The sequence below is a fragment of the Rhodococcus sp. JS3073 genome (assembly GCF_026810085.1).
Classification (GTDB): Bacteria; Actinomycetota; Actinomycetes; order Mycobacteriales; family Mycobacteriaceae; genus Rhodococcus_F; species Rhodococcus_F wratislaviensis.
Genome location: NZ_CP113951.1, coordinates 57,672 through 115,342, shown reverse-complemented (window position 1 = coordinate 115,342; position 57,671 = coordinate 57,672). Strand labels below are relative to the sequence as shown.

Genomic DNA, 57,671 nt, shown 5'->3' with positions numbered 1-57,671 from the left:
CGGCGGGCGCGGCGCTCGACCAGGCCGGTGACGCGGACCGTCCGGTGCTGCTGGACCTCGCGACGGTGGAGGCGAGCGTCGACAAAGCGGCCGTCCGCTACGACCGCGACGGCGACCAGCACTACGACGTGATCAGCGCCTTCATCAAATCGATCCGCGGTTCCGACGTCGACGCCGCCCTGCACTACCTGGCGCGGATGCTGACGGCGGGCGAGGACCCCCGCTTCATCGCGAGGCGGCTGGTGGTCCACGCCAGCGAGGACATCGGGATGGCCGACCCCACTGCGCTGCAGACCGCGACCGCCGCCGCGCAGGCGGTGCAGCTGATCGGTATGCCCGAGGCCCGCCTCGCCCTCGCCCAGGCCACGATCCACCTCGCGACGGCTCCCAAGTCGGGGGCCGTCATCGCCGCGCTCGGCGCTGCGATGGCGGACGTCGCGGCCGGACACGCCGGGCTCGTCCCGCCGCATCTGCGCGACGGCCACTACGCGGGGGCGGCGAAGCTCGGCAACGCCGTCGGCTACCGCTATCCCCACGATCATCCCGACGGGGTACTGGCGCAGCAGTATCCGCCGGACGAGCTGGTCGGTGTCGACTACTACCAGCCCACCACTCACGGCGGTGAGCGGGACATCGCGGGGCGCGTGGACAAATTGCGCGCCATCGTCCGCGGCACGAACCGTCAGGGTGGCCGGTTAAGCTGAATGTTGCCGAACCGCCGGGCGTGCCCGGCTGCCCGGCGACCGCACCCCAGCGGCTGGACCCCCGGTTCGACCCTGTAGTTCGACCCATCGTTGCCCTCGAGACAGACAATAAGGATCACTGACGTGCAGACCCACGAGATTCGCCGGCGCTTCCTCGACCATTTCGTCAAGGCAGGCCACACCGAGGTACCCAGCGCCTCGCTGATTCTCGACGATCCGAACCTGCTGTTCGTCAACGCCGGGATGGTGCAGTTCGTGCCGTTCTTCCTCGGCCAGCAGACGCCGCCGTACCCGAGGGCAACCAGTGTCCAGAAGTGCGTGCGCACTCTCGACATCGAGAATGTGGGCATCACCACACGGCACAACACGTTCTTCCAGATGGCCGGCAACTTCTCGTTCGGTGACTACTTCAAGCGCGACGCGATCAAGCATGCGTGGTCGCTGCTGACTGCGAGCGTCGACGACGGGGGTTACGGCTTCGATCCCGAGCGCATCTGGGTGACGGTCTACCTCGACGACGACGAGGCCCGCGACATCTGGCGCAACGAGGTCGGCGTTCCCGAATCGCGCATCCAGCGCCGCGGCATGGCCGACAACTACTGGTCCATGGGCATCCCCGGACCCTGCGGCCCGTGCTCGGAGATCTACTACGACCGCGGTCCCGAGTACGGCAAGGAAGGCGGCCCGGAGGCCGACGAGGACCGCTACATCGAGATCTGGAATCTCGTGTTCATGCAGAACGAGCGCGGCCTCGGCATCAGCAAGGACAACTTCGAGATCCTCGGACCGCTGCCGAAGAAGAACATCGACACCGGCATGGGCGTCGAACGTGTCGCGTTCCTGCTCCAGGGCGTCGACAACGTGTACGAGACCGACCTCGTGCGCCCGGTCATCGCGAAGGCCGAGGAACTGTCGGGGCGCAAGTACGGCGCCGACCACGACGACGACGTGCGCTTCCGGGTGATCGCCGACCACGCGCGCACCGCCGCGATGCTCATCGCCGACGGCGTGAACCCCGGTAACGACGGCCGCGGCTACGTCCTGCGCCGCCTGCTGCGGCGCATCGTCCGGTCCGCGAAGCTGCTCGGTGCCGACAAGCCCAGCATGCGCGAGTTCATCACCGTCGTCCGCGACACGATGGCGCCGTCGTACCCCGTCCTCGACACCGACTTCGGCCGCATCGAGACGGTCGCGGTGGGGGAGGAGACCGCGTTCCTCAAGACCCTCACGTCCGGCTCGAAGCTGTTCGAAGGGGCCGCCGAGTCGGTGAAGGCGTCCGGCAAGTCGACGATCGGCGGCGACCAGGCGTTCGCGCTCCACGACACGTACGGCTTCCCGATCGACCTGACCCTGGAGATGGCGGCCGAGGCGGGCCTGACCGTCGACGAGGAGGGTTTCCGCACGCTGATGGCGGAACAGCGGCAGCGCGCGAAGGACGACGCCCAGGCCCGTAAGCACGCGCACGCCGACCTGACCGTCTACAAGGAACTCCTCGACCGCGGACCCACCGAGTTCACCGGGTTCCACGAGTTGGTTTCCGAGGCACACGTTCTCGCGCTGATCTCGCAGGGGCAGCGGGTCCCCGTCGCGACGGTGGGCCAGGACGTCGAGGTCATCCTCGACCGCAGCCCCCTGTACGCGGAGGCGGGTGGCCAGATCGCCGACCTCGGTACCCTCACCGGCCCAGGACTGCGGGTGAAGGTCAACGACGTCCAGAAGATCGCCAAGAAGCTGTGGGTCCACAAGGTGACCGTGCAGGAGGGGCAGATCACCGAGGGTGACGTCGTGCTCGCGCAGGTCGACGCCGCGTGGCGCAAGGGTGCCACCCAGGGGCACTCCGGCACGCACATGGTGCACGCCGCGCTGCGACAGGTGCTCGGCCCCAACGCGGTTCAGGCCGGCTCGCTGAACAAGCCGGGCTACCTGCGTTTCGACTTCTCCTGGCAGGGTGCGCTGACGGAGGCGCAGAAACAGGACATCGAGGTCGTCACGAACGAGGCGGTGGCCGCCGACTACTCGGTGAACACGTTCGTCACCGACCTCGACAAGGCGAAGTCGATGGGCGCGATGGCGCTGTTCGGCGAGAACTACGGCGACGAGGTGCGGGTCGTCGAAATCGGCGGACCGTTCTCGATGGAGCTGTGTGGTGGAACTCACGTGGGCAGCTCCTCACAGATCGGCAACGTCACACTGCTCGGTGAGCAGTCCGTCGGTTCCGGTGTGCGCCGCGTCGAGGCGTACGTCGGGCTCGATTCGTACCGCTACCTGGCGAAGGAACGCGCGCTCCTCGCGGGTCTGTCGTCGTCGCTGAAGGTGCCCTCGGAAGAAGTGCCTGCCCGCGTCGAGGCGCTGGTGGAGCGACTTCGGGTGGCGGAGAAGGAACTCGAGCAGACCCGCGCCCAGGCGGTCCTCGCCGCGGCGGGCACGTTCGTCGACAAGGCGCAGCGGGTCGGGCCGGTGCTGCTGGTCGCGGACTCCGCCCCGGCCGGTGTCGGCGGCAATGACCTGCGTGGGCTCGTCACGGACATCCGCGGCCGCTTCGGCACGCAGCCCGCCGTGGTCGTGCTGCTCGGCGACGTCGACGGCAAGGTTCCGTTCGTGGTGGCCGTGAACAAGGCGGCGCAGGACCTCGGCCTGGCGGCAGGCGACCTCGTGAAGGGATTCGGTCCCAAGATCGGCGGCCGCGGAGGCGGAAAGGCCGACATGGCACAGGGTTCCGGTTCGGACTCCAGCGGAATCGCGGCCGCCCTCGACGCTGTCCGGGGACAAGTGGCGGACAAGGTGGGGAGCCGGTAGCGGTGGATCACGCGGAACAGGGTCTGGATCGACCGGGAGTCGACGACCCTGGGCGTGGTCGGCGCATCGGCATCGATGTGGGCAGCGTCCGGATCGGCGTCGCGTCGAGCGACCCCGACGGGATCCTCGCCACCCCCGTGGAGACGGTGCCCCGGTCCAAGGAACGCGGACCCGACGCGCCGGATATCGGGCGCATTGCCGACATTGTCGAGGAATACGAGGCCGTGGAGGTTATCGTCGGTCTGCCGCAGACCTTGCGGGGTGAACGGGGGAAGGCCGCCTCGATCGCTACTGTGTTCGCGAAGCGATTGCGAAGGAAGGTCGACCCGATACCGGTGCGGATGGCGGACGAACGTCTGACGACCGTCACTGCCGCGCGGGCGCTTCGCGAGAGCGGTGTCAGTGCGAGGGGCCAGCGTCCTGTGATCGACCAGGCTGCGGCGGTGGCGATCTTGCAGGGATGGTTGGACGAGCGGAGCAGGTCGGTGAATGCAGGGGATTCAGGTGGGGACGTGCAGCTACCGGAGGGGGGCCAGTGAGCAATCATCGGCGACCCGCAGGTGAGCGACCCGAATTCCAGTACGTCCCCCGCGAACCCCGACGGCACCGGTACCTCGACGAGGACGACGACCAGGTCGACTACGCGCCGCCCCCCGAGGACGACGATGTCGTCACCACGGGCAGGCACGCGGTGGTGTACGACGACCGTGAGGTCGACGAACGCCACGCCGACTACGCGGAGCCGGTGTTCGAGCGGCCGGTGTACGAGGACCCGGTGTACGAGCAGCCGTTCGACCCCGAGCCCGTCTACGAGGACGGATACGGTCCCCGTTCGTACGGCGATGCCCGCGCCTACCGGGAACCGGCAGCCGACGACCACAGAGCAGCCGACGACCACAGATACGACGGCCACGCGTATGTCGACGAGCCCGTACGTGTCGACGAACCGTACGAGGCCCATGCTCATCCCGACGACCGCTACGACACACCGCCTCACGAGCCCGACGCCGCGTTCGCGGAGGCCGAGACGCAGATAATCTCGGCGATCCCCGAGGAAATCCCGCCGACGCGCGCCCACGCCCGCACGCAGGCCCGCCGCCGCAAACAGGCCAAGGGCCGCGCACGCCGAGGAAAGGTGTTCGGCGCCCTCGCGGCCGCGACGGTCCTGCTGGTGCTGGTCGGCATCGTGTTCGTCGGCGGCAAGATGTTCTTCGGCGGGCCGGACGCCCCCGCGGACTACGCGGGCCCCGGTGGTCCCGAGGTGGTCGTGCAGGTCCATCCGGGCGACACCGCGGAGGAGATCGCCTCCACTCTGGCGGAGCGGGACGTCGTCGCCAGCGGCTCGGCGTTCTTCAACGCCGCAGTCCAGAGCAACGCGATGAACTCGGTGCAACCCGGCTTCTACAGCCTCTCGACCCAGATCCCGGCGGATGACGCCGTGCAGGAGCTGACCGATCCCACTTCCCGCGTCGGGCAGATGATCATCTCCGAGGGCAGGCAGCTCCACGACACCACCGATGTGCAGACCGGGGCCAAGAAGAAGGGGATCTACACCTTGATCTCCGAGGCCAGCTGCATGGGTGATGCCGGCGCCGAGCAGTGCATCGGTTACGACGACCTCAACGCCGCCGGCGCGGGCGACCTGTCCACGCTCGGGGTGCCCGACTGGGCGAAGGATTCGGTCGCCGGAGTTCCGGACCGGGACCGCCAGCTCGAGGGACTGATCGCCGCGGGCAGCTGGGATTTCGATCCGACCGCCGGTCCCGCTGCCATACTCCAGCGACTGGTCACCGAGAGTTCCGCGAGCTACGAGAAGACCGGAATCCTCACCGCGGGCAACCAGGTCGGCCTCACGCCGTACAAGATGCTGATCGCGGCGTCGCTCGTCGAACGGGAGGCGATGCCGGACGACTTCTCGAAGGTCGCTCGCGTCATCCTCAACCGGCTCGCCGTCAACCAGGCGCTGCAGTTCGACTCGACGGTCAACTACGCGCTCGACACCACCGAACTGGCCACCACCGACGCCGACCGGGCACAGGTGACACCCTGGAACACGTACGCCAGCCCCGGTCTGCCTGCGACGCCGATCTCCTCGCCGAGCATCGGGGCCTTGCAGGCCGTCGAACAACCGGCGCCGGGCGACTGGATCTACTTCGTGACGGTCGATTCGAAGGGCACGACGCTGTTCACGAAAAGCTACGACGAACACCTGGCCAACATCGACCAGGCTCTGAACAACGGGATTCTCAACAGTGGACGATGAGTTGGTGACCGCACGCAAAGCTGCGGTACTGGGCAGCCCGATCGCGCATTCGCGCTCGCCGCAACTGCACCTCGCGGCGTACCGGGCGCTCGGTCTCACCGAGTGGACGTACGAACGGATCGAGTGCGACGGGGAGCGACTGCCCGGCCTGGTGTCCGGGCTCGGCCCGGAATGGGTCGGTCTGTCCGTCACGATGCCGGGCAAGATCGCCGCACTCGACTTCGCGTCCGAGCGCACCGCACGGGCGGTGGCGATCGGCTCGGCGAACACCCTCGTCCGCATCGAGGGTGGCTGGCGTGCCGACTGCACCGACGTCGACGGCGTCAGCGGGGCGCTCACCGCGGGTGGTGTCGGAACCATCGCGGGCGCCGAGGCGGTCGTCGTCGGCGCCGGGGGAACGGCCAGACCCGCGCTCGTGGCGCTCGCCGACATGGGCGTGAAATCCGTGACCGTGGTGGCACGCGACGCGGGTCGCGCGGCAGGTGCACTGGGGTGCGCGGAATCGGTGGGGCTCGACGTCCGGTTACTCGACTTCGACAGCCCCGAACTGGGTGCCCGGTGCGCGGCGGCGTCCGCGCTGGTCAGCACCGTTCCGTCCGCCGCGATCACCGAGTACGCGAACATTCTCGGGCGGGCGCCGTTCGTGCTCGACGCGATCTACGACCCGTGGCCGACCCCGCTGGCCGTGGCGGTCGAGGCGGCCGGGGGAACCGTCGTCGGCGGTCTCTCGATGCTCCTGCACCAGGCGTTCGGGCAGGTGGAGCAGTTTACCGGTCGCCCGGCGCCGCGCGAGGCGATGGCGGCCGCGCTGGGCTAGACAGTATGAGGGTATGGGCTGGGGCCCACTCCACATGTGAACGTGGGTTGCCGACAGGAAACGGGTCCTGGCCGGTAGAGCCACAAGATGTGGGAGGCCCCAGCAATGAATCAGCGTACGAGCGTCGGATTGGATGTGCACGCACGATCGGTCGTCGCGTGCGGCCTCGACGGGCGGACCGGTGAGCTGTTCGAGCGCCGATTGACGCCCGATCATCGCGACATACTCGAGTGGATCCGGTCGTTGCCGGATCCGGTGAAGGCGACGTACGAGGCCGGGCCCACCGGGTTCGGGCTGGCCCGTTTCCTGGACACTGTCGGCATCGAGTGTCTGGTGGCCGCGCCCTCGAAGCTGCAGCGCCCGTCCGGAGATCGGGTCAAGACCGACGTGCGAGATGCGCGACATCTGGCGAGATTGCTGCATCTCGATCAGATCACCTCGGTCACGGTGCCGAGCGTGGCGCAGGAGGCGGCCCGGGATCTGGTGCGGGCCCGTGAGGACGTGCGCCGGGATCTGATGGCGGCTCGGCATCGGGTGTCGAAACTTCTTCTGCGGCAGGGAATCGTCTACTACGGCGGGCACGCGTGGACGCAGGTGCACGACACCTGGCTGCGCAGCCAGCATTTCGATGAGCCCGGTCTGCAGTTGGCTTACGAGACCGCGTACGACACCATGCTCGCCGCCCTCGGCCGGCGCGACCGTTTGGATGCCGCGATCACCCGGATGGCCGCCGACAGCGCCTACACCCCGGTGGTGACCCGGCTCGGGTGCCTGCGGGGGGTGTCCATGTTGACCGCGTTCGGGTTGGCGGTCGAGATCGGGGACTGGCACCGGCTGACCGGCCGCTCGATCGGCGCCTACCTGGGACTGGTGCCCACCGAGTCGTCCTCGGGCGCCTCCCGCTCGCAGGGGGCGATCACCAAGACCGGCAACGGGCACGCGCGCCGGTTGCTGATCGAGGCCGCCTGGCATCACCGACAGCCCTATCGTGCCGGGGTGGATCTGCGGCGCCGCTGGGACAAGGCCTCACCGGCGGCCCGAGCCCGCGGGCAACGGGGCAACCGGCGCCTGCACGAGCGCTGGGCCGGGTTCGACGCCCGCCGCAAGCGTCCCGTGCTGGCCAACACCGCCATCGCGCGCGAGCTCGCCGGGTGGTGCTGGTCGTTGGCCGTGCTCGACGACTGACCCACGGGGCCTTCCCCCGCCGCGGCCATTCTGGTCGTTGCTCGTCGGGCGGCAAGGTTGGTTCTCCTCGCTTGCGCTGCGGGGACTCCACCTCGCCCCCGCTCCTCGGCGACGACCGATGAGGCACTGACCGGGGGGCCGGCAGGACCCCACGAACGTCCCGGATGATCACACGGTTGGTGACAACAGCGCCTGGGAGTGACCCGCGAGACAACTATGAGCAATCCTCAACTGCACGTTGGGATCACGCTCGAGGTTAGACCAGCGATCCACTCCAGCCGAACAACTGTCTTTGCGGTAGCCAACCCGCGCATATCAGACTTCGACAACGCGTCGATAACCGACACGCTCGCCACCAACCACCAGATTCATCCGGGGCCACCGAGGCGGACGTCCACGACGACGGTCCTGGACGTCCGCCTCCTGCTGCCCTCTTGACAAATCTGCGTCCATATCAGTTGTCCACAGGCCGGACCGCCATCCACAGGTCGATTGTCGTGCCAGGTCACGGTGATCGGCACCGTGATCCGGTCACGCATGCTGCTCGGCATGTGGTGGCTGATCGCGGCGAGCGTGGTGGCAGGTGCAGGTGCGGGATGGGCAGCCCGCCGGACGGCCGGTCTGTTCGTGGGCACGGTGCGGCCGGGCTGGTGCGAGGTGGTGTGCGCCGTCGGCGTCGCCGCCACGGTCGGGACCGGCTCCGCCGCAACCGCATCGTGGGTGCTGCCGTGTGCGCTCGCGTTCTGGTGGTGGTGTGTGAGTCTCGCCGTCACCGATCTGTGTGCGCGGAAGCTGCCGAACCTGCTGACCCTGCCCGGGTTCCTGGCGATCGTCGGCGTCGGTGCCGCGACCGGATCCGCGGCCGCAGCCGTGATCGGCGGGGTCCTGCTGGCGGCGGCGTATCTCGCCGTGTACCTCGGCGCACCCGGCGGGGTCGGCGCGGGTGATGTGAAACTCGCACTCGGAGTCGGCGCGGCCGCCGGGCTTGCTGGGGGCGGGGCCTGGGTGCTCGCGGCCGGGCTGGCGCCGGCGCTGACAGCGCTGGCGGGCTGTATCGTCCTCGCCGTCCGGCGTTCGGCGCCTCCGCTTCCGCACGGCCCCGCCATGTGTGTCGCGACACTGGTTGCGCTGTTCGCCGCGCACGTCACCTGAACGAGTCCGCGCCCGGCACGCGGTTGGGAGGACCACCGTCACTGCCGGGCGCGGCGACATGGAAGGATATTGGGCGTGCTGCGCTGGATAACTGCCGGAGAATCCCATGGTCCCGCCCTCGTCGCGATGCTCGAGGGGATGGTCGCGGGCGTCGAAGTGACGTCCGAGGACATCTCGACCCAACTCGCGCGACGCCGCCTCGGCTATGGCCGCGGCGCGCGGATGAAGTTCGAGGCCGACAAGGTCACGATCGTCGGTGGTGTGCGCCACGGGCGGACGCTCGGCGGACCGATCGCCGTCGAGGTGGGCAACACGGAGTGGCCCAAGTGGGAAACCATCATGTCCGCGGACCCGGTGGACGCCGAACTGCTCGCCGACCAGGCGCGCAACGCGCCGCTGACCCGCCCGCGCCCCGGCCACGCCGACTACTCGGGCATGCTCAAGTACGGATTCGACGACGCCCGCCCGGTTCTCGAACGCGCGAGTGCGCGCGAGACCGCGGCCCGGGTCGCGGCCGCGACGTTCGCCCGTAGCTTCCTCCGCCAGGTGTTCGGCGTGGAGGTGCTGTCCCACGTGATCTCCATCGGCGCGTCCGACCCGTACGTCGGCCCCGAACCCACCGCGTCGGATCTGGCGGCGATCGACGCCAGCCCGGTGCGCGCCTTCGACAAGGCCGCCGAGGAATCGATGATCGCCGAGATCGAGGCCGCCAAGCGTGACGGCGACACCCTCGGTGGTGTCGTCGAGGTCGTCATCCACGGTCTCCCCGTGGGTCTCGGATCGTTCATCAGCGGCGCGGACCGCCTCGACGCCCGTCTCGCGTCCGCCCTGATGGGAATTCAGGCCATCAAGGGTGTCGAGGTCGGCGACGGCTTCGAGACCGCGCGCCGTCGCGGCAGCCAGGCGCACGACGAGATGCGTCCGGGCCCGGACGGAATCCTGCGCTCGACCAACCGCGCGGGCGGCCTCGAGGGCGGCATGACCAACGGGGAGGCCCTCCGCGTTCGCGCGGCGATGAAGCCGATCTCGACGGTTCCGCGCGCGCTGGCCACCGTCGACATGTCGACCGGTGAGGAAGCCGTGGCCATTCACCAGCGGTCCGACGTGTGCGCGGTGCCCGCCGCCGGTGTCGTGGCCGAGGCGATGGTGGCGTTGGTCGTCGCCCAGGCGGCACTCGAGAAGTTCGGGGGCGACTCGGTTGCCGAGACGACCGCCAACTACGAGCGGTACGCGTCGGGCGTCGCAGCCCGGCTCGCGCGATGACCAGCCGGTCTGCCGTCGCATCGGGGCGGTGACCGATGATGGCACCGAAAGCCGTGCTCGTCGGCCCCCCGGGAGCGGGTAAGTCCACGATCGGGCGGCGCCTCGCCCAGGCCCTGGACCTTCCGTTGTTCGACACCGACGTGGCGGTCGAGGAAGAGGCGGGACGCACGATCGCCGAGATCTTCGTCCAGGAGGGCGAACCCGCCTTCCGCGCCCTCGAGGAAGAGATCGTCCGGAAGGCCATCGAGAGCCACGAGGGGATCGTGTCGCTCGGCGGTGGATCCATCCTCTCCGAGCGCACCCGGGAATTGTTGAAGGGCCACACCGTGATCTATCTCGAGATCAGCGTGGCCGAGGGGCTCAAGCGCACGGGGACCAACACCGCGCGCCCCCTTCTCGCCGGTGGCGACCCCCGTCAGAAGTACACCGAGTTGATGCGCAAGCGCCGACCGCTGTACCGGCAGGTGGCGTCCATCCGGATACGCACGGACGGGCGGAGTCCCGCCCGTGTGGTGCAGCAGCTGCTGGCGAAACTCGCCGAGTGATCGGCGACCCCGGCGGAACAGAGACAACCGAGAATCTCGGACAAGACGGAGCGGAGCAGCAGACAGTGACCGAACCGGTACGCGTACAGGTGCAGACGGCGAACCCCTACCCGGTCATCATCGGGCGCGGATTGCTCGGCGAGCTGGTGGACGAACTCACCGGCACGAGGACGGTGGCGATCTTCCATCAGCCGCCGCTGGCCGAGACGGCGGAGGCGGTGCGCGCGGCGCTCGCCGAGAAGGGAATCGATGCGCACCGCATCGAGATTCCGGACGCGGAGGACGGCAAGGATCTGGCCGTGGCCGGCTTCTGCTGGGAGGTCCTCGGCCGGATCGGGCTGACGCGCAGCGACGCCGTGGTCAGCCTGGGCGGCGGCGCGGCGACCGACCTCGCCGGGTTCGTCGCGGCGACGTGGATGCGCGGAGTACGCGTGATCCACGTGCCCACGACGCTGCTCGCGATGGTGGATGCGGCGGTCGGCGGCAAGACCGGCATCAACACCGAGGCCGGCAAGAACCTGGTGGGTTCGTTCCACGAGCCGTCGGCCGTGCTGATCGACCTGGCGACGCTCGAGACGGTGCCCCGCAACGAGATCGTGGCCGGGATGGCGGAGGTCGTGAAGACCGGCTTCATCGCCGACCCCGTGATCCTGGACCTCATCGAGAAGGACCCCGAAGCCGCTCTGGACCCGACGGGAACCGTTCTGCCCGAACTGATCCGGCGGTCCGTGGAGGTCAAGGCCAAGGTCGTGGCCGCCGATCTGCGCGAGTCCGATCTGCGCGAGATCCTCAACTACGGTCACACCCTCGGGCATGCGATCGAGCGGCGCGAGCGCTACCGCTGGCGCCATGGCGCGGCCGTCGCCGTCGGGCTCGTGTTCGCGGCGGAGCTGGGGCGTCTGGCGGGACGCCTGGACGATGCGACGGCGGATCGGCACCGCACCATCCTGGAACTGGTGGGTCTGCCCACCACGTACGACGCGGACGCGTTCGGCCAGCTGGTCGAGGGGATGCAGACCGACAAGAAGAACCGGGCGGGCGTCCTGCGTTTCGTCGTGCTCGACGGGCTCGCGAAACCCGGACGGCTCGAGGGCCCGGACCCGTCTCTGCTCGTGGCCGCGTACTCCGCGGTGGCCCGCGAGGAGAAGCCGGGCACCGGCGGTGCCGTCCTGCTGTGACGTAGCGACGACGCAGCGACACGAAGCAAGGACGCGGCGGTGTGAGGGAGTGCGCTCACACCGCCGCGTCGTCTGTCGGTGTGGTGAAGCCGAGGGCTCTACTCGCCGCGGCGCTGGTCGTCCGTGGTGCGCTTTCCGAGGTCGACAGGGTCCTGCCACGCGGTGTCCCCGCCCTGCGGCTGATCGAGGTCCGACGTGTCCTCGCGGTAGTTGTGCACCGGTTCGAATACGGCCGTGTCGGCGTCGGAACCGGCGTAGCCGGTATCCGCGGTCTGCTCGTACGCCTGTCCGGGGTAGTTCTGTCCGTAGCCCTCGTCGTCGGCTACGGCTGCGGCTGCGGTTCCCCCCGCTGCGGCTCCTGCGGCCGTTCCGGCACCGTGCGCCGCCGGCTGACGTTCGCTGCGGGCCTTCTCCGTCTTCCTGGAGTCGCGGCTGACGAAGAACCGGCCGAGGAACACGGCGAGCATGGCCGGCACGAAGATCAGCAGGACCGTGAACGCGGCCCCGGACGTGATCTCGAAGAAGAACGAGTTCTGGGTGACGTTGAGGGACGGCACCAGGTTGGCCAGCCAGCTCCCCACACCCGCGACGACGCCGCCGAGCAGGGCCGCCTTCAGCCACAGCATCGTCAGGTCGGCGCCGTGCTCCGGATCCGGGTTCCGGCGACGGTCCCGGATACCGTCGATGCCGGCCCAGATCAGCGCCACGAACACGACGATCAGCAGTGCGAGCCATCTCAGAACGGAACCCTGAAGGGGCCACTGTGTGATCGACACACCGAGGATCACACGAACGAAAACATGTATCAGGGCCATCCCGAGGCCGCGTACCACCCACGCATTCATGGGCACAGCGTAACGAGCGGGTTTTCACCCGTGTGGTCTAACCCACACGGCGCGCTCTGAAACCTGTTCTCGCCACCGCACGGGTGCCGCCGATCCTCGCCCGCCGGGCGGCGATTTGCCGGTACGTTTGACGACATGCCTGCTGATCATGGTTCGCGGCGCGCGGCGCTGCGCGCGGCCCTCGCCGCCCGGGATCTCGACGCGCTCCTGGTGACGAATCTGGTGAACATCCGGTATCTCACCGGGTTCACCGGATCCAACGCAGCCCTGCTCGTCCACGCCGCCGACGCCGACGGAGCCGAGGAACGCACCGTCATCTGCACCGACGGGCGTTACCTCACGCAGGTCGGGGAACAGGTTCCCGACCTGCGGGCCGAGATCGCCCGCGCCAGCGCCGCACACCTCATCGAATCGGTGGGGCGGCGGAGTCCGTCCTCGCTGGCGTTCGAGAGTCACGTCGTGACGGTGGACGAGTTCGCGGCCTGGTCGGTGCTCGCGCCGGACGCGCGGCTCGACCCCGTCCCGGGACTCGTCGAGGAACTGCGGATGGTGAAGGACGATTTCGAGGTCGGTTTGCTGCGGGCGGCGTGCACGGCCGCCGACGCCGCGCTCGCCGAGCTGATCGAGCGTGGTGGCCTCCGCCCCGGGCGCACCGAGAAGGAGGTGGGCCGGGAACTCGAGGCGCTGATGCTCGCGCACGGCGCCGACGGCATCTCGTTCGAGACCATCGTCGCGGCGGGCGCCAACTCGGCGATCCCGCACCACCGCCCGACCGAGGCGGTGCTCGCCGGCGGCGATTTCGTCAAGCTGGATTTCGGAGCCGAGGTCGGCGGTTACCACTCGGACATGACCCGAACGTACGTCCTCGAGCGGGCCGCCGACTGGCAACGGGATGTATATGCGCTGGTCGCGCGGTCGCAGGAGGCTGGACGGGACGCGCTGCGCCCGGGAGCGGAAGTGTCCGCCGTGGACGGTGCCGCCCGCCGGGTCATCGAAGACGCCGGGTACGGGGAACTGTTCCTGCACGGGCTCGGACACGGCGTCGGCCTGGAGATCCACGAAGCTCCGGGAATCGGCAAGCTGGGCACCGGTACACTTCTGGACGGTGCGGCGGTGACCGTCGAGCCGGGCGTGTACTTCTCCGGGCGCGGAGGCGTGCGGATCGAGGACACGCTCGTGGTTCGTGAGCAGGGACCGGAGCTGCTCACACTCACCACCAAAGACCTGACTGTCGTGTAGACGGTTTCGACCTTATCGAGGAGACGCGAAGCAAGTGGCTTCCACTAGTGATTTCAAGAACGGCCTGGTCCTGCAGATCGAGGGCCAGCTGTGGACGATTACCGAGTTCCAGCACGTGAAGCCCGGCAAGGGTCCCGCGTTCGTGCGCACCAAGTTGAAGAACGTGCTCTCGGGCAAGGTCGTCGACAAGACGTTCAACGCCGGCGTCAAGGTGGACACGGCCACCGTCGACCGCCGCGACATGACGTACCTGTACCACGACGGCACCGACTACATCTTCATGGACGGCGACACGTACGACCAGATCTCGATCAGCGAGGCCACCGTCGGCGACGGCGCACGCTTCATGCTCGAGAACATGGCCGTGCAGGTTGCGACGCACGAGGACGTTCCGCTGTTCGTGGAACTGCCCGTCACCGTCGAACTGGTGGTCCAGCACACCGATCCCGGCCTGCAGGGCGACCGCTCCACCGGTGGCACCAAGCCCGCCACCCTCGAGACCGGTGCCGAGATCAACGTTCCGCTGTTCATCAACACCGGTGACAAGCTGAAGGTCGATTCCCGCGACGGCAACTACCTCGGGCGTGTGAATTCCTGAGTGTCCGGTACGCATAAGAAACTCGGCGCACGGCACAAGGCCCGCAAGCGCGCCGTGGATTTCCTCTTCGAGGCCGAGGCGCGAGATCTCGATCCGGTCGATCTCGCGACCGAACGCGCGGAACTGTCCGGCAAGGACGACTCCGTGGCTCCGGTCGCTCCGTACACCGTCACCGTGGTGACCGGGGTCGCGGAGAACCTGGACCGCATCGACGAGGTGATCTCGTCCCACCTGCAGGACTGGACGCTCGAGCGGCTGCCCGCCGTCGACCGCGCCATCCTGCGCATCGCCGTGTGGGAGCTGTTCCACGCCACCGACGTGCCTCCAGTCGTGGCCGTGGACGAGGCGGTGGAGCTGGCGAAACAGCTGTCCACCGACGAGTCGCCGGGGTTCGTCAACGGCATCCTCGGTCAGGTCGTGCTGGTGGCCCCGCAGGTGCGGTCCGCTGCCGCCGCGACGTCGCGGCGCGCCGAGACCGCCGGCGGCGATTCGACCGACGCCGGCTCGTAATTTCGTGTCCCGCTGCGGGCCCGCGACTGCGGGCCCGCAGGTCAGGGGTCCGGGCCTGGCGCAGTCGACGCGCTGATAAGCTGTCCGCGTCAGGCATCCTTTAACGATCCGTCCAGTGAGGCGGAGAAGGAGGTCGTTGTATGCGCGTGCCCGAAGGGTCTCGCCCCGCCGGGGAACCGGCGGATTCAACACCAGAGTCGTCCCCGTCCGTCGAACCCGCACGCGAGCTGCTGTCCGCAGCCGATGTGGGACGGACCATTGCGCGAATCGCGCACCAGATCATCGAGAAGACCGCGCTGGACGCCGCCGACGGTGACACGCCGCGTGTCGTCCTGATCGGCATCCCAACCCGGGGCACGACGCTCGCGGCGCGCCTGGCCGGGAAGGTCGAAGAATTCTCCGGGGTGCGCCCCTCGGTCGGCTCCCTCGACATCACCCTGTACCGCGACGACCTGCGCACCAAACCGCACCGTCCCCTCGAACGCACGTCGGTGCCCGAGGGTGGTGTCGACAACACTCTGGTCGTGCTCGTCGACGACGTGCTGTTCTCCGGCCGCACCGTCCGCTCGGCACTCGACGCCCTCCGCGACCTCGGGCGGCCGCGCGCCGTTCAGCTGGCCGTCCTCGTCGACCGCGGCCACCGCGAACTGCCGCTGCGCGCCGACTACGTGGGCAAGAACGTGCCCACCGCCCGCACCGAGGACGTCAAGGTGCTCCTGAGCGAACACGACGGCCGCGACGCGGTCATGATCTCCGGGGGGAAGAGCTAAGTGAAGCACCTGTTGTCGATCGCGGACCTGACACGGGAATCGGCTGTCGAACTCCTCGACGAGGCCGAACGCTTCGAACAGGCCCTCCTCGGACGTGAGGTGCGGAAGCTCCCGACGCTGCGCGGCCGGACGGTCATGACCGTGTTCTTCGAGAACTCGACCCGGACCCGCGTCTCGTTCGAGGTCGCCGGGAAGTGGATGAGCGCGGACGTCATCAACGTCAGCGCGTCGAGTTCGTCGGTGTCCAAGGGCGAATCCCTCCGGGACACGGCGATGACGCTGCGCGCCGCCGGCGCCGACGCCCTGATCGTGCGCCACCCCGCGTCGGGTGCGGCCCACCAGATCGCGAACTGGACCGGGCATCAGGACGACGGCGGACCGGCGGTCATCAATGCCGGTGACGGTACCCACGAACATCCCACCCAGGCGCTGCTCGACGCGCTCACGCTGCGTCAGCGTCTCGGCGACATCGAGGGCAAGCGCATCGCCATCGTCGGCGACATCCTGCACAGCCGGGTGGCGCGGTCGAACGCACTGCTGCTGTCGATGCTCGGCGCCGAGGTGGTCCTCGTCGCGCCGCCCACGTTGCTCCCCGTGGGGGTGTCGTCGTGGCCGGTGTCGGTGGCGCATTCGCTGGACGCGGAGCTCCCCGGTCTCGACGCCGTCCTCATGCTGCGGGTGCAGGCGGAACGGATGAACGGTGGATTCTTCCCGTCCCAGCGGGAGTATTCGATCAATTACGGCCTGTCGGAGAAGCGGCTCGCACTGCTTCCCGACCATGCAGTGGTGCTGCACCCCGGCCCGATGCTGCGTGGCATGGAGATCGCGTCGGCGGTCGCCGATTCGACGAGAACCGCTGTGCTGCAGCAGGTGACCAACGGTGTGCACATGCGGATGGCGGTGCTGTTCCGGCTGCTGGTCGGAGCGGAGGAAGTTGCGGGATGAGTGACAGTGCAGTGACAGGAGAGACAGTGCTCATCAAGAACGTGTTGCTGTACGGCGAGGGCGACCCCACCGACGTGCTGCTCGGTGACGGCGTCATCGTCGCGATCGGTGCGGACGCGGGCACGGACAGCGGGCCGCACGTCGAGGTGATCGACGCGGCGGGGCAGATCCTGCTCCCCGGTTTCGTCGACCTGCACACCCACCTGCGTGAGCCCGGTCGCGAGGACACCGAGACCATCGATTCCGGTTCGGCCGCCGCGGCGCTCGGCGGGTACACCGCGGTGTTCGCGATGGCCAACACCAGCCCGGTCGCCGACTCGGTGGTCGTGACCGACCACGTGTGGCGCCGCGGCCAGGAAGTCGGGCTCGTCGACGTACACCCCGTCGGCGCCGTCACCGTCGGGCTCGAGGGCAAGCAGCTCGCCGAGATGGCCACGATGGCGTCGGGGATCGGCCGGGTGCGGATGTTCTCGGACGACGGCCACTGCGTCTACGACCCGTTGATCATGCGCCGGGCGCTCGAGTACTCGAGTTCGCTCGGGGTGCTCATCGCGCAGCACGCGGAGGAGCCGCGACTGACCGTCGGCGCCGTCGCGCACGAGGGCCCCACCGCCGCCCGGCTCGGCCTCGCGGGCTGGCCGCGCGCCGCCGAGGAATCGATCGTCGCGCGCGACGCGCTGCTCGCCCGCGACGCCGGGGCGCGGGTGCACATCTGCCACGCCTCCACCGCGGGCACCGTCGAACTGATGAAGTGGGCACGCGGCCAAGGCATTTCGATCACCGCCGAGGTGACCCCGCACCATCTGCTGCTCGACGACTCCCGGCTCGAGACGTACGACGCCGTCAACAAGGTGAATCCGCCCCTGCGGGAGGCGAGTGACGTCGCCGCGCTCCGGGCCGGACTGGCCGAGGGGATCATCGACTGCGTCGCGACCGATCACGCGCCGCACGCCGAGCAGGACAAGTGCTGCGAGTTCGCGGCCGCCCGACCCGGAATGCTAGGCCTGGAGACCGCACTGTCGATCGTCGCGCAGACGATGGTCCGCACGGGCCTGCTCGACTGGCGCGGCGTGGCCCGGGTGATGAGCGAGCGCCCCGCCGCGATCGTCGGACTCGACGACCAGGGCCGCCCGATCGAGGTCGGCGAACCCGCCAACCTCGTGCTGATCGACCCGGACGCCGAATGGACGGTCCACGGCCCCGACCTCGCCAGCGTCGCCCACAACACGCCGTACGAGTCGATGACGCTGCCGGCGCGGGTGACCACGACGATCCTCCGCGGCCGGATCACCGCGAGCGACGGACAGGCCCGCGTCCCGGTGCGGAACGGCAGGGGATGACGGTGGAGAGAATTCTGTGGATAGTCGGCCTCGTCGCGTTCTGGGCGCTGGCCATCTTCCTCATGTACATCGGGTGGCGCGGTCGTGCCCGCCGGCAGGCCGACCGGGTCGGGCAACTTCCCGCCGTGCCCGCGCACCTCGGCGAGCAGACGATCGCCCCGGCCACCGGACTGTACGTGGGCAGCACCCTCGCCCCGAGCTGGCAGGACCGGATCGCGGTCGGCGACCTCGGTTTCCGGGCGACGGGGGAGATCTCCCGGTACGCGGCCGGGATCCTGCTCGAACGTGACGGGGCGTCGGCGATCTGGATTCCGCACGACGCGGTCCGCGCCGTGCGCACCGAACGCGGTCTCGCGGGCAAGGTCATGAGCAAGGACGGCGTCCTCGTGATCCGGTGGGAACTGCCGACGGGCACCGAGATCGACACCGGTTTCCGCAGCGACGACAAGTCCGTCTACCCCGCCTGGGTCAGCGCAGGGGAGCCGGACCGCAAGACAGACAGTGATGATTCAGCGAATGCGGCGAGCTCTGGTGAGGTCGAGCAGAACGGAGAGAACGCATGAGCGGCTACGACACCGACTCTGCAGTACTGGTCCTCGAGGACGGACGGGTATTCCGGGGCACCACGTTCGGTGCCGTCGGCCAGACGCTCGGTGAGGCCGTCTTCAGCACCGGCATGACCGGCTACCAGGAGACCCTCACCGACCCCAGCTACCACCGCCAGATCGTCGTGGCCACCGCGCCGCAGATCGGCAACACCGGATGGAACGACGAGGACGACGAGTCCGTCGGTCCCACCGGCAGCAGCGCCGAGGCGAAGATCTGGGTCGCCGGGTACGTCGTCCGCGACCCCGCCCGCCGCACCTCCAGCTGGCGCGCCACCGGCTCCCTGCAGGACGAGCTCGTGAAGCAGGGAGTCGTCGGGATCGCCGGCATCGACACCCGCGCCCTGGTCCGCCACCTGCGCACCCGCGGCTCGATGCGCGCCGGCGTGTTCTCCGGCGACGCACTGGCCGACACCGACGTACTGCTCGACCGCGTGAAGAGCCAGCCGTCGATGCTCGGCGCGGACCTCGCCGGCGAGGTCAGCACCACCAGCGGGTACGTCGTCGAGCCGACCGGCGGCGAGGCACGGTTCACCGTCGCGGCGATCGACCTCGGCATCAAGACCAACACCCCGCGCATGTTCGCCGAGCGCGGCATCCGGGTGCACGTGCTCCCGTCCAACGCGACACTCGAGCAGATCCTCGACCTGAAGGCCGACGGCGTCTTCCTCTCCAACGGTCCCGGCGACCCGGCGACCGCCGACGGTGCCGTGCACCTCACGAAGGAAGTCATCGGGCAGGGCCTGCCCCTGTTCGGCATCTGCTTCGGCAACCAGATCCTCGGGCGGGCGCTCGGTCTCGGCACCTACAAGATGAAGTTCGGTCACCGGGGCATCAACATCCCGGTCGTCGAACACGAGACGGGACGCATCGCGATCACCGCGCAGAACCACGGGTTCGCGCTCGAGGGCGAGGCCGGGCAGGAGTTCGACACCCCGTTCGGCAAGGCCGTGATCAGCCACACCTGCGCCAACGACGGTGCCGTCGAGGGGGTCCGCCTGCTCGACGGATCCGCCTTCTCGGTGCAGTACCACCCCGAGGCCGCGGCGGGCCCGCACGACGCCGCGTACCTGTTCGACCGCTTCACCAGCCTGCTCGAGGGAGTCAAGAACTAATGCCACGCCGTACAGATCTCTCCCACATCCTGGTGATCGGCTCCGGGCCGATCGTCATCGGCCAGGCCTGTGAGTTCGACTACTCCGGAACCCAGGCCTGCCGGGTGCTGCGCGAGGAGGGCCTGCGGGTCAGCCTCGTCAACTCCAACCCGGCCACGATCATGACCGACCCCGAGTTCGCGGACGCCACGTACGTGGAGCCGATCACGGCCGAGTTCGTCGAGAAGGTCATCGCCCTCGAGGCCGAGAAGGGTCACCCGATCGACGCCGTCCTCGCGACCCTCGGCGGCCAGACGGCCCTCAACACCGCGGTGGCACTGCACGAGCAGGGCATCCTCGAGAAGTACGACGTCGAGCTGATCGGCGCCGACTTCGACGCCATCCAGCGCGGCGAGGACCGGCAGAAGTTCAAGGACATCGTCGCCAAGGTCGGCGGCGAGTCCGCGCGCTCCCGCGTCTGCTACACGATGGACGAGGTCCGCGACACGGTCGCCGAACTGGGCTTCCCCGTCGTCGTGCGGCCGTCGTTCACGATGGGCGGCCTCGGCTCCGGCATGGCCTACGACGACGAGGACCTGACGCGGATCGCCGGCGGCGGTCTCGCGGCGTCGCCCACCGCCAACGTGCTGATCGAGGAGTCGATCCTCGGGTGGAAGGAATACGAGCTCGAGCTGATGCGCGACGGCCGCGACAACGTCGTGATCGTGTGCTCGATCGAGAACGTCGACCCGGTCGGCGTGCACACCGGTGACTCGATCACCGTCGCCCCCGCCATGACGCTCACGGACCGCGAGTACCAGGCGATGCGCGACCTCTCGATCGACATCCTCCGCGAGGTCGGCGTCGACACCGGCGGCTGCAACATCCAGTTCGCCATGGACCCCGCCGACGGGCGCCTCGTCGTCATCGAGATGAACCCGCGCGTGTCGCGGTCCAGTGCGCTCGCATCCAAGGCGACCGGCTTCCCGATCGCGAAGATCGCCGCGAAGCTCGCCATCGGCTACACCCTGGACGAGATCGTCAACGACATCACCAAGGAAACCCCGGCGTGCTTCGAGCCGACCCTCGACTACGTCGTCGTCAAGGCGCCCAGGTTCGCGTTCGAGAAGTTCCCCGGCGCCGACGACACCCTCACCACCACGATGAAGTCGGTCGGTGAGGCCATGTCGATCGGCCGCAACTTCACCGAGGCGTTCGGGAAGGTGCTGCGCTCGCTGGAGACCAAGAGGGCCGGGTACTGGACTGGCCCCGACGTGGAGGCCACCGACCTCGACAGCCTCCTGGCGGAACTGAGCGTCCCCCGCGACGGCCGCGTCTACGGCCTCGAGAAGGCGTTCGCCCTCGGCGCCACCGTCGAGCAGCTGTTCGACGTCACGAAGATCGACCCGTGGTTCCTCGACCAGATCCTGCAGATCCACGAGCTCGGCGACACGCTGCGCGAGGCGCCCGAGGTGACCGAGCGGGTGCTGCGCCGTGCCAAGCATCACGGCCTGTCGGACCGGCAGATCGCGGCCTTGCGCCCCGAGATCGGCGGCGAGGACGCGGTCCGGGCGCTGCGTGAGCAGTGGAACGTCCACCCCGTGTACAAGACGGTCGACACCTGCGCCGCCGAGTTCGAGGCGAAGACGCCGTACCACTACTCCACGTACGAACTCGACCCGGCGGCCGAGTCCGAGGTGGCCCCGCAGACTGAGCGTCCGAAGGTCCTGATCCTCGGTTCCGGACCGAACCGCATCGGTCAGGGCATCGAGTTCGACTACTCCTGCGTCCACGCCGCGCTGACGCTGTCGGAGGCCGGCTACGAGACGGTGATGGTCAACTGCAACCCGGAGACCGTCTCCACCGACTACGACACCGCCGACCGTCTGTACTTCGAGCCCCTCACGTTCGAGGACGTGCTCGAGGTGTACCGGGCCGAGTCGCTGTCGGGCACCGTCGCCGGGGTGATCGTGCAGCTCGGCGGTCAGACCCCGCTGGGTCTGGCGAAGCGGCTGAAGGCCGCGGGGGTGCCAATCGTCGGCACCAGCCCGGAGGCGATCGACCTCGCGGAGGATCGCGGCGAGTTCGGGAAGGTGCTCGTCGAGGCCGGGCTGCCCGCTCCCAAATTCGGCACCGCCACCACGTTCGCCGGGGCCCGCGAGATCGCCGCCGGCATCGGGTACCCGGTGCTGGTCCGGCCGTCGTACGTCCTCGGTGGCCGCGGCATGGAAATCGTCTACGACGAGGCGTCGCTGGAGAGCTACATCTCCCGCGCCACCGAGATCTCCGACGACCGGCCCGTCCTGGTCGACCGGTTCCTCGAAGACGCCATCGAGATCGACGTCGACGCGCTCTGCGACGGCACCGAGGTGTACCTCGGCGGCGTGATGGAGCACATCGAGGAGGCCGGTATCCACTCGGGCGACTCGGCCTGTGCGCTGCCGCCGATCACCCTCGGCCGCGCCGACCTCGAGAACGTCCGCCGGTCCACGGAGGCGCTCGCCAAGGGCATCGGCGTCAAGGGCCTGCTCAACGTCCAGTACGCCCTGAAGGACGACATCCTCTACGTCCTCGAGGCGAACCCCCGCGCCAGCCGCACCGTGCCGTTCGTGTCGAAGGCGACGGCGGTGCAGCTCGCCAAGGCGTGCGCCCGCGTCATGCTGGGCGAGTCCATCGCCGATCTCCGCGCGAGCGGGGTGCTCCCGGCCACCGGCGACGGCGGCTCGACCCCGGCGGACGCGCCCGTCGCCGTCAAGGAGGCGGTGCTGCCGTTCAACCGGTTCCGGCGCGCCGACGGCACCGGGGTGGACACCCTGCTGAGCCCGGAGATGAAGTCGACCGGTGAGGTCATGGGCATCGACGCCGACTTCGGCACCGCGTTCGCGAAGAGCCAGACGGCCGCGTACGGCTCGCTGCCCACCTCGGGCTCGGTGTTCGTCTCCGTCGCCAACAAGGACAAGCGGTCGCTGATCTTCCCGGTCAAGCGGCTCGCCGACCTGGGCTTCCGAATCCTCGCCACCGAGGGGACGGCGGCGGTTCTCCGCCGGAACGGCATCACGTGCCAGGAGGTGCACAAGCACTCCGGCGAGACGCTGGAGGCGGGTGAGCGCACCATCGTCGAGAAGATCCGCGACGGCGAGGTCGACATGGTGATCAACACGCCGTACGGCAACTCCGGACCGCGCGTCGACGGTTACGAGATCCGCAGCGCGGCCGTCGCCATGAACATCCCGTGCGTCACCACCGTGCAGGGTGCCTCCGCCGCGGTGCAGGGCATCGAGGCCGCGATCCGCGGCGACATCGGTGTCCAGTCCCTCCAGGCGCTGCACGCGCGGCTGCGGTCACCCGCCGTGGTCGTGGCCCCCGCGACCGGGTCCGCCTCCTCGTGAGCGGGCACCACCACCACCACTCCTGGGTGCATCGGCTGAAGTCGGCGGTCGAGCACCGGGGGCGGTTGTGCGTCGGGATCGATCCGCATCCGGGATTGCTCGAGACGTGGGGGCTACCCGTCTCAGCCGAGGGGCTGGAGACGTTCGCCGAGATCTGCGTGGAGGCCTTCGTCGGTGAGGTGGCCGTCGTGAAGCCTCAGGTGGCGTTCTTCGAAGCGTACGGCTCCGCCGGGTACGCGGTGCTCGAACGCACCATTTCGGTCCTCAGAGAGGCAGGGACGCTCGTCGTCGCCGATGCCAAGCGCGGGGACATCGGGTCGACGATGGCGGCGTACGCGCAGTCCTGGCTGGGTGCGGAGTCGGCTCTGTCCTCCGATGCGCTGACCGTGTCGCCGTATCTGGGGTTCGGTGCGCTCGACCCGGCGCTGTCGCTGGCTGCGGAGCAGGGCCGCGGGCTCTTCGTGCTGGCCCGCACGTCCAACCCGGAGGGTGGCGATCTGCAGGCGGCGCAGACCGCCGGGGGAGTGTCCGTGGCCCAGTCGATGGTGGACGCGGCGGTCCGGCACAACGACGCGCAACCCGGTCTGGTGGGTCTGGTGGTGGGTGCGACACGCGGACACGGCCTGGATTTGTCGAATTTTTCCGGGCCGATTCTCGCGCCCGGTCTCGGCGCCCAGGGCGCGACTCCCGGTGATCTCGCCGACATTTTTCCCGATTCTCGAAAACTGTTGTTGCCGAACAGTTCTCGGGGTGTTCTCGGTGCCGGACCGTCGGTGACGGCACTGCGTGAGGCGGCCGTGAAGGTCCGTGACGAGATCGAGTCCGCACTCTCATAGCCCACCCGAATCCGGCTCTGACCTCGGGGGGTGGGTTCGCAATCGGCGCCGGGCGTGAGTACGGTCGCTATCGCTGCTGGTTATCCAGTGGTTTGGACTATTTGCCAACGACGAGACGGAGGAACCGTGGCCCTTCCCCAGTTGACTGATGAGCAGCGCGCTGCTGCTTTGGAGAAGGCAGCTGCTGCCCGCAAGGCCAGGGCTGAGCTCAAGGAGCGCCTGAAGCGTGGTGGCACCGACCTCAAGCAGGTTCTCAAGGACGCCGAGGACGACGAGATCCTGGGCAAGATGAAGGTGTCGGCACTGCTCGAGGCGCTGCCCAAGGTGGGCAAGGTCAAGGCGCAGGAGATCATGACCGAGCTGGAGATCGCTCCGACCCGTCGCCTCCGTGGCCTCGGCGATCGGCAGCGGAAGGCCCTGCTCGCCAGGTTCGACTTCGAGGCCTGAGCACGACAGTGGTAGCTGACGCACAAGTGTCAGAGAGCAAGACCGCAGTGCGGAGGGGTCGGCTGGTAGTACTGGCCGGCCCCTCGGCCGTCGGTAAGTCCAGCGTGGTGCGACTCCTGCGTGAGCGGATGCCGGAGCTCGTCTTCAGCGTGTCCGCGACGACGCGCGACCCACGCCCGGGCGAGGTGGACGGCAAGGACTACCGGTTCACCTCTCGCGACGAGTTCCAGCGGATGATCGAATCCGGTGAGCTGCTCGAATGGGCCGAGATCCACGGCGGACTCCAGCTGTCGGGAACCCCGGCCGCACCGGTCCGCCGGGCGATCGAGCAGGGCAAACCGGTGCTGGTCGAGGTCGACCTCGCCGGTGCGCGGGCCGTTCGCGCCGCGATGCCGGAGGCTCTGCTCGTCTTCATGGCGCCCCCGAGCTGGGACGTGCTGGTCGACAGATTGACCGGCCGGGGCACCGAATCCGCCGAGGTCGTGGAGCGGCGACTCGCGACCGCGAGAGTCGAGCTGGAGGCGCAGGACGAGTTCGACGAGGTCATCGTGAACGAGGATGTCAGCCGATCGTGCGACGAGTTGGTATCCTTGTTGGTTGGACGACCGGAACAGTCCGAGTCGACCCACTAGATCTCACATCAACTAGCCAGAACTATTTCAGGAGATACCGAGTGAGCAGCACCCCCGCAGTAGCGTCCGCAACACCCAGCCACGGCGCCCTGCCGGCTTACGACACCCCGCTCGGCATCACCAATCCTCCGATCGACGAGCTTCTCGCCCGCACGTCGTCGAAGTACGCGCTGGTGATCTACGCGGCCAAGCGTGCACGTCAGATCAACGATTACTACAACCAGCTCGGTGACGGCATCCTCGAGTACGTCGGCCCCCTCGTGGAGCCGGGCCTGCAGGAGAAGCCGCTGTCGATCGCGCTGCGTGAGATCCACTCCGATCTTCTCGAGCACACCGAAGGCGAGTGAGCGGAGGATCTGCCGTGCCTGAACAGGCAGCGGGCCCGGGCTCCGGGCACGTGACGGATTCACCGGAACCGGTTCCCTCGGGGGCAGCCCGCAAGCGGATCGTCGTCGGTGTCGGCGGCGGCATCGCCGCGTACAAGAGCTGTGCCGTCATTCGGGCCTTCACGGAGGCCGGGCACCATGTGCGGGTCATCCCGACGGAGTCCGCGCTCGAGTTCGTCGGCAAGGCGACGTTCGAGGCGCTGTCGGGCAACCCCGTGCACACGGGTGTGTTCACCGACGTTCCGCAGGTTCCGCATGTTCGTCTCGGACAGGAAGCGGATCTCGTCGTCATCGCGCCCGCCACCGCCGACCTCATGGCGCGGGCCGTGGCGGGACGCGCGGACGACCTCCTCACCGCGACGCTGCTCACCGCGCGATGTCCCGTGGTGTTCGCTCCGGCGATGCACACGGAGATGTGGGAGCACCCGGCCACCGTCGCCAACGTCGCCACGCTGCGCGCACGCGGCGTGACCGTCATCGAACCCGCTTCCGGCCGCCTCACCGGCAAGGACACCGGTGCCGGCCGGCTGCCCGAACCCGACGAGATCGTCGGATTGGCGTCGTTGCTGGTCGAGCGTCCCGACGCGCTGCCCCGCGATCTCGAGGGTCGGCGGGTCCTCGTGTCCGCGGGCGGCACCCGTGAACCGCTCGACCCGGTGCGGTTTCTCGGTAACCGCAGTTCGGGCAAGCAGGGCTATGCCATCGCCCGGCTCGCTGTGCAGCGCGGGGCCGAGGTCACCCTCGTCTCCGGCTACACCGCCGGACTCGCCGACCCGGCCGCCGTCGACATGGTGCACGTCCGCACGGCGGAAGACATGCGGGTCGCGGTCGCCAAGCACGCACCCGGATTCGACGCGGTGATCATGGCCGCGGCGGTGGCCGACTTCCGGCCGTCGACGACGGTGGCGAGCAAGATCAAGAAGGGTGCGGGTGAGCCCGACTCCATCGCGCTCACCAAGAACGAGGACATCCTCGCCGGCCTGGTGCAGTCCCGGAGAGACGGCGAGATCCCGTCGAAGACCGTGATCGTCGGATTCGCGGCCGAGACGGGCGACGCCGACGGCGACGTCCTCACGTACGCGCGGGCCAAGCTCGCGCGGAAAGGCTGCGACCTGCTCGTCGTCAACGCGGTCGGCGAGGGCAAGGCGTTCGAGGTCGACCACAACGACGGATGGCTGCTCGGAGCCGACGGTTCCGAGTCCGCGCTCGAGCACGGATCGAAGGCGTTGATGGCGAGCCGGGTACTCGACGCCGTCGACCAGCTGTTCCGGACACTCTGACGGACTATCCGGCAGAGTTTCGGTGATTCGAAGGGTGTCACTCCCGCCGGGGTGGCGCTAGGGTCGTTCGCGGTATTACGCAGCTAAGCTGTTTTCAAGTGCTGTTCAGGACAACTGTCGAGAGGGAATTCTGTGAGCCAGTCCGGTAGTCGGCTATTCACCAGTGAGTCTGTGACCGAGGGGCACCCGGACAAGATTTGTGATGCGATCAGCGACTCCATCCTCGACGCGCTCCTGACCGACGACCCACGCGCCCGCGTCGCCGTCGAGACACTGGTGACCACCGGACAGGTTCACGTCGCCGGTGAGGTCACGACCACCGCCTACGCCGACATCCCCAAGATCGTGCGCGACACCGTGCTCGAGATCGGGTACGACTCCTCGGCCAAGGGCTTCGACGGCAACTCCTGCGGCGTCAACGTCGCGATCGGTGCACAGTCCCCGGAGATCGCGCAGGGCGTCGACCACTCGCACGAGGTCCGCACCGGCGAACTGAGCGACGACGAGATCGACCGTCAGGGCGCAGGCGACCAGGGTCTGATGTTCGGGTTCGCCACCACCGACACCCCGGAACTGATGCCGCTGCCGATCGCGTTGGCGCACCGCCTGTCGCGTCGTCTCACCGAGGTCCGTAAGTCCGGTGTCCTGCCGTACCTGCGCCCGGACGGCAAGACCCAGGTCACCATCGAATACGACGGCGACAAGGCGGTTCGCCTCGACACCGTGGTCATCTCGACGCAGCACGCCGCCGATATCGACCTCGACAACCTGCTCACCCCGGATCTGCGGGAGAAGGTTCTCGGATCGGTGCTCGCCGAGATCGACATGCCCGAACTCGACGTCTCGGACATCCGCCTGCTCGTCAACCCGACCGGCAAGTTCGTGCTCGGCGGTCCGATGGGGGACGCAGGCCTGACGGGTCGCAAGATCATCGTCGACACCTACGGCGGCATGGCCCGCCACGGCGGCGGCGCGTTCTCCGGCAAGGACCCCTCGAAGGTCGACCGGTCGGCGGCCTACGCCATGCGCTGGGTGGCCAAGAACGCGGTCGCGGCGGGCCTCGCGGACCGGATCGAGGTCCAGGTGGCGTACGCGATCGGCAAGGCGGCGCCGGTGGGTCTGTTCGTCGAGACGTTCGGTACCGAGAAGACGGATCCGGCGCGGATCCAGCAGGCCATCACCGAAACGTTCGACCTGCGGCCCGGCGCCATCATCCGCGACCTCGACCTGCTGCGTCCGATCTACGCGCAGACCGCGGCCTACGGACACTTCGGTCGCACCGACATCGACCTCCCGTGGGAGAGCATCGACCGGGCGGAGAAGCTGCGGGCAGCCGCAGGCCTCTGATCGGTAGTCACGGCGCGGCGGGCGCCGCTGCGGTAGGAGCCGCCGCGTGAGCGCGGAGAAGGTTGCGGCAGAAGTAGATCCGGTTGCCCGGGTGCTGCCGCTGCTTCCGCTTGCCCACCTCGACCGCGAATTCGACTATCTCGTTCCGAAGGACCTCGACGAGCAGGCGCGGCCCGGTGTCCGGGTGCGCATCCGGTTCGCCGGACGTCTCGTCGACGGGTTCGTCGTCTCCCGGAACGCGACGAGCGACCATCAGGGCCGTTTCGGCTGGCTCGAACGGGTGATCTCGCCCGAGCGGGTCCTGACCGAGGAGATCACCCGGGTGGTCGACCTCGTCGCCGGCCGGTACGCCGGGACCCGCGCGGACGTCCTGCGGCTCGCGATCCCGCCGAGACACGCACGGGCGGAGTCCGAGGCTGCGTCCGAGCCCCCCGCGATGCCGGACATCGCGATCGAGACCGAGGCGTGGGACCGGTACGTCCACGGCGGGGCATTCCTGACCGCATTGTCGGGGGAGCGTGCCCCGCGCGCGGTCTGGCAGGCGCTCCCCGGCGAGGACTGGCCGGCGCGTCTCGCGGAACTGTCGGGGCTCGTCGCCGCCACCGGCGCGAGCACCGTCGTCGTCGTTCCCGATCAGCGTGATCTCGACCGCGTGGTCGCGGCGGTGGAGAAGCTACTGGGCAAGGACGCGGTCGTCGGACTCGCCGCCGGTCTCGGTCCGGCCCTGCGCTACCGGCGTTGGCTGGCTGCGCTGCGCGGGACGGCACAGGTCGTCGTCGGGACCCGGAGTTCGGTGTTCGCGCCGACGCCGCGCACCGGGCTGATCGTGGTCTGGGACGACGGGGACGACAACCATTCCGAGCCGCGTGCACCGTATCCGCACGCCCGCGAGGTGGCGCTGCTCCGCGCGTACGCCGGCGGGTGCGCGGTGGTGCTGGCCGGACACGCCCGCACCGCGGAGGCCCAGGCCCTGGTCGACTCGGGGTGGGCGCACGACCTCGTGGCCTCCCGGGACACGGTGCGGGCGGCCGCCCCGAAGATCACCGCACTCGCGGACAGTGACCACGCACTGGCCCGCGACCCCGGCGCGCGCGCCGCCCGGCTGCCCGCGATCGCGTTCGCGGCTGCCCGGGAGGCGCTCGGCGCCGGCCGGGGAGTGCTGGTCCAGGTGCCCCGGCGCGGCTACGTGCCCAGCCTCGCGTGCGGCAAGTGCCGGGCGCCCGCGCGATGCCGACAATGCAACGGACCTCTCGCGCTGCCGTCCGCGGCCGGCCCGGACGGGGCGGGAACCCCGGCGTGCCGGTGGTGCGGCGTCGCCGACGCCGCACACCGCTGCCACGCGTGCGGAGCGAAGGCACTGCGGGCCGTCGTGGTCGGTGCCGGACGGACCGCAGAGGAACTGGGTCGCGCGTTTCCCGGGGTCGCCGTCCGGATGTCGGGCGGCACGGACGTCGTCGACGAGGTGAAGCAGGGACCCACTCTCGTGGTGTCGACGGTCGGGGCCGAACCCGTGATGCCGGGCGGCTACGGCGCGGCGTTGCTGCTGGACGGCTGGGCGCTGCTCGGCCGTCCCGATCTGCGCGCGGCCGAGGAGACGCTGCGGCGGTGGATGACGGCGTCGTCGCTCGTGCGGCCGTTCGCCGAGGGCGGCCAGGTGGTCGTGGTCGCGGATTCGGGGATTCCGACCGTGCAGGCGCTGGTTCGCTGGGACCCGGTCGGTCATGCCCGTGCGCAGTACGAGGAGCGGGCGGAGGTCGGATTTCCGCCCGCCATCCACCTCGCGGCCATCGACGGCAGCTCGAAGGCGATCGCCGACCTCCTCGACCTCGCGGTTCTGCCGGCGAATGCGGAATTACTGGGTCCGGTCGAGTTGCCTGCGGGGGAGCGGTTGCCGTTCTCCGGCGACGCGCCGGAGCCGGCGGACGTGGAACGGATGCTGATCCGGGTGCCCCGTGGCGAGGGGAAGCCGCTGGCCAAAGCGTTGGGAGAGGCGCAGTCGGTGCGCAGCGCACGCAAGGACTCGCAGCCCGCCCGTGTCCAGATCGACCCGATCCGCATCGGGTAGTTCGGCCGGGGGATGACACGACAGTGGCAGGGAGGTTATCCATTCCCTGCCACTTTCACCATATCGCGCACCGGGGGCCTTGCGGCAAGACCCGGGGTGTGCCGCAGAATCTCCCACCGAAGCCAGGACCTGCGGTAATCAGTATTCGCGAAGTACGTGTGGGGGTTTTCATGATTGACGTGATCGTTGCCGGCGGCGGACCGACCGGCCTGATGCTGGCCGGCGAGTTGCGGCTGCACGGCGTGCACGCGCTCGTGCTGGAGAAGGAGGCCGAGCCGACCAGGCATGTCCGGTCGCTCGGCCTGCACGCGCGCAGCGTCGAGGTGATGGACCAGCGTGGTCTGCTGGATCGGTTCCTCGCCCTCGGCACGCAGTACCCGCTCGGCGGCTTCTTCGCCGGGATCACCAAGCCGCAGCCCGAGCGGTTGGACACCGCGCACCCGTACGTCCTCGGCATCCCGCAGCCCGTCACGGAGCGACTGCTGACCGAGCATGCCCTCGAGCTCGGCGTCGAGATCCGCCGCGGCCGCGAGCTGGTCGGGCTGAGTCAGGACGACCGCGGGGTGACCGCCGTGCTGGCCGACGGCACCCAGCTGCGCTCGCGCTACCTCGTCGGCTGCGACGGCGGCCGCAGCACGGTGCGCAAGCTGCTCGGCGTCGGCTTCCCCGGCGAGCCCACCCGGGTCGAGTCGCTGCTGGGCGAGATGGAGATGGACGCGCCGCCGGAGACGCTGAACGCCGTGGTGGCGGAGGTCCGCAAGACCCACAAGGGGTTCGGCGCCGGGCCCTCCGGTGACGGGGTGTACCGCGTCGTCGTGCCCGCCGAGGGGGTGGCCGAGGACCGGTCGGTCCCGCCGACCCTCGAGGAGTTCAAGCAACAGCTGCGGGTGTTCGCCGGCACCGACTTCGGCGTGCACTCACCGCGGTGGCTGTCCCGCTTCGGTGACGCCACCCGGCAGGCCGAGCGCTACCGGGTCGGCCGGGTGCTGCTGGCCGGCGACGCGGCGCACGTCCACCCCCCACTGGGCGGGCAGGGCCTCAACCTCGGTGTCCAGGACGCGTTCAACCTGGGCTGGAAACTGGCCGCCGAGGTCAACGGCTGGGCACCGGAGGGGCTGCTGGACAGCTACCACACCGAACGCCACCCGGTAGCCGCCGACGTGCTGAACAACACCCGCGTGCAGTCCGAGCTGATGTCCACCGAGCCGGGTCCCCGGTCCGTGCGCAGGCTGCTGTCGGAACTGATGGACTTCGAGGAGGTGAACCGGTATCTGACCGAGAAGGTCACCGCGATCGGGGTCCACTACGACCTCGGGGAGGGGCATGAACTGCTCGGCCGGCGGTTGCGGGACATCGGGCTGAAGCGGGGCCGCCTCTACGAGTTGATGCACGGCGGCCGCGGGCTGCTGCTCGACCAAACCGGCCGGCTGTCGGTGGCGGGCTGGGCGGACCGGGTCGACCACGTCGTCGACGTCAGCGAGGAACTGGAGGTGCCGGCGGCGCTGCTGCGGCCGGATGGCCACGTGGCGTGGGTCGGTGACGACCAGCAGGATCTGGTCGGCCACCTGCCCGAGTGGTTCGGCGCCCCCACCGGCTGAGCGCGAGCGCCTCCGGGCTCGGGTCGTTCAGCGCCCTCGGGTCCGGGGGCCGATTTGACCACCGTCACAGATAAGGGTCTTGCCGACACCCTATTGACGATATATCGTTGATGCATCAGCGATACAGAAGGAGGCTGATGATGGAAGACTTCCATTTCGAACACAGGGGTCCCCGACGGGACCGATTCACACGCGAACGGACGGGACGGCCCGAGGGGCCCCACCGTCACGGGCACCGGCGAGGACGCTTCGGCCCCGAGGGTGATCCCGGCTTCGGCCCGGGAATGCACTTCGGTCGCGGACGCGGACGGGGTGGTAGGGGACGGCGCGGCGATGTCCGCTCCGCGATCCTGCTGCTGCTCACCGAGGAGCCGATGCACGGCTACGAGTTGATTCAGCAGATCGTCGAACGCAGCGACGGGGTGTGGAAGCCCAGTCCCGGTTCGATCTACCCCGCGCTGTCACAGCTCGAGGACGAGGGTCTGGTGCTCATCGAGAAGGTGGCGGGCCGCAAGACCGCGCGCCTGACGGACGAGGGCAAGGCCTTCGTCGAAGCGAACAAGACCGAACTCGGCACCCCGTGGGACGACGTGCGAGAGAGCGTCGGCCGTCCCGCCGAGGACCTGCGGGGTCTGATCGGGCTGCTGATGGGTGCCGCCGGGCAGGTCGCCGCGGTCGGTGACGACGAACAGGTCCGGCGTGCCGGCGAGATTCTCACCGAGGCGCGCCGCGCGATGTATCGCCTTCTCGCGGAGGACGATCGGAACGAAACCGGCAAGGATGAGACCGACTCGTAGGGCGTCACCGCTCACCGCGGGCCCGCCGTCTCGACGCGACAGCGCGTGCACATTCTGGGAAGGTTCACAGATATGCCGCGGCGAAGTCGGGAGAGATCATGAGGTTTCGGGGTGCCGGTGCGGTCGTCGCGGGTGTCGTCCTGCTGATGTCCGGCGCAGTGTCCACCGCCCAAGCGGACGACGCCTCACCGCCCCAGCCCGTCGTCCCCGCCACCGCCGGGCTTCCCCAGAGCGGCCGTAGTTCCGCCGCCGCGTACGCGCACGAGCACCCGGGCAGCGCACCCGCAGGATCGAACGACTTCTCCTGCACACCCTCCCCGGATCACCCCGAGCCGGTGGTGCTCGCGCACGGCACCGACGCCAGCGCCTACGCGGACTGGGCCGCCCTGTCGCCGATTCTCGCCGCAGACGGTTACTGCGTGTTCGCGCTCAACTACGGCGGAGCGCCGGGTGCCGATTCGTACGGCACCGAGGACATCGTCGCGAGCGCGGAGGAGTTCGGCCGGTTCGTCGACCGGGTCCGCGCCGCGACCGGCGCCGACAAGGTCGACGCCGTCGGATACTCGCAGGGTGCGAACGTCACGCGGTACTACGTCAACAAGCTCGGCGGCGCCCCGTTCGTCGACCACTGGGTCGGACTGGCATCGCCCAGCTACGGGGGAGTGATGTACGGCCTCGTTCCGGTCGTGCAGGCGCTCCCCGGCGGACCGGACTTCGCCCGCACGGTGACGTCGGTGGCCGTCAGTCAGCAGATGCAGGGCTCGCCGTTCATGAACTCCCTCAACGCGGGCGGTGACACCGTGCCCGGCGTCTCGTACACGACGATCGGGTCTCGGTACGACGAGATGATCCAGCCGTACACGAACATGGCGCTCCACGGCGCCGGGGCGGTCAACATCCTGATCCAGGATCGATGCCCCCAGGACGGCACCGGACATTTCCAGGCGCCCTACGATCCGTTCGCGCTCGACCTCGTCCGAGCGGCGCTCGACCCCGACGCGACACCGCTGGCTCGGTGCGAGTTCGTCCCGGTCGGCGCCGGCATTCCCCAGGTGATCCTGGACAGCAACCGGTAGCCCGGCACATGAAGCGGGGAGCCGTGCACCCGCACGGCTCCCCGCTTCTGCGTGTGTGTGCTACTCCGCCAGCTTCGCGACGGCCTGCGCCCACAGGAAGTACTTGTTGGTGCCGAGGTCCTTGACGGTCTTGATGTTGAACGCGGCCGCGAGGTGTTCGGCGTCGGAATCGCTCACGCCCTGCAGGGCGGCGACGGGGGCACTGGCCAGTTCCTCGACGGGCTTCGTCTCGTATGCCTTGTCGAACTTGCTCTCAATTCCTGCCATCGTGACCTCCAGAGGTTCGAAAACGGGACACCGGCCCGACCGTTCGCGCCGGCCTCAGAACAGTCAATACCCGTCCGCCGTCGCTGTGTGCGGTTCTGCGGAATCGATTCGCCGACTGTTCGCCGAGTGTTATGGCCCGGGTTCGACTCCCTAGACTGGTCGGCACATCGTCGATCAAAGGGGAGCTTTCTTCGTGAGTATCGTTTCGGCCCGCGCAGCGGTCCACCGTCCGTCGTGTGGGTCGCCGACGTGCGCATAGTCTTCGCCGGAACCCCCGAGCCCGCCGTTCCCTCACTCGAACGCCTGATCCGTTCGCCGCGCCACGACGTCGTGGCGGTGATCACCCGCCCGGACGCGGTCGCAGGCCGCGGACGCAAGGTCGTCCGCTCGCCGATCGGTGCACTCGCCGATTCCCACGGCATCGAGGTGCTGACTCCCGAGCGGCCCTCGGAACCGGAATTCCTGGCGCGTCTCGCCGACCTCGCCCCCGAGTGCGCGCCGGTCGTCGCCTACGGGGCCCTGCTGCCGCAGAAGGTCCTCGACATCCCGGCCCACGGCTGGGTGAACCTGCACTTCTCCCTGTTGCCGGCGTGGCGCGGTGCCGCCCCCGTGCAGGCCGCGATCGGCGCGGGCGACGACATGACCGGTGCGAGCGCGTTCCGGCTCGAGGCGGGGATGGACACCGGGCCGGTCTACGGGGTGGTCACCGAGAGGATCCGCGACACCGATACCGCCGGGGATCTCCTCGGACGCCTGGCCGACAGTGGCGCGGTCCTCCTGGAGTCGGTTCTCGACGGGATCGAGGACGGCGCGATCACCGCGGTCCCGCAGTCGGCCGAGGGGGTGTCGCACGCCCCCAAGGTGACCGTCGAGGCGGCCCGGATCCGTTGGGACAGAACAGCTGCCGTGGTGGACCGGCACGTCCGGTCGGTGACCCCCGCGCCCGGCGCCTGGACCACGATCGGTGATCTGCGCGTCAAGGTCGGCCCGGTCACTCCGACGGAGGAGCGACTGGAGCCGGGGGAGATCTCCGTGACCAAGGCCGGATTCCTGATCGGCACGTCCACGGTGGCGGTGCGGCTCGACCGCATCCAGCCGCAGGGCAAGAAACAGATGGCCGCCCTGGACTGGGCGCGAGGCGCACGACTCGACGCGGAGGTACGGGCACAGTGAGCGAATCCAGAAGGCCCGCACGTCGCGGCCAGTCCGGCTCGGGGGCCCGCAACAACCGCCCCCGTCAGGCCCGCCGGCCCGACGCGTCGCAGTCCGGTCTCGACCAGCCGCGGCTCGCCGCGCGGGACGTGCTGCGCGCCGTCCGGGAACGCGATGCCTACGCCAATCTGGTGCTGCCCGGACTGCTGCGTGAGCGGCGCCTGGACGGACGCGACGCGGCCCTCGCGACGGAACTGGCCTACGGAGCCGCCCGCGCCCGGGGGCTCCTCGACGCCGTGATCGCCGACTGCGCGGGCAGGCCGATCGCCGAGATCGACGGACCGCTGCTCGACGTCCTCCAGCTGGGCGCCTACCAGCTGCTGCGCACCCGCGTCGCGCCGCACGCGGCCGTCGCCACCTCGGTCGATCTCGTGCGCGCGGAGGCGGGTCCGGGAAAGGCGGGCTTCGTCAACGCCGTGCTGCGCCGGGTGTCGGAACGGTCCGAGGCGGAATGGGTGGAGCGCCTGGCTCCCGCCGATCCGGTGGGGCGGCTGGCGTTCGAGCACGCGCATCCCACCTGGATCGCCCAGGTGTTCGCCGACGCGCTCGGTGCCGACGCCGGGGAGCTCGAGGACGTCCTCGTCGCCGACGACGCCCGGCCCGTGGTGCACCTCGTCGCCCGGCCGGGGGAGATCTCGTCGGAGGAACTCGCGCTCGCCACCGGCGGTGAGGTGGGGCGGTACTCGCCGTACGCGGTCTATCTCGACGGCGGTGATCCCGGGCTGCTCGACGCCGTCCGCGAGGGGCTCGCCGGAGTGCAGGACGAGGGCAGTCAGCTCGTCGCCCGGGCGCTCTCCCTGGCACCGCTGGACGGGCCGGACACCGGCCGCTGGCTCGACCTCTGCGCCGGCCCGGGTGGCAAGGCTGCCCTGCTGGGCGCCCTCGCCGGAATCGAGGGCGGACGCCTCGACGCCGTGGAGCCGGTGGAGCATCGCGCGGATCTGATCCGCAAGACGACCAAGGAACTTCCCGTGGACGTGCACGTCGCCGACGGGCGCGATCCCGGGCTGGACGGCGGATACGACCGCATCCTGGTCGACGCGCCGTGTACGGGATTGGGTGCGCTGCGCCGACGTCCGGAGGCGCGGTGGCGCCGCCAGCCGTCGGATGTGGCGGGTCTCGCGAAACTGCAGCGCGAACTCCTCGCGTCGGCCGTCGAGCTGGTCCGTCCGGGTGGTGTGATCCTCTACGCGACGTGTTCGCCGCATCTGTCCGAGACGGTGGCCGTGGTCGCGGATGCGGTGCGCCGCTACGGGCTCACGGCGCTCGACACGCGTGAGCTCGTTCCCGGTGTGCCGGGTCTGGGAGACGGTCCGAGCGTCCAGCTCTGGCCGCATCGGCACGGTACCGACGCGATGTTCATGGCCGCATTGCGCAAGCCGTAGGACGGTCGCCTCCCCGCTACCTGGACATCTGCCCGACTCTCGGTAGAACCTGTTTCACTTTTGCATGAAACGTGTTCTAATTCTTCTCGCGACAGAGACGTACGTCACGAAGCGAGTGGAGGACTTCAGATGAATCGGGTAGCGGGGAAGGTCGTTCTGATCACCGGAGCGGCGCGGGGGCAGGGTCGTAGTCATGCAGTGCATCTCGCCGACGAGGGCGCCGACATCATCGCCTTCGACCTCTGCGAGGACATCGCATCCAACGAGTACCCGCTGGCGACCGAGGCCGATCTCGCGGAGACGGGACGGCTCGTCGAGAAGGCGGGGCGCCGGGTCGTCACCGCCAAGGTGGACGTGCGCGACCGCGCGGCCCTGCAGCGCGAACTCGACGCCGCGGTCGCGACGCTGGGCCGGCTGGACGTCGTGGTCGCCAATGCCGGGATCGCGCCTCTCGGGAACGACGTGCCCGTCGAGGGATTCGTCGATGCGTTCGACGTCGACTTCGTCGGAGTGATCAACACCATCCACTCGGCCCTTCCGCACCTGGACGCCGGTACGTCGATCATCGCGACGGGATCGGTGGCCGGGCTGGTCCCGCAGACGGGCCTGAACGGTCAGCAGGCCCTGCAGGGGCCGGGCGGCGACGGCTACGGTCTCGCCAAGAAGATGCTGTGGACGTACACCAACTCGCTCGCGCTCACCCTGGGCCCGAAGTCCATCCGCGTCAACGCGATCCACCCCACGAACTGCAACACGGACATGCTGCAGAGCCCGCCGATGTTCCGCACGTTCCGCCCCGACCTGGAGAACCCGACCGCCGAGGACGCGAAGGTCACGTTCCCGTTCATGCAGGCGATGCCCACCCCGTGGGTCGAGCCCGAGGACATCTCGCACGCGGTGGTGTTCCTGTCGTCCGACGAGTCCCGGTTCGTCACCGGTCAGCAACTCCGGGTCGATGCGGGGGCGGGCCTCAAGCTCGGCGTCTGACGCCGATCCGATGAGGGTCCGGGCCGGTGTGCGGGCGCCGCCCGGGCCCTCGCCTTTCTCGTCAAATCTGATCGAACTGCTTGCGCAGCTTCGCCGGTGCCTTGATCCGCCAGGCGTCCTGCAGCAACTCGGTCAGCTGCGTGACGTCGACGTTCTCGAGGTCGACGAGGATCGAACCGTGACCGTCGTAGTGCGGAGTGGTGTAGAACGGCGCGCCCTGGGCCAGCAGGGCCGCCTTCTCGTCGAGGTCGCACATCACCACCAGGCCCCCGTCCGACTCGGCCCGTAACCGGGCGAGCAGCTTGCCCGCCACCTTCAGCGCCGGAGTGCGATACGAGGTGCTCTCCTGCACCTGGGGCAGGGACGCACCGATCGCCACGACGTCCGTCCAGGTCGGCATGAGCCCAGTATGGACCGCGGGATCCGGCCCCGGCACGCGTACGACTAAACTGCGGCGCGTGGCAACCCCGATGATCGCACCGTCCATTCTGTCTGCCGATTTCGCGCGTCTCGCCGAGGAGGCGGCCGCGGTCGCCGGTGCCGACTGGCTGCATGTCGACGTGATGGACGCTCATTTCGTGCCGAACCTGACGCTCGGCCTTCCTGTTGTGCAGAGCCTGCTCGCGGCGACGGACATCCCGCTCGACTGCCATCTCATGATCGACGACCCCGGTCGCTGGGCGCCGCCCTACGCGGAGGCGGGCGCGCACAACGTCACGTTCCACGCGGAGGCGACCGACGACCCCCGATCCGTGGCCCGCGACATCCGCGCCGCCGGGGCCAAGGCCGGCCTCAGCGTCAAGCCCGGCACGCCGATCGAGCCGTACCTCGAGATCCTGAAGGACTTCGACACCCTTCTCGTCATGAGCGTCGAGCCCGGCTTCGGTGGTCAGTCGTTCATCCCGGAGGTGCTGTCGAAGGCGAAGGCCGTCCGCCGTCTCGTCGACTCCGGTGAGCTGCGGCTGGTCGTGGAGATCGACGGCGGCATCAACGCCGACACCGTCGAGGCCGCCGCCGAGGCGGGCGTCGACTGCTTCGTCGCCGGGTCCGCCGTCTACGGCACGAGCGATCCCGCGGAGGCCGTGCGCGCCCTGCGCGCCAGCGCCGCCACGGCGTCGCCGCACCTGAGCCTGTCGCGGTAACGGCGCTCCGGCACATCGTGAACTCCCACGTGCGGCACGAGAATTCGGCTGCGGACCTCGACGCCGCGATGCAGATCGCCATCGGCGCCGCGGAGTCGGCGCGCGGGTTCACCAGCCCCAATCCGGCGGTCGGCGCGGTGGTCCTCGATTCCGCCGGGCGCATCGCCGGTGTCGGGATGACGCAGCCTCCCGGCGGTCCGCACGCGGAGGTCGTCGCACTGCGGGAGGCGGGGGACGCCGCCCGCGGCGGCACCGCCGTCGTCACGCTGGAACCGTGCAACCACCACGGGCGGACCGGGCCGTGTTCGCAGGCGCTCCTCGATGCCGGCGTGGTCGCGGTGCACTATGCGGTGGGCGATCCGAACCCCGAGGCCGCCGGCGGCGCGGAAACCCTCGTCTCGGCCGGTGTCGAGGTGACGTCCGGGCTGCGGGCCCAGGACGTCGAACGCGGGCCGCTCCGGGCCTGGCTGCACCGGCAGCGCACCGGACGGCCGCACGTGACCTGGAAGTACGCGGCCACCCTGGACGGGCGCAGCGCCGCCGCCGACGGCACCAGCCAGTGGATCACCGGTCCCGAGGCCCGGGAACGCGTCCACGCCGACCGGGCGAAACTCGACGCGATCGTGGTCGGCACCGGGACGGTGCTCGCCGACGACCCGCGGCTGACCGCCCGGATGCCCGACGGATCGCTCGCGGCGCACCAGCCGGTGCGCGTCGTCGTCGGACTCGGCGACATCCCGGCGGACGCCCGGGTCCTCGACGACTCCGCGCCCACCCTGCTGTTGCGCACACGCGACGTGGACGAGGTCCTCGCCGCTCTCGCCGAGTACACCGATGTGCTGCTCGAGGGCGGGCCGCGGCTGGCGGGCGCGTTCCTCGCCGCGGGCCGGGTCGACCGCATCCAGGCGTACCTCGCCCCGCTGGTCCTCGGCGCCGGCACGTCCGCGGTCACGGAGGCGGGTGTGCACACGATCGGCGGTGCGCTGCGGTTCCGTCACGAGTCGGTCGAAACAATCGGCCCCGATTTGTTGTTGAGTCTGGTTCCAGCAGTGTCCGATAACCCTGACAGTCACCGAACGTAGGAGTAGCCACAGTGTTCACCGGGATCGTCGAAGAGTTGGGTGAGGTCGTCGCCAAGGAGGAACTGGCCGACGCCGCACGGTTCACCGTCCGTGGTCCGGTCGTGACTTCCGACGCGTCGCACGGTGATTCGATCGCGGTGAACGGGGTGTGCCTGACCGTCGTGGAGGTGTTGGCCGACGGTTCCTTCACGGCCGATGTCATGCAGGAGACGCTGAACCGGTCGAGCCTGCAGAAGATCGACGTGGGCAGCCGCGTCAACCTCGAGCGGGCCGCCGCCCTGAACAGCCGCCTCGGCGGCCACCTCGTCCAGGGTCACGTGGACGGCACCGGGCACATCATCAGCCGCAGCCCGTCCGAGAACTGGGAGGTCGTGCGCATCGCGCTGCCCGACGCGATCTCCCGGTACGTCGTGGAGAAGGGCTCGATCACCGTCGACGGTGTGTCGCTGACGGTCTCGGCTCTCGGTGGTGAACGTGGCGAGGAATACTTCGAGATTTCACTCATCCCGACCACGCTGCAATTGACCACGCTCGGGGCGGCGTCCGTCGGGACGCCCGTCAACCTCGAGGTCGACGTGATTGCGAAGTATGTGGAGCGGCTGCAAGCGGCCGGCCGCTGAGTCGTACTGTTGAGGAGCATCCCACGGATGCATCCGTTGTATTCGAAGATGCCTAAGTCAAGACTTTGGAGACCGAGCACGTGACCAGGTTCGACAGTATCGAGCGCGCCGTTGCGGACATCGCCGCAGGCAAGGCAGTCGTCGTCGTCGACGACGAAGACCGCGAGAACGAGGGAGACCTCATCTTCGCCGCGGAGAAAGCCACCCCCGAGTTGGTTGCCTTCATGGTTCGATACACGTCCGGCTATCTCTGTGTGCCGCTCGACGGCGCCGACTGCGACCGCCTCGGTCTGCCTCCGATGTACGCCACCAACCAGGACAAGCACGGCACCGCGTACACCGTGACCGTCGACGCCCGCGAGGGCATCGGCACCGGTATCTCCGCGTCCGACCGCGCCGCCACCATGCGGTTGCTGGCCGACCCGTCCAGCGGCGCCCAGGACTTCACCCGGCCCGGCCACGTCGTGCCGCTGCGCGCCAAGGAGGGCGGCGTGCTGCGCCGTCCCGGCCACACCGAGGCCGCCGTCGACCTCGCCCGGATGGCCGACCTGCGGCCGGCGGGTGTGATCTGCGAGATCGTCAGCCAGAAGGACGAGGGCCACATGGCCCAGACCGACGAGCTGCGGGTCTTCGCCGACGACCACAACCTTGCCCTGATCTCCATCGCCGACCTCATCGCGTGGCGTCGCAAGCACGAGAAGCACGTGGAGCGGGTCGCGTCCGCGCGGATCCCCACCCGGCACGGCGAGTTCACGGCCGTCGGCTACCGGAGCATCTACGACGACGTCGAGCACGTGGCCCTGGTCCGCGGCGACCTGCCCGGCCCCGACGGCGACGGCAGTGACGTGCTCGTGCGCGTGCACTCCGAATGCCTCACCGGCGACGTGTTCGGTTCGTTGCGCTGCGACTGCGGGCCCCAGCTCGACGCCGCCCTGGACATGGTCGCGCAGGAGGGCCGCGGTGTGGTCCTCTACATGCGCGGACACGAGGGCCGGGGCATCGGCCTCATGCACAAACTGCAGGCCTACCAGCTGCAGGACGCGGGTTCGGACACCGTCGACGCCAACCTCGAGCTCGGCCTGCCCGCCGACGCCCGCGACTACGGCATCGGCGCGCAGATCCTGGTGGATCTGGGTATCTCCTCGATGCGCCTGCTCACCAACAACCCGGCCAAGCGGGTCGGTCTCGACGGGTACGGACTGCAGATCACCGAGCGGGTGTCGATGCCGCTGCGGGCGAACGCCGAGAACCTGACGTACCTGCGCACGAAGCGTGACCGCATGGGCCACGACCTGATCGGGCTCGACGACTTCGAAGCGGGAGAAATGCTGTGAGTGGTGAGGGACTGCCGGAGCTGCAACTCGGCGAGGCGGGCGACCTCCGGCTCGCCATCGTCGCAGGCAGCTGGCACGCCGAGATCTCCGAGGCGCTGATCGCCGGCGCGCAGCGGGTGGCGGCCGAGGCGAACGTGAAGAACGTCACGCTGGTCCGGGTCGCCGGTGCCATCGAGCTTCCGGTGGTGGCGCAGGCCCTGGCCCGCACGCACGACGCCGTCGTCGCGCTCGGTGTCGTGATCCGCGGCGGGACCCCGCACTTCGAATATGTCTGCGACGCGGTGACGGCCGGTCTGACGCGGGTCTCGCTGGACGAGAGCACCCCGGTCGGAAACGGTGTGCTCACCACGGACACCGAGCAGCAGGCAGTCGACCGCAGTGGCCTGCCCGGCTCCGTCGAGGACAAGGGCGGTCAGGCGTGCGCGGCCGCGCTCGACACCGCTGTCACGCTGGCACGACTGCGCCGCGCCGAGGAGTCCTTCGTATGATCCGGCTCCAGTCATGACCACTCCGCAATCCGAGTGGACACTCGTCGCGACGCCACGCAAGTCGCGGCGATACGCGATCGGTGTGGCGACCTTACTCGTCGTCGTGCATGTGACGTTCGCAATCCTGCTGCGCGGCGATTCGACGGGTGTGTACTTCCGCCTCGCCGACCAGCTGGCATTCGCGGGCATCGGCTGCCTCCTCGCGGCAGCGGTCCTGCTGCTGACCCGGCCCAGGGTGCGGGTCGGGCCCCGCGGCATCGCCGTGCGCAACGTCCTCGGGGAGCGCATCGTCGACTGGGACCTGTACGAGGGGTTGTCCTTCCCCGACGGCGCGGCGTGGGCCCGGATCGAGCTACCCGACGACGAATACCTGGCCGTGATGGCCATCCAGTCGAACGATCGCGAATACGCCGTGGACGCCGTCGACCGCTTCCGCGCGCTCGCGTCGGAGTACGCACCGTCCTAACCCGGGGGTCGGCCCTCCGCGACGTCGCGGATGCGGGGTTGGTCGGTGGCGCCGACTAACGTGGAGGGGTGCCCGATCCTTCGACATATCGCCCCGCGACCGGAACTGTTCCGGTCGATCCGGGGGTGTACAAGTTCCGCGATCCGCACGGCCGGGTCATCTATGTCGGGAAGGCGAAGAGTCTTCGATCACGGCTGAATTCCTATTTCGCCGACGTCTCGACGCTGCACCCGCGCACCCGCCAGATGGTGACCACGGCCGGCAGCGTCGAGTGGACCGTGGTGAGCACCGAGGTCGAGGCTCTCCAGCTCGAGTACAACTGGATCAAGGAATTCGATCCCCGGTTCAACGTCCGCTACCGCGACGACAAGACGTACCCGGTTCTCGCGGTCACCCTGAACGAGGAATACCCCCGGCTGTTCGTCTACCGCGGGCCCCGGCGCAAGGGTGTCCGCTACTTCGGTCCCTACTCGCACGCGTGGGCCATCCGCGAAACCCTCGACCTGCTGCTGCGGGTGTTCCCCGCCCGCACCTGCTCGGCCGGGGTGTTCAAGCGTCACAACCAGATCGGCCGTCCCTGCCTGCTCGGCTACATCGACAAGTGCTCCGCGCCGTGCGTCGGACGCGTGTCCGCGGCCGAACACCGCAAGATCGTCGAGGACTTCTGCGACTTCCTGTCGGGACGCACCGACAAGCTGGTCCGGCAGCTCGAGGCCCGGATGCAGGAGGCGTCGGAAGAACTCGACTTCGAGACGGCGGCGCGGCTGCGCGACGACGTGGGCGCGTTGCGGCGAGCGCTCGAGAAGCAGGCCGTCGTGCTCGGTGACGGCACCGACGCCGACGTCGCCGCGTTCGCGACCGACGAGCTCGAGGCCGCGGTCCAGGTCTTCCACGTCCGGGGTGGCCGCGTGCGCGGTCAGCGCGGCTGGGTGGTCGAGAAGGCCGGCGACGTCATCGACTGGGCCAGCGTCGATTCCGAGGCGGGATCGGACCTGCCGCTGCTCGTGGAGCAGTTCCTCACCCAGTTCTACGGTGAGCAGGCGGCGCTGTCGGGCGCGACCGACCAGGAGGCCGGCACCAGCGGCGTGCCGCGGGAGGTCCTGGTGCCCGTGCTGCCGCCCGATGCCGAACAGGTGCAGGAGTGGCTCAGCGGTCTCCGCGGATCCGCGGTCCGCCTCCGCGTGCCGCAGCGCGGCGACAAGAAGGCTCTCGCCGAGACCGTGCAGCGGAACGCGATGGAGGCATTGCAGCAGCACAAGCTGCGCCGCGCCGGCGACTTCACGTCGCGGTCGGCGGCCCTGCAGGGCATCCAGGAGGCCCTCGACCTGGACTCGGCGCCCCTGCGCATCGAATGCGTCGACATCAGTCATGTGCAGGGCACCGACGTGGTGGCCTCCCTCGTCGTCTTCGAGGACGGCCTTCCCCGTAAGTCCGACTATCGCCACTACGCGATCAAGGAGGCCGCGGGCGACGGTCGCTCTGACGACGTCGCCAGCATCGCCGAGGTCACCCGGCGGCGGTTCCTCCGGCACAACCGTGACGTCGGGGTGCTGCGCGCCGAAGCGGCCGGGGCGGACGCCGACCAGGTGTCGGGCGGGGACGGCGGCGACCTCGCCCCGGAGGCGGCGATCGACCCGCAGACCGGCCGGCCGCGGCGGTTCGCGTACCCACCGAATCTGTTCGTCGTGGACGGCGGGGCCCCGCAGGTGGCCGCGGCCTCGGCGGTGCTCGACGAACTGGGCATCACCGACGTCGCGGTGATCGGGCTGGCCAAGCGGCTCGAGGAGGTGTGGGTGCCGGGGGAGGAGGACCCGGTGATCCTCCCGCGCACGAGCGAGTCGCTGTACCTCCTGCAGCGGGTGCGCGACGAGGCCCACCGCTTCGCGATCACGTTCCACCGCAGCAAGCGGTCCCGCCGGATGACGGCGTCCGCACTCGACTCCGTCCGCGGGCTCGGTGAGACCCGGCGCAAGGCCCTGGTGACGCATTTCGGTTCCGTCGCCCGACTCAAGCAGGCCTCCGTCGAGGAGATCACCGCGGTCCCCGGCATCGGAACGGCCACGGCGAAAGCGGTACTCACCGCTCTCGGGGCGGAGGAACCGTCTGCGGACGTCGCGGGAGTGGGGGATGATGAACCAGATCGGAACGGGCCGGGCACCGCAGATCATAACGGCGCGGATCTTCCCCGCGAACCGGTAGCACAGCACGGCCAGGCAGCACAGAGCGCTTCGCAACGGACAGGTGTCGAGTGAACGAGCAGCACGCGCAGAGCGACCGTCCACCCACGGTTCGGCCGATGGACTTCCTTCTCGTCACCGGGCTCTCCGGGGCGGGGCTGCAGACGGCGGCGAAGGTCCTCGAGGACCTCGGGTGGTACGTCGCGGACAACCTTCCCCCGGAACTGATTTCCCGGATGGTGGATCTGAGCCTGGAATCCGATTCGCGGCTCGAGCGGCTCGCCGTCGTCATCGACGTGCGCAGCCGGTTGTTCACCGGCGACCTCGGCTGGGTCCTCACCGAACTGGAAAGCAAACCCGTGCACACACGGGTGCTGTACCTCGACGCGTCGGACGAGGTCCTGGTGCGCCGGTTCGAACAGGTACGCCGCAGCCACCCGCTGTCGGGGGGAGGCGCCGAGGGCACCCTGTCGGAGGGCATCGCCGCCGAGCGCGATCAGCTCGCGAAGGTGAAGGCCGCCGCGGATCTGGTGATCGACACGTCGTCCCTCGCCGCGCACCAGTTGCGGCAGAAGATCGAGGACGCGTTCGGCGACGCCGAGAACCGGACCATGCAAGTAACAGTCCAGTCGTTCGGTTTCAAGTACGGTCTTCCGATGGACGCCGATCTCGTCTGCGACGTCCGCTTCCTGCCCAACCCGCACTGGATACCCGAGTTGCGTCCGCACACCGGGCAGAGTGCGGACGTGCGGGACTACGTGTTGTCGCAGGACGGTGCCGAGGACTATCTCGCCACCTATCACCACCTGCTGGATCTGACGATCGCGGGATATCGTCGGGAGGGGAAGCGCTACATGACCATCGCGGTGGGGTGCACCGGAGGGAAACATCGGAGTGTCGCGATGTCGGAGGCCTTGGCGAGCCGACTCGGAAAGGACTCCGGGCTGAACGTGCGTGTCGTCCATCGTGATCTGGGGCGCGAATGAGGCCGGTGCACCAGCCGCCTGCGATCGTCGCGCTCGGCGGCGGCCACGGACTGTTCGCCACTCTCAGTGCCGCGCGCCGGCTCAGCCGTGACGTCACGGCGGTCGTGACCGTCGCGGACGACGGCGGATCCTCGGGACGGCTGCGCGCCGAACTGGGTGTCATCCCGCCGGGGGATCTGCGGATGGCGCTCGCCGCACTCGCCGCGGACGACCCCGAGGTGCAGGACTGGACGGACACCATCCAGCACCGCTTCGGCGGAATCGGCGCCCTCGCCGGCCACTCGGTGGGCAATCTCATCCTGGCCGGCCTCACCGAGGTGCTCGGCGATCCCGTCGCCGCGCTGGACGAACTCGCCCGGTTGCTGCGGATCAACGGGCGGGTGCTACCGATGTCGCCGATCGCCCTGGACATCGAGGCCGACGTGCAGGGCCTCGAGGCGGACCCGCGGGTCAGCCGCTGCATCCGCGGTCAGGTCGCGGTCGCGACCACGCCCGGCAAGGTGCGCCGCGTGCGTCTGCTGCCGGCGAATCCGCCCGCGTGCCCGGACGCGGTCCGGGCGATCGACGTGGCAGACATGGTCGTCCTCGGTCCGGGGTCGTGGTTCTCCAGCGTCATCCCGCACGTCCTCGTGCCGGAACTCCTCGACACGCTGATCGCCACCGCCGCGCGGAAGGTGCTGGTGCTCAACCTGGCTCCGGAGCCGGGCGAGACGGCAGGATTCTCCACCGAGCGTCATCTGCACGTACTGTCCCAACACGCACCCGAACTCACCGTCGACTTCGTCGTGGTCGATTCGGGTTCGGTGCCACCGGGGCGCGAGCGCGAGCACCTCGCCCGCGCCGCCGGACAGTTCCAGGCACGCGTCGTGTACGCCGACGTGTCGGAGCACGGCACCCACACGCACCATGCAGGAAAACTTGCGTCCGTTCTCGAACAGCTCTGGAGCGACCCCGACGCGGGGTCTCGGGGGAGCGAAGTGGCCGAGACACCAGAGGAAAGGGAGAGCGCTTCGTGGCAATGACAGCAGAGGTCAAAGACGAACTCAGTCGTCTCGTCATCACTCATGTGAGTTGCCGGAAGGCCGAGGTCTCGTCGCTGCTGCGGTTCGCCGGGGGATTGCACATCGTCGGCGGCCGGGTAGTGGTCGAGGCGGAAGTGGACCTGGGGTCCACGGCCCGCCGGTTGCGCCGCGAGATCTTCGACCTGTTCACCTACAGCGCCGACGTCCACGTCCTCAGCGCGGGCGGGCTGCGCAAGTCGTCCCGGTACATCGTGCGGGTCGCGAAGGAGGGCGAGGCTCTCGCCCGCCAGACCGGTCTCCTGGACCTGCGGGGACGCCCCGTGCGCGGGCTTCCCGCGCAGGTGGTCGGTGGCAGTGTCGCCGACGCGGAGGCCGCGTGGCGCGGCGCGTTCCTGGCGCACGGTTCGCTGACCGAGCCGGGGCGATCGTCCGCGCTCGAGGTCAGCTGCCCGGGCCCGGAGGCGGCGCTCGCCCTCGTCGGGGCGGCGCGCAGGCTGGGCATCTCCGCGAAGGCCCGCGAGGTCCGTGGCACCGACCGGGTGGTGATCCGTGACGGCGAGGCCATCGGCGCACTGCTCACCCGGATGGGGGCCCAGGACACCCGCCTCGTGTGGGAGGAACGCCGCATGCGCCGGGAGGTCCGTGCCACCGCCAACCGGCTCGCCAACTTCGACGACGCCAACCTGCGCCGGTCCGCGCGGGCGGCCGTCGCGGCCGCTGCCCGCGTCGAACGGGCCCTCGACATCCTGGGTGACGAGGTTCCCGACCATCTGGCGGCGGCCGGTCACCTCCGGGTGGAGCACCGGCAGGCGTCCCTGGAGGAACTCGGCCAGCTCGCCGACCCGCCGATGACGAAGGACGCCGTGGCCGGCCGCATCCGGCGGTTGCTGTCCATGGCAGACCGCAAGGCCAAGGAAACCGGCATCCCCGACACCGAGTCGGCCGTCACCGCAGACCTTCTCGACGACGCCTGACCGTCGCCGGCAGTCGCCGCCCGCCACCCCCACTCCCCGGACGAACGGGACGCTCGTTGCGTCAGATCGAACGAGCGTCCCGTTCGTCCGGGTCGGGGCGGCCGGAAAGGTGCCCGGAGGTGACTGCGCGCGCGAGTGGCATGCGCACTAGGGTAAGAGCCACATCGACCGATGAACCCTCGCGCCGACCACCGTCGGTGGTGTCGTAGCGGCGCGGGAGCAGAGCTGCACAACCAGAATCATGCGCAAAGGAGCAGATTGTGACTGTCCGGGTAGGCGTAAACGGTTTCGGCCGTATCGGGCGTAACTTCTTCAGGGCGGTGGATGCGCAGAAGGCGCTCGGAACCACCGACATCGAGATTGTGGCGGTCAACGACCTCACGGACAACGCTACGCTGGCGCATCTCCTGAAGTACGACTCCATCCTGGGTCGTCTCCCGCACGACGTCTCGCTCGAAGGTGAAGACGCCATCGTCGTCGGAAACCAGAAGATCAAGGCACTCGCCATCAAGGAAGGCCCCGCGGCGCTTCCCTGGGGTGACCTGGGCGTCGACGTCGTCGTCGAGTCCACCGGAATCTTCACCGACGCAGCCAAGGCGAAGGGCCACCTCGAGGCCGGCGCCAAGAAGGTCATCATCTCCGCCCCGGCCAAGGGCGAGGACATCACCATCGTGATGGGCGTCAACGACGACAAGTACGACGGCAGCCAGAACATCATCTCCAACGCCTCGTGCACCACCAACTGCCTCGGCCCCATCGCCAAGGTGCTCGACGACGAGTTCGGCATCGTCAAGGGCCTCATGACCACGGTCCACGCCTACACCCAGGACCAGAACCTGCAGGACGGCCCGCACAGCGACCTGCGTCGCGCCCGCGCCGCCGCCCTGAACGTGGTCCCCACCGGCACCGGTGCCGCCAAGGCCATCGGCCTGGTCCTCCCGCAGCTGCTCGGCAAGCTGGACGGCTACGCGCTGCGTGTCCCGATCCCCACGGGCTCGGTCACCGACCTCACCGCGAACCTGAAGAAGTCGGCCAGCGTCGAGGACATCAACGCCGCGATGAAGGCCGCCGCCGAGGGACCGCTCAAGGGCATCCTGAAGTACACGGACGCCCCGATCGTGTCGTCCGACATCGTCACCGACCCGCACAGCTCGATCTTCGACTCCGGCCTCACCAAGGTCATCGACGATCAGGCCAAGATCGTGTCCTGGTACGACAACGAGTGGGGTTACTCCAACCGTCTGGCCGACCTCATCGGTCTCGTCGCCAAGTCTCTCTGAGCGAAGGTCCGGTAACAGTGGCAGTACAGACTCTCGACGATCTGCTGAACGCTGGGGTCGAGGGGCGCGCCGTTCTGGTGCGCTCCGACCTCAACGTTCCGCTCGACGGTGACCGGATCACCGATCCCGGGCGCATCATCGCTTCCGCGCCGACGCTGAAGGCGTTGGCGGAGGCGGGCGCCAAGGTCATCGTCACCGCCCATCTGGGTCGCCCCAAGGGCGAGCCCGACCCGCAGTACTCCCTCGCACCGGTGGCGGTGAAGCTCGCCGAGGTGCTGGGACGCAACGTCCAGCTCGCCGGCGACGTCGTCGGGCAGGACGCTCTGGCACGGGCCGAGGGGCTCACGGACGGCGACGTTCTCCTGCTGGAGAACATCCGCTTCGATCCGCGGGAGACCAGCAAGGACGAGGCCGAGCGGACGAAGCTCGCCAAGGCCCTGGTCGAACTCGTCGGCGACGACGGCGCGTTCGTGTCCGACGGGTTCGGTGTCGTGCACCGCGCGCAGGCGTCGGTGTACGAGGTGGCCAAGCTGCTCCCGCATTACGCGGGCACGCTCGTCGAAGCCGAGATCAAGGTGCTCGGCAAGCTCACCGAGGAGCCCGAGCGGCCGTACGCGGTCGTGCTCGGTGGGTCCAAGGTGTCGGACAAGCTCGCGGTGATCGAGGCGCTGGCCCCCAAGGTCGACACCCTCGTCATCGGTGGCGGCATGTACTACACGTTCCTGGCGGCGCAGGGCGTTTCGGTCGGCAACTCGCTGTGCGAGGAGTCGATGATCGACACGTGCAAGGCGCTGCTCGAGCAGTACGCCGACGTGATCCACATCCCGCAGGACGTGGTCATCGCCGATTCGTTCTCGGCCGACGCCGAATCGAAGATCGTCTCGGTACTCGAGATCCCGGACGGCTGGATGGGTCTCGACATCGGACCGCAGTCGGTTCGCCGGTTCGCCGCGATCCTGACCAGCGCGAAGACCGTGTTCTGGAACGGCCCGATGGGCGTGTTCGAGTTCGAGAAGTTCGCCGCGGGCACCAAGGGTGTCGCAGAGGCGATCATCGAGGCCACCGGGAAGGGCGCGTACAGCGTCGTCGGTGGCGGTGACTCCGCCGCGGCGGTGCGCCAGCTCGGTCTGCCCGAGGACGGGTTCTCGCACATCTCCACCGGTGGCGGCGCCTCCCTCGAGTACCTCGAGGGCAAGGAACTCCCCGGCATCGCAGTTCTGGAGGGCTGAGGCATGGCACGGAAGCCGCTGATCGCCGGCAACTGGAAGATGAATCTGAACCACCTCGAGGCCATCGCGCTGGTTCAGAAGATCGCCTTCTCGCTCCCGGCGAAGTACTTCGACAAGGTCGACGTGACGGTGATCCCGCCGTTCACCGACATCCGCAGCGTGCAGACCCTCGTCGAGGGCGACAAGCTCCTGCTCACCTACGGTGCGCAGGACGTGTCGGCCCAGGATTCGGGTGCGTACACCGGTGAGATCAGCGGCTCCATGCTGGCCAAGCTGGGCTGCACGTTCGTCGTCGTCGGGCACTCGGAGCGCCGGACCCTGCACTGCGAGGACAACGACACCGTGCTGGCCAAGACCAAGGCCGCGCTGAAGAACGGGATCACCCCGATCGTCTGCATCGGTGAGGGCCTCGACGTGCGCGAGGCCGGCGAGCACGTGTCCTACAACGTCGAACAGTTGCGGGGCTCGCTCGCCGGACTGTCCGCCGAGGACATCGCCAAGGTCGTCATCGCGTACGAGCCGGTGTGGGCCATCGGAACCGGTCGCGTGGCCAGTGCCGCGGACGCGCAGGAAGTGTGCGCCGCGATCCGCGCCACGCTCGGTGAGCTCGCCTCGCCGGACGTCGCGTCCGGTGTCCGCGTTCTCTACGGCGGTAGCGTCAACGCCAAGAACGTCGGCGAGATCGTCGGTCAGACCGATGTGGACGGCGCCCTGGTGGGCGGCGCCTCACTGAAGGCCGACGAGTTCGCCACCCTGTCGGCGATCGCCGCGGGCGGACCTCTGCCGTAAGGCGCCTTCGGCGCCCGTGCGCCTTTCCGGCAGCGCTAGGTACCGGAAAGGCGCACGGGCGCGGAGCGCCTGTAGGGTGTACGAGGTCGTTGTTGTTCCTACTGGATGGGTGGACGTAAACAGACATGGAACTGTTTCTGGATATCTTGCTGGTGGTCACCAGCTTGCTGCTGATTCTGCTGGTGCTGCTGCACCGCGGTAAGGGCGGCGGTCTGTCCAGCCTGTTCGGCGGTGGCGTCCAGTCGAGCCTGTCCGGTTCCACCGTGGTCGAGAAGAACCTCGACCGGCTCACCGTCTTCACCGGCCTGATCTGGTTGATCGCCATCATCGGCATCGGCCTGGAGATCAAGTTCGGCTGATCGGCTTCATCATGCAGACGGGCCGTCACCGGTCGATACTGGATGAATGATCGAAACCCCACGTGAGGCCACTGAACCACTCCGCGAAGACATTCGGCTCCTGGGCGGCATCCTCGGTCAGATAGTGCGGGAACAGGCCGGGGACAGCGTCTTCGACCTCGTCGAGAAGGCCAGGGTCGAATCGTTCCGGGTTCGTCGTTCCGAAATCGACCGCGCAGATCTGGCGGACATGTTCACCCAGGTCTCCACGAGCGACACCATCCCCGTCATCCGGGCCTTCAGCCACTTCGCCCTGCTGGCGAATCTCGCCGAGGACATCCACCGCGAACGCCGGCGCGCCGTCCACGTCGCCGCCGGTGAACCCGCCCCCGACAGCACGCTGACCGCCACGTTCGCCAAACTCGACGCCGCGCACCTCGGCAGCGACGTCGTCGCGGACGCGTTGCGCGGGGCGCTCGTGTCGCCGGTCATCACCGCCCATCCCACCGAGACCCGCCGCCGGACGGTGTTCGAGACCCAGTCCCGCATCACCGAGCTGATGCGCTACCGCGAGCGCACCGCCCTGACCGAGACCGAGACGGCCGACGTCGACGTCCGGCTGCGACGGCAGATCCTCACCCTGTGGCAGACCGCACTGATCCGGTTGTCGCGGTTGCGGATCCAGGACGAGATCGAGGTCGGACTGCGGTACTACGACGCCGCACTGTTCGAGGTCGTCCCGAAGATCAACGCCGAACTGCGCAGCGCCCTGCGATCGCGGTGGCCGGACGCGGATCTGGGCCGGGAGCCGATTCTGCGTCCCGGGTCGTGGATCGGCGGAGACCGCGACGGCAACCCCTATGTCACCGACGAGGTGGTCCGGCAGGCCACCATCCGTGCCGCGGCCACCGCCCTCGAGCACCACCTCGGGGAACTCGAGACACTCGAACGTGAACTGTCGATGTCGGCTCGCCTCGTCACCGTCACCCCCGCACTCGACCTCCTGGCCGCGGCGTCGCAGGACGATTCCCCGTTCCGGGCCGACGAGCCCTACCGGCGCGCGGTCCGGGGCATCCGGGGGCGTCTCACGGCCACCGCGCACCGCATTCTGGGTGAGGCACCCGATCACGGGCTCGACCTCGGGCTCGCACCGTACGACACCCCACGGCAGATGCTCGACGAACTGGACGTCGTCGACGACTCCCTGCGGCGTGGCGGCGACGGCACCATCGCCGACGACGGGCTCGCGAGCCTGCGGGACTCGGTGGAGGTGTTCGGTTTCCACCTCTCCGGACTGGACATGCGGCAGAACTCGGACGTGCACGAGACCGTCGTCGCCGAGCTGCTGGCGTGGGCGGGCGTGCACGCCGACTACCCGTCGCTGTCCGAGGACGAGCGGGTGGAGTTGCTGTCGGCGGAGCTGTCCACCCGGCGACCACTGACCACCGCGAACGCGGACTTCAGCGAGCTGACCACGAAGGAACTCGCCATTCTCCAGGCCGGCGCCGACGCGGTGCGGACCCTCGGTGCGGGCGCCGTGCCCAACTACATCATCAGCATGTGCACCTCCGTCAGCGACATGCTCGAGGCCGCCGTGCTGCTGAAGGAGGTGGGTCTGCTCGACCCCGGATCGGGGGAGGCGCCGTCCTGCCCGGTGGGGATCGTGCCGCTGTTCGAGACGATCGAGGATCTGCAGCAGGGGGCCGCCACGCTCGAGGCCACCCTCGAGGTGCCGATCTACCGGGCGCTGGTGACGTCGCGCGGCGACTCGCAGGAAGTGATGCTCGGGTACTCCGATTCCAACAAGGACGGCGGCTACCTGGCGGCCAACTGGGCGCTGTACCGCGCCGAGCTGGATCTGGTCGACGCCGCCCGCAAGACGGGAATCCGGTTGCGGCTCTTCCACGGTCGCGGCGGCACCGTGGGTCGCGGCGGCGGCCCCAGCTACGAGGCGATCCTCGCGCAACCGCCCGGCGCGGTGGCCGGGTCGTTGCGGATCACCGAACAGGGTGAGGTGATCGCCGCCAAGTACGCGGAACCCCGCCTCGCGCAACGCAATCTGGAGACGCTGCTCGCCGCGACCCTCGAAGCCACCCTGCTCGACGTCGAGGGACTCGGCGACGACGCGGAACCGGCGTACCGCATTCTCGACGAGCTCGCTGCGCTGGCCCGCCGCGCGTACGGCGAATTGGTGCACGAGACACCCGGATTCGTGGAGTACTTCGAGATGTCGACTCCGGTCGCGGAGATCGGGGCCCTCAACATCGGCAGCCGCCCCGCTTCACGGAAACAGACCACGTCCATCTCCGACCTCCGGGCCATCCCGTGGGTGCTGTCGTGGAGCCAGTCCCGGGTCATGCTGCCCGGGTGGTACGGCACGGGTGCGGCGTTCGAGGAATGGACGCAGGGCGACCCCGAGCGGGTGGCCACGCTGTCCCGCCTGTACGAGACGTGGCCGTTCTTCCGGACCGTGCTGTCGAACCTGGCCATGGTGATGTCGAAGTCCGACATGGGTCTCGCGGCCCGCTACGCGGAACTGGTTCCCGACGAGGAACTCCGCCGGCGGGTGTTCGGCAAGATCGCCGAGGAACACGAGCGGACCATCCGGATGTACAAGGCGATCACCGGGAACGACACCCTGTTCGCCGACAACCCCGGTCTGGAGAGGTCGGTGCACAATCGGTTCCCGTACCTCGAGCCCCTCAACCACCTGCAGGTGGAACTGCTGCGCCGCTACCGGGCCGGGGACGACAGTGATCAGACGCGCCGCGGCATCCAGCTCACGATGAACGGGCTGGCGACCGCGCTGCGCAACAGCGGGTAGCGCGCCGGTTCCCGCGTCCCGCGAGAAGCGAGTGAACTTTCTTGCGGGGCGGGGGAACCGAACCGTCCGTCGCTGCGTCAAAACGGGAAAGAGCACGAACGTTTCCGAGACGAAGTGGGGCGACGGATGAGGCGTTGCGCGGGCAACCCGGACTACTGGCGCGGGGGAGTGGGACGGCGGGGGACGAGCGCGGCGAGCCCACGTCGGGCCGGTCGGATCGTCACCGAATGCCGGGTCACCCGGTCACCGGTCGAGCGGGACCCTCGGTCGCCCGCCGGGTTGCCGGCGGACGACGACGAGGACCCCGTCGGATGAGAGCATCAGTTCGGCAGCCGGGACGCGGCCGACGTGTCGAGCAGCCACCGGGTGGCCGACAGTCCGCGCGCCCCGGATGCCGGGATCTCGACGGGCGGAGCGCCCGCGATCGCGGCGGCCACGGCCTCGGCCTTGGCGTCGCCCGCCACGACGAGCCACACCTCGTCGGCGTGCCGGACAGCGGGCAGGGTCAGCGTGACCCGCACCGGCGGCGGCTTGGGGGAGTCCGTCACCGCGACGACGAACCGGTGCTCCTCGCGTACCGCGTCGGTGTCGGGGAACAGCGAATTGACGTGTCCCTCACCGCCCATGCCGAGCAGGTGGACATCGAAGACCGGAACCTGCTTGCCGTCGGCGTGCGCCCCGAGCACCTGCGCGTACGCGACGGCAGCCGCCTCCGGATCGTTCTCGTAGATGCCGTCGGCGACGGGCATGGTGTGCACCCGGTCGGGGTCGACGTCGACGTGGTCGAGCAGAGCGGCCCGCGCCTGCACGTCGTTGCGTTCCGGGTCGCCGGCCGGCAGGAAGCGCTCGTCACCCCAGTAGATGTCGATCGCACGCCAGTCGATGTCGCCCGGGTTCTCCCGCACCTTCTCGAGCAGCCCGATCCCGGTTCCGCCTCCGGTGAGGACGACCGACGCCGTACCACGGTCCTTCTGGGCGGCGACGACGGTGGCGACGAACCGCTCCGCGGCCCTCGTCACCAGCGTGTCGGTGTCGGGGTGGACTTCTACATGGATGTCACTCATAGGTCACCTTCGTCAGCCCGGCGAGTGCGGTCTCGTAGACCTCGTCGGCGTCGAGCCTGCGTAGTTCTTCGGCCAGGCACTCGCTCGTTTCCCGCCTGCGGAGCGCGACCCGCGCATCGGGTTTGCCGGTGCGTGTCAGCGTCGCCGTGGTGCCGGTCTGGGGGCGGCTGATGGTCAGAGCACCACCGTCGGCGAAGTTGATCTCCACGAACAGCGGGCCGACCCGCCGGGTGACGGGGACGTCGACGCGGCTCGCCAACCACCCCGCGATCATGTCGACGGCGGGCTCGTCCACCAGCCCGGACACCACCGCAGACGTGATCGGCGAGTGCGGCGGCTGATCGACGGCCGAGGTCAGGAGCGCACGCCAGTAGGTGATGCGACTCCAGGCCAGATCCGAGTCACCGGACGAGTACGACGCGAGGCGGCTCTTGATCTCGGCGGCCGGATCCGCGCGATCGGTCGCGTCGGTGATGCGGCGGATCGCCAGCTTGCCCACCGGGTCCTCGGCGGGGACCTCCGGGGCCGTCTCCGGCCACCACACGACGACGGGAGTGTCGGGGAGGAGGAACGGCACCACCACGCTGCTCTCGTGGTCGGCGAGTTCGCCGAACAGCCGGAGCACGACGACCTCCGACGCACCGGCGTCGCCGCCGACGCGGATCTGCGCGTCCAGGCGGGGTTCCGCGTCACGAGACCCCCAGGCGACGACGATGACGCGGCACGGATGCTCCCGGCTCGCCTCGTTGGCGGCGTCGATGATGTCCTCCGAGTACTCACTGTCGCGGGTGCATACCACCAGCGTGAGGACTCGCCCCAGGGTCACTGCGCCGCCGGTCTTGCGCACCTCCACCAGTTTCTTGTTGACCTGTCCGGTGGTGGTCGCGGGAATGTCGATGATCATCTACGGCCTTCTCCATTCGCGACCGGTACGTTGCATCATTTCGTCTGCCGACGGCGGGCCCCACGTGCCGGCCTCGTACGGTTCCGGCCTGCCACCCGCAGCCCAGTGCTCGAGCGCGGGGTCGAGGATCTCCCAGGACAGTTCGACCTCGGCGTTCACGGGGAACAGCGAGGGCTCACCGAGGAGTACGTCGAGGATGAGGCGCTCGTACGCCTCGGGCGACGACTCCGTGAACGCCTGACCGTAGCTGAAGTCCATGTTGACGTCGCGGACTTCCATGCTCGACCCCGGCACCTTGGACCCGAACCGCATGGTCACACCCTCGTCCGGCTGCACCCGGATGACGAGGGCGTTCTGCCCCAGTTCCTCGGTCATCGTCTGATCGAACGGCAGATGCGGTGCGCGCTTGAAGATCACGGCGATCTCGGTGACCCTGCGGCCGAGCCGCTTCCCGGTGCGGAGGTAGAACGGCACCCCCGCCCAGCGGCGGGTGTCGACCTCGAGGGTGATGGCCGCGAACGTCTCCGTGGTGGAGTCCTTCGAGAACCCTTCCTCCTCCAGCAGTCCGACCACCCGGGTACCGCCCTGCCAGCCGCCCGCGTACTGGCCGCGTGCCGTGGTCTCGTCGAGCGGCTGGGCGAGCCTGGTGGCGGAGAGCACCTTGATCTTCTCCGCCTGCAACTCGGACGGTTCGAAGCTGATCGGCTCCTCCATCGCGGTGAATGCGAGAAGTTGCAGCAGATGATTCTGGATGACGTCGCGCGCCGCCCCGATGCCGTCGTAATACCCGGCGCGTCCACCGAGACCGATGTCCTCGGCCATGGTGATCTGGACGTGATCCACGTAGTGGGCGTTCCAGATCGGATCGAACAACTGGTTCGCGAAGCGCAACGCCAGAATGTTCTGGACGGTCTCCTTGCCGAGGTAATGGTCGATCCGGAAGACCGTGTCCTCCGGGAAGACCTCGTTCACGACCGCGTTGAGCTCACGTGCGCTCTCGAGGTCGTGACCGAACGGCTTCTCGATGACCACCCGGCGCCACTGGTCGTCGTTCGACTGCGCGAGACCGGCCTCGGACAGCTGCTTCAGGACCACCGGGAACGCGTCCGGCGGTATCGCGAGATAGAACCCGTGATTGCCGCCGGTTCCGCGTTCGCGTTCGAGCGTCCCGAGAGTGTTGGCCAGTTCCTGGAAGGCGGCCGGGTCGTCGAAGCTGCCCTTGACGAAACGCAGGCCCTCCGACAGTCGCTCCCAGACGTCCTCCCGGAACGGGGTGCGGGAATGGTCGCGCACGGCATCGTGGACGATCTTGCCGAAGTCCTCGTCCGACCAATCCCTGCGGGCGAACCCGACGAGAGCGAACCCGGGCGGCAGAAGACCACGATTGGCCAGATCGTAG

General features: G+C 69.2%; 53 protein-coding genes (2 of these 53 cut by a window edge). 47 read left to right on the top strand and 6 right to left on the bottom strand.

The window, feature by feature from the left end:
- The 10 genes from OYT95_RS00530 to aroB form a co-directional block, all read left to right on the top strand.
- Positions 1 to 704, top strand: the final stretch of a protein-coding gene (locus OYT95_RS00530; protein ID WP_268790596.1) for a replication-associated recombination protein A. 730 nt of this gene lie to the left of the window's left edge; 704 of the gene's 1,434 nt are visible here — the last part of the coding sequence; its start codon lies off the left edge, out of view; its stop codon occupies positions 702 to 704.
- A gap of 123 nt (positions 705 to 827) precedes the next feature.
- Entirely contained in the window at positions 828 to 3,500 is a 2,673-nt protein-coding gene (gene alaS, locus OYT95_RS00525; RefSeq protein ID WP_268790595.1) for an alanine--tRNA ligase, read from the top strand.
- A gap of 2 nt (positions 3,501 to 3,502) precedes the next feature.
- Positions 3,503 to 4,039 (top strand): Holliday junction resolvase RuvX, encoded by a 537-nt coding sequence (gene ruvX, locus OYT95_RS00520; RefSeq protein WP_268790594.1) that lies wholly within the window; start codon positions 3,503 to 3,505, stop codon positions 4,037 to 4,039.
- Positions 4,036 to 5,763, top strand: coding sequence for an endolytic transglycosylase MltG (locus OYT95_RS00515; protein ID WP_268790593.1), 1,728 nt, complete (start codon positions 4,036 to 4,038; stop codon positions 5,761 to 5,763). Before ruvX ends, OYT95_RS00515 begins: the two co-directional genes overlap by 4 nt.
- The gene (locus OYT95_RS00510; protein WP_112302397.1) at positions 5,753 to 6,580 is read left to right on the top strand and encodes a shikimate dehydrogenase; all 828 of its coding nucleotides are present in this window, start codon (positions 5,753 to 5,755) and stop codon (positions 6,578 to 6,580) included. The genes OYT95_RS00515 and OYT95_RS00510 overlap by 11 nt, the downstream gene beginning before the upstream one ends.
- Before the next feature lie 105 nt (positions 6,581 to 6,685).
- On the top strand, positions 6,686 to 7,765 hold the full coding sequence (locus OYT95_RS00505) for an IS110 family transposase (protein WP_268790592.1): 1,080 nt from the start codon (positions 6,686 to 6,688) through the stop codon (positions 7,763 to 7,765).
- 492 nt (positions 7,766 to 8,257) lie between these two features.
- Positions 8,258 to 8,917, top strand: coding sequence for a prepilin peptidase (locus OYT95_RS00500; RefSeq protein ID WP_268790591.1), 660 nt, complete (start codon positions 8,258 to 8,260; stop codon positions 8,915 to 8,917).
- 75 nt (positions 8,918 to 8,992) lie between these two features.
- The gene (gene aroC / locus OYT95_RS00495) at positions 8,993 to 10,180 is read left to right on the top strand and encodes a chorismate synthase (RefSeq protein WP_009480413.1); all 1,188 of its coding nucleotides are present in this window, start codon (positions 8,993 to 8,995) and stop codon (positions 10,178 to 10,180) included.
- Positions 10,181 to 10,218: 38 nt separating this feature from the next.
- Positions 10,219 to 10,725 (top strand): shikimate kinase, encoded by a 507-nt coding sequence (locus OYT95_RS00490; RefSeq protein ID WP_112302399.1) that lies wholly within the window; start codon positions 10,219 to 10,221, stop codon positions 10,723 to 10,725.
- Positions 10,726 to 10,790: 65 nt separating this feature from the next.
- Positions 10,791 to 11,903, top strand: coding sequence for a 3-dehydroquinate synthase (gene aroB / locus OYT95_RS00485; RefSeq protein WP_005262316.1), 1,113 nt, complete (start codon positions 10,791 to 10,793; stop codon positions 11,901 to 11,903).
- 98 nt (positions 11,904 to 12,001) lie between these two features.
- On the opposite strand, the gene OYT95_RS00480 is transcribed toward aroB, so the two are convergent.
- Positions 12,002 to 12,748: a B-4DMT family transporter gene (locus OYT95_RS00480; RefSeq protein ID WP_268790590.1), complete on the bottom strand. Its 747-nt coding sequence runs from the start codon at positions 12,746 to 12,748 to the stop codon at positions 12,002 to 12,004.
- 135 nt (positions 12,749 to 12,883) lie between these two features.
- On the opposite strand from OYT95_RS00480, the gene OYT95_RS00475 reads away from it, so the two are divergent.
- From OYT95_RS00475 to OYT95_RS00385, 19 genes are all read left to right on the top strand, one after another.
- Entirely contained in the window at positions 12,884 to 13,987 is a 1,104-nt protein-coding gene (locus OYT95_RS00475; RefSeq protein ID WP_037237550.1) for an aminopeptidase P family protein, read from the top strand.
- Positions 13,988 to 14,021: 34 nt separating this feature from the next.
- Positions 14,022 to 14,585, top strand: coding sequence for an elongation factor P (gene efp / locus OYT95_RS00470; protein WP_005241702.1), 564 nt, complete (start codon positions 14,022 to 14,024; stop codon positions 14,583 to 14,585).
- Positions 14,586 to 15,095, top strand: coding sequence for a transcription antitermination factor NusB (gene nusB, locus OYT95_RS00465; RefSeq protein ID WP_037237548.1), 510 nt, complete (start codon positions 14,586 to 14,588; stop codon positions 15,093 to 15,095). It abuts the gene before it with no gap.
- Between the two features lie 140 nt (positions 15,096 to 15,235).
- On the top strand, positions 15,236 to 15,865 hold the full coding sequence (pyrR, locus tag OYT95_RS00460; RefSeq protein ID WP_112302402.1) for a bifunctional pyr operon transcriptional regulator/uracil phosphoribosyltransferase PyrR: 630 nt from the start codon (positions 15,236 to 15,238) through the stop codon (positions 15,863 to 15,865).
- A complete protein-coding gene (locus OYT95_RS00455; RefSeq protein ID WP_037237544.1) occupies positions 15,866 to 16,810 on the top strand; it encodes an aspartate carbamoyltransferase catalytic subunit in 945 nt (314 codons plus the stop codon).
- A complete protein-coding gene (locus OYT95_RS00450; protein WP_268790589.1) occupies positions 16,807 to 18,150 on the top strand; it encodes a dihydroorotase in 1,344 nt (447 codons plus the stop codon). The genes OYT95_RS00455 and OYT95_RS00450 overlap by 4 nt, the downstream gene beginning before the upstream one ends.
- Positions 18,147 to 18,713 (top strand): PH-like domain-containing protein, encoded by a 567-nt coding sequence (locus OYT95_RS00445; RefSeq protein ID WP_268790588.1) that lies wholly within the window; start codon positions 18,147 to 18,149, stop codon positions 18,711 to 18,713. The genes OYT95_RS00450 and OYT95_RS00445 overlap by 4 nt, the downstream gene beginning before the upstream one ends.
- Positions 18,710 to 19,870 (top strand): glutamine-hydrolyzing carbamoyl-phosphate synthase small subunit, encoded by a 1,161-nt coding sequence (gene carA, locus OYT95_RS00440; RefSeq protein WP_128638663.1) that lies wholly within the window; start codon positions 18,710 to 18,712, stop codon positions 19,868 to 19,870. Before OYT95_RS00445 ends, carA begins: the two co-directional genes overlap by 4 nt.
- Positions 19,870 to 23,238 (top strand): carbamoyl-phosphate synthase large subunit, encoded by a 3,369-nt coding sequence (gene carB, locus OYT95_RS00435; protein ID WP_268790587.1) that lies wholly within the window; start codon positions 19,870 to 19,872, stop codon positions 23,236 to 23,238. The genes carA and carB overlap by 1 nt, the downstream gene beginning before the upstream one ends.
- Positions 23,235 to 24,074, top strand: coding sequence for an orotidine-5'-phosphate decarboxylase (gene pyrF, locus OYT95_RS00430; RefSeq protein ID WP_268790586.1), 840 nt, complete (start codon positions 23,235 to 23,237; stop codon positions 24,072 to 24,074). The genes carB and pyrF overlap by 4 nt, the downstream gene beginning before the upstream one ends.
- A gap of 126 nt (positions 24,075 to 24,200) precedes the next feature.
- On the top strand, positions 24,201 to 24,521 hold the full coding sequence (mihF, locus tag OYT95_RS00425; RefSeq protein WP_005262298.1) for an integration host factor, actinobacterial type: 321 nt from the start codon (positions 24,201 to 24,203) through the stop codon (positions 24,519 to 24,521).
- Between the two features lie 8 nt (positions 24,522 to 24,529).
- Positions 24,530 to 25,153, top strand: a complete 624-nt coding sequence (gmk, locus tag OYT95_RS00420; RefSeq protein WP_037237532.1) for a guanylate kinase — start codon at positions 24,530 to 24,532, stop codon at positions 25,151 to 25,153.
- A 41-nt stretch (positions 25,154 to 25,194) separates the two neighbouring features.
- Entirely contained in the window at positions 25,195 to 25,500 is a 306-nt protein-coding gene (gene rpoZ, locus OYT95_RS00415) for a DNA-directed RNA polymerase subunit omega (RefSeq protein ID WP_005241734.1), read from the top strand.
- 14 nt (positions 25,501 to 25,514) lie between these two features.
- Positions 25,515 to 26,819 (top strand): bifunctional phosphopantothenoylcysteine decarboxylase/phosphopantothenate--cysteine ligase CoaBC, encoded by a 1,305-nt coding sequence (gene coaBC / locus OYT95_RS00410; RefSeq protein ID WP_037237530.1) that lies wholly within the window; start codon positions 25,515 to 25,517, stop codon positions 26,817 to 26,819.
- 132 nt (positions 26,820 to 26,951) lie between these two features.
- Positions 26,952 to 28,166, top strand: coding sequence for a methionine adenosyltransferase (gene metK, locus OYT95_RS00405; protein ID WP_005241739.1), 1,215 nt, complete (start codon positions 26,952 to 26,954; stop codon positions 28,164 to 28,166).
- Between the two features lie 46 nt (positions 28,167 to 28,212).
- Complete coding sequence (locus OYT95_RS00400) at positions 28,213 to 30,231, top strand: primosomal protein N' (RefSeq protein WP_268790585.1); 2,019 nt, start codon at positions 28,213 to 28,215, stop codon at positions 30,229 to 30,231.
- Positions 30,232 to 30,401: 170 nt separating this feature from the next.
- On the top strand, positions 30,402 to 31,829 hold the full coding sequence (rox, locus tag OYT95_RS00395; RefSeq protein ID WP_268790584.1) for a rifampin monooxygenase: 1,428 nt from the start codon (positions 30,402 to 30,404) through the stop codon (positions 31,827 to 31,829).
- Between the two features lie 140 nt (positions 31,830 to 31,969).
- Positions 31,970 to 32,626, top strand: coding sequence for a PadR family transcriptional regulator (locus tag OYT95_RS00390; protein ID WP_112302427.1), 657 nt, complete (start codon positions 31,970 to 31,972; stop codon positions 32,624 to 32,626).
- A 98-nt stretch (positions 32,627 to 32,724) separates the two neighbouring features.
- The gene (locus OYT95_RS00385; protein WP_268790583.1) at positions 32,725 to 33,702 is read left to right on the top strand and encodes an esterase/lipase family protein; all 978 of its coding nucleotides are present in this window, start codon (positions 32,725 to 32,727) and stop codon (positions 33,700 to 33,702) included.
- 60 nt (positions 33,703 to 33,762) lie between these two features.
- Here the strand turns inward: OYT95_RS00385 and OYT95_RS00380 are convergent, their stop codons facing one another.
- Complete coding sequence (locus OYT95_RS00380; protein WP_087555949.1) at positions 33,763 to 33,969, bottom strand: hypothetical protein; 207 nt, start codon at positions 33,967 to 33,969, stop codon at positions 33,763 to 33,765.
- A 249-nt stretch (positions 33,970 to 34,218) separates the two neighbouring features.
- Between OYT95_RS00380 and fmt the strand changes: the two genes are divergently transcribed.
- The 3 genes from fmt (at position 34,219) to OYT95_RS00365 (ending at position 37,553) form a co-directional block, all read left to right on the top strand.
- Entirely contained in the window at positions 34,219 to 35,142 is a 924-nt protein-coding gene (fmt, locus tag OYT95_RS00375; protein ID WP_037237849.1) for a methionyl-tRNA formyltransferase, read from the top strand.
- On the top strand, positions 35,139 to 36,566 hold the full coding sequence (locus tag OYT95_RS00370; RefSeq protein ID WP_037237834.1) for an RsmB/NOP family class I SAM-dependent RNA methyltransferase: 1,428 nt from the start codon (positions 35,139 to 35,141) through the stop codon (positions 36,564 to 36,566). Before fmt ends, OYT95_RS00370 begins: the two co-directional genes overlap by 4 nt.
- Positions 36,567 to 36,695: 129 nt before the next feature.
- A complete protein-coding gene (locus OYT95_RS00365) occupies positions 36,696 to 37,553 on the top strand; it encodes a mycofactocin-coupled SDR family oxidoreductase (RefSeq protein ID WP_268790581.1) in 858 nt (285 codons plus the stop codon).
- Between the two features lie 61 nt (positions 37,554 to 37,614).
- Here OYT95_RS00365 and OYT95_RS00360 read toward each other — a convergent pair whose 3' ends face one another.
- Complete coding sequence (locus tag OYT95_RS00360; protein ID WP_037237830.1) at positions 37,615 to 37,953, bottom strand: MmcQ/YjbR family DNA-binding protein; 339 nt, start codon at positions 37,951 to 37,953, stop codon at positions 37,615 to 37,617.
- Positions 37,954 to 38,011: 58 nt separating this feature from the next.
- On the opposite strand from OYT95_RS00360, the gene rpe reads away from it, so the two are divergent.
- The 15 genes from rpe (at position 38,012) to ppc (ending at position 54,304) form a co-directional block, all read left to right on the top strand.
- Entirely contained in the window at positions 38,012 to 38,695 is a 684-nt protein-coding gene (gene rpe / locus OYT95_RS00355) for a ribulose-phosphate 3-epimerase (protein WP_037237828.1), read from the top strand.
- 29 nt (positions 38,696 to 38,724) lie between these two features.
- The gene (ribD, locus tag OYT95_RS00350) at positions 38,725 to 39,777 is read left to right on the top strand and encodes a bifunctional diaminohydroxyphosphoribosylaminopyrimidine deaminase/5-amino-6-(5-phosphoribosylamino)uracil reductase RibD (RefSeq protein WP_037237826.1); all 1,053 of its coding nucleotides are present in this window, start codon (positions 38,725 to 38,727) and stop codon (positions 39,775 to 39,777) included.
- A gap of 11 nt (positions 39,778 to 39,788) precedes the next feature.
- Entirely contained in the window at positions 39,789 to 40,397 is a 609-nt protein-coding gene (locus tag OYT95_RS00345; protein WP_005241761.1) for a riboflavin synthase, read from the top strand.
- A gap of 80 nt (positions 40,398 to 40,477) precedes the next feature.
- On the top strand, positions 40,478 to 41,731 hold the full coding sequence (locus OYT95_RS00340) for a bifunctional 3,4-dihydroxy-2-butanone-4-phosphate synthase/GTP cyclohydrolase II (protein ID WP_009480441.1): 1,254 nt from the start codon (positions 40,478 to 40,480) through the stop codon (positions 41,729 to 41,731).
- Positions 41,728 to 42,219, top strand: a complete 492-nt coding sequence (gene ribH, locus OYT95_RS00335; protein WP_005241766.1) for a 6,7-dimethyl-8-ribityllumazine synthase — start codon at positions 41,728 to 41,730, stop codon at positions 42,217 to 42,219. The genes OYT95_RS00340 and ribH overlap by 4 nt, the downstream gene beginning before the upstream one ends.
- Before the next feature lie 13 nt (positions 42,220 to 42,232).
- The gene (locus OYT95_RS00330) at positions 42,233 to 42,685 is read left to right on the top strand and encodes a PH domain-containing protein (protein ID WP_037237822.1); all 453 of its coding nucleotides are present in this window, start codon (positions 42,233 to 42,235) and stop codon (positions 42,683 to 42,685) included.
- Positions 42,686 to 42,753: 68 nt separating this feature from the next.
- The gene (gene uvrC / locus OYT95_RS00325) at positions 42,754 to 44,937 is read left to right on the top strand and encodes an excinuclease ABC subunit UvrC (RefSeq protein WP_268790580.1); all 2,184 of its coding nucleotides are present in this window, start codon (positions 42,754 to 42,756) and stop codon (positions 44,935 to 44,937) included.
- A 44-nt stretch (positions 44,938 to 44,981) separates the two neighbouring features.
- The gene (gene rapZ / locus OYT95_RS00320; RefSeq protein ID WP_043943921.1) at positions 44,982 to 45,848 is read left to right on the top strand and encodes an RNase adapter RapZ; all 867 of its coding nucleotides are present in this window, start codon (positions 44,982 to 44,984) and stop codon (positions 45,846 to 45,848) included.
- Positions 45,845 to 46,870 carry a gluconeogenesis factor YvcK family protein gene (locus OYT95_RS00315; RefSeq protein ID WP_005241779.1) on the top strand — a complete coding sequence of 342 codons (1,026 nt, stop codon included), beginning with the start codon at positions 45,845 to 45,847 and terminating at the stop codon, positions 46,868 to 46,870. Before rapZ ends, OYT95_RS00315 begins: the two co-directional genes overlap by 4 nt.
- The gene (gene whiA, locus OYT95_RS00310; protein WP_037237817.1) at positions 46,861 to 47,844 is read left to right on the top strand and encodes a DNA-binding protein WhiA; all 984 of its coding nucleotides are present in this window, start codon (positions 46,861 to 46,863) and stop codon (positions 47,842 to 47,844) included. The genes OYT95_RS00315 and whiA overlap by 10 nt, the downstream gene beginning before the upstream one ends.
- Positions 47,845 to 48,104: 260 nt before the next feature.
- Positions 48,105 to 49,124, top strand: coding sequence for a type I glyceraldehyde-3-phosphate dehydrogenase (gene gap, locus OYT95_RS00305; protein ID WP_268790579.1), 1,020 nt, complete (start codon positions 48,105 to 48,107; stop codon positions 49,122 to 49,124).
- Between the two features lie 17 nt (positions 49,125 to 49,141).
- Entirely contained in the window at positions 49,142 to 50,353 is a 1,212-nt protein-coding gene (locus tag OYT95_RS00300; protein WP_005241786.1) for a phosphoglycerate kinase, read from the top strand.
- A 3-nt stretch (positions 50,354 to 50,356) separates the two neighbouring features.
- Complete coding sequence (gene tpiA / locus OYT95_RS00295) at positions 50,357 to 51,142, top strand: triose-phosphate isomerase (RefSeq protein ID WP_037237815.1); 786 nt, start codon at positions 50,357 to 50,359, stop codon at positions 51,140 to 51,142.
- 125 nt (positions 51,143 to 51,267) lie between these two features.
- The gene (gene secG / locus OYT95_RS00290) at positions 51,268 to 51,501 is read left to right on the top strand and encodes a preprotein translocase subunit SecG (RefSeq protein ID WP_005241788.1); all 234 of its coding nucleotides are present in this window, start codon (positions 51,268 to 51,270) and stop codon (positions 51,499 to 51,501) included.
- Between the two features lie 46 nt (positions 51,502 to 51,547).
- Entirely contained in the window at positions 51,548 to 54,304 is a 2,757-nt protein-coding gene (ppc, locus tag OYT95_RS00285) for a phosphoenolpyruvate carboxylase (RefSeq protein ID WP_268790578.1), read from the top strand.
- Positions 54,305 to 54,624: 320 nt separating this feature from the next.
- Here ppc and pgl read toward each other — a convergent pair whose 3' ends face one another.
- The 3 genes in view from pgl to zwf are tightly spaced (each overlapping or abutting the next) and all read right to left on the bottom strand, a layout consistent with a single transcriptional unit that may run on beyond the window.
- Positions 54,625 to 55,368 (bottom strand): 6-phosphogluconolactonase, encoded by a 744-nt coding sequence (gene pgl / locus OYT95_RS00280; protein WP_128638655.1) that lies wholly within the window; start codon positions 55,366 to 55,368, stop codon positions 54,625 to 54,627.
- Positions 55,361 to 56,272, bottom strand: a complete 912-nt coding sequence (gene opcA / locus OYT95_RS00275) for a glucose-6-phosphate dehydrogenase assembly protein OpcA (protein ID WP_112300761.1) — start codon at positions 56,270 to 56,272, stop codon at positions 55,361 to 55,363. Before opcA ends, pgl begins: the two co-directional genes overlap by 8 nt.
- A protein-coding gene (gene zwf / locus OYT95_RS00270) for a glucose-6-phosphate dehydrogenase (RefSeq protein WP_268790577.1) crosses the window boundary here: on the bottom strand, positions 56,273 to 57,671 show its 3' portion. 146 nt of this gene lie beyond the right edge of the window; only the last 1,399 of its 1,545 coding nucleotides appear in the window; its start codon lies off the right edge, out of view — the gene reads right to left on this strand; it ends in the stop codon at positions 56,273 to 56,275. It abuts the gene before it with no gap.

Bases quoted from the DNA above. Each gene is read 5' to 3' on its own strand.
- OYT95_RS00505 (WP_268790592.1), top strand. From the start codon at position 6,686: ATGAATCAGCGTACGAGCGTCGGATTGGATGTGCACGCACGATCGGTC.
- OYT95_RS00490 (WP_112302399.1), top strand. From the start codon at position 10,219: ATGGCACCGAAAGCCGTGCTCGTCGGCCCCCCGGGAGCGGGTAAGTCC.
- OYT95_RS00480 (WP_268790590.1), bottom strand. From the start codon at position 12,748: ATGAATGCGTGGGTGGTACGCGGCCTCGGGATGGCCCTGATACATGTT.
- OYT95_RS00475 (WP_037237550.1), top strand. From the start codon at position 12,884: ATGCCTGCTGATCATGGTTCGCGGCGCGCGGCGCTGCGCGCGGCCCTC.
- pyrR (WP_112302402.1), top strand. From the start codon at position 15,236: ATGCGCGTGCCCGAAGGGTCTCGCCCCGCCGGGGAACCGGCGGATTCA.
- OYT95_RS00450 (WP_268790589.1), top strand. From the start codon at position 16,807: ATGAGTGACAGTGCAGTGACAGGAGAGACAGTGCTCATCAAGAACGTG.
- OYT95_RS00445 (WP_268790588.1), top strand. From the start codon at position 18,147: ATGACGGTGGAGAGAATTCTGTGGATAGTCGGCCTCGTCGCGTTCTGG.
- carA (WP_128638663.1), top strand. From the start codon at position 18,710: ATGAGCGGCTACGACACCGACTCTGCAGTACTGGTCCTCGAGGACGGA.
- carB (WP_268790587.1), top strand. From the start codon at position 19,870: ATGCCACGCCGTACAGATCTCTCCCACATCCTGGTGATCGGCTCCGGG.
- rox (WP_268790584.1), top strand. From the start codon at position 30,402: ATGATTGACGTGATCGTTGCCGGCGGCGGACCGACCGGCCTGATGCTG.
- OYT95_RS00390 (WP_112302427.1), top strand. From the start codon at position 31,970: ATGGAAGACTTCCATTTCGAACACAGGGGTCCCCGACGGGACCGATTC.
- OYT95_RS00385 (WP_268790583.1), top strand. From the start codon at position 32,725: ATGAGGTTTCGGGGTGCCGGTGCGGTCGTCGCGGGTGTCGTCCTGCTG.
- OYT95_RS00380 (WP_087555949.1), bottom strand. From the start codon at position 33,969: ATGGCAGGAATTGAGAGCAAGTTCGACAAGGCATACGAGACGAAGCCC.
- OYT95_RS00365 (WP_268790581.1), top strand. From the start codon at position 36,696: ATGAATCGGGTAGCGGGGAAGGTCGTTCTGATCACCGGAGCGGCGCGG.
- OYT95_RS00360 (WP_037237830.1), bottom strand. From the start codon at position 37,953: ATGCCGACCTGGACGGACGTCGTGGCGATCGGTGCGTCCCTGCCCCAG.
- OYT95_RS00330 (WP_037237822.1), top strand. From the start codon at position 42,233: ATGACCACTCCGCAATCCGAGTGGACACTCGTCGCGACGCCACGCAAG.
- rapZ (WP_043943921.1), top strand. From the start codon at position 44,982: ATGGACTTCCTTCTCGTCACCGGGCTCTCCGGGGCGGGGCTGCAGACG.
- OYT95_RS00315 (WP_005241779.1), top strand. From the start codon at position 45,845: ATGAGGCCGGTGCACCAGCCGCCTGCGATCGTCGCGCTCGGCGGCGGC.
- tpiA (WP_037237815.1), top strand. From the start codon at position 50,357: ATGGCACGGAAGCCGCTGATCGCCGGCAACTGGAAGATGAATCTGAAC.
- secG (WP_005241788.1), top strand. From the start codon at position 51,268: ATGGAACTGTTTCTGGATATCTTGCTGGTGGTCACCAGCTTGCTGCTG.
- ppc (WP_268790578.1), top strand. From the start codon at position 51,548: ATGATCGAAACCCCACGTGAGGCCACTGAACCACTCCGCGAAGACATT.
- pgl (WP_128638655.1), bottom strand. From the start codon at position 55,368: ATGAGTGACATCCATGTAGAAGTCCACCCCGACACCGACACGCTGGTG.
- opcA (WP_112300761.1), bottom strand. From the start codon at position 56,272: ATGATCATCGACATTCCCGCGACCACCACCGGACAGGTCAACAAGAAA.